This is a genomic window from Stutzerimonas balearica DSM 6083 (genome assembly GCF_000818015.1).
In the GTDB taxonomy this organism is placed as follows: Bacteria; Pseudomonadota; Gammaproteobacteria; order Pseudomonadales; family Pseudomonadaceae; genus Stutzerimonas; species Stutzerimonas balearica.
In genome coordinates this window covers 1,946,581-2,004,251 of the sequence record NZ_CP007511.1, presented here as the reverse complement: position 1 = coordinate 2,004,251, position 57,671 = coordinate 1,946,581, and the positions used below count along the sequence as shown (strand labels likewise).

52 protein-coding genes (2 of these 52 only partly in view) are annotated in these 57,671 nt (G+C 63.0%); 25 read left to right on the top strand and 27 right to left on the bottom strand.

The features are described from left to right. Both CL52_RS09175 and CL52_RS09170 read left to right on the top strand, forming a co-directional pair. Positions 1–278: the end of an AraC family transcriptional regulator gene (locus CL52_RS09175; protein ID WP_043220053.1), read on the top strand. The gene continues 733 nt to the left of window position 1, outside the view; 278 of the gene's 1,011 nt are visible here — the last part of the coding sequence; the start codon falls outside the window, past its left edge; it ends in the stop codon at positions 276–278. 407 nt (positions 279–685) lie between these two features. Further along, the gene (locus CL52_RS09170) at positions 686–2,275 is read left to right on the top strand and encodes an ABC-F family ATPase (protein ID WP_043220051.1); all 1,590 of its coding nucleotides are present in this window, start codon (positions 686–688) and stop codon (positions 2,273–2,275) included. A gap of 112 nt (positions 2,276–2,387) precedes the next feature. Here the strand turns inward: CL52_RS09170 and CL52_RS09165 are convergent, their stop codons facing one another. The 7 genes from CL52_RS09165 to CL52_RS09135 form a co-directional block, all read right to left on the bottom strand. Continuing rightward, positions 2,388–4,241 carry a SurA N-terminal domain-containing protein gene (locus CL52_RS09165; RefSeq protein ID WP_043220049.1) on the bottom strand — a complete coding sequence of 618 codons (1,854 nt, stop codon included), beginning with the start codon at positions 4,239–4,241 and terminating at the stop codon, positions 2,388–2,390. A gap of 197 nt (positions 4,242–4,438) precedes the next feature. Next, positions 4,439–4,711, bottom strand: a complete 273-nt coding sequence (hupB, locus tag CL52_RS09160; protein WP_003282502.1) for a nucleoid-associated protein HU-beta — start codon at positions 4,709–4,711, stop codon at positions 4,439–4,441. 132 nt (positions 4,712–4,843) lie between these two features. Then, the gene (lon, locus tag CL52_RS09155; RefSeq protein ID WP_043220045.1) at positions 4,844–7,240 is read right to left on the bottom strand and encodes an endopeptidase La; all 2,397 of its coding nucleotides are present in this window, start codon (positions 7,238–7,240) and stop codon (positions 4,844–4,846) included. Between the two features lie 128 nt (positions 7,241–7,368). Beyond that, entirely contained in the window at positions 7,369–8,649 is a 1,281-nt protein-coding gene (gene clpX / locus CL52_RS09150) for an ATP-dependent Clp protease ATP-binding subunit ClpX (RefSeq protein WP_043220042.1), read from the bottom strand. A gap of 99 nt (positions 8,650–8,748) precedes the next feature. Then, on the bottom strand, positions 8,749–9,387 hold the full coding sequence (gene clpP / locus CL52_RS09145; RefSeq protein ID WP_041105625.1) for an ATP-dependent Clp endopeptidase proteolytic subunit ClpP: 639 nt from the start codon (positions 9,385–9,387) through the stop codon (positions 8,749–8,751). A gap of 89 nt (positions 9,388–9,476) precedes the next feature. Continuing rightward, on the bottom strand, positions 9,477–10,787 hold the full coding sequence (gene tig / locus CL52_RS09140) for a trigger factor (protein ID WP_041105626.1): 1,311 nt from the start codon (positions 10,785–10,787) through the stop codon (positions 9,477–9,479). A gap of 281 nt (positions 10,788–11,068) precedes the next feature. Then, on the bottom strand, positions 11,069–11,899 hold the full coding sequence (locus CL52_RS09135; protein WP_043220038.1) for an undecaprenyl-diphosphate phosphatase: 831 nt from the start codon (positions 11,897–11,899) through the stop codon (positions 11,069–11,071). A gap of 270 nt (positions 11,900–12,169) precedes the next feature. Between CL52_RS09135 and CL52_RS09130 the strand changes: the two genes are divergently transcribed. The 6 genes from CL52_RS09130 to CL52_RS09110 all read left to right on the top strand — a co-directional run bounded on the left by CL52_RS09130 (position 12,170) and on the right by CL52_RS09110 (position 16,968). Then, positions 12,170–13,804, top strand: coding sequence for a methyl-accepting chemotaxis protein (locus CL52_RS09130; RefSeq protein WP_043220036.1), 1,635 nt, complete (start codon positions 12,170–12,172; stop codon positions 13,802–13,804). Between the two features lie 341 nt (positions 13,805–14,145). Beyond that, positions 14,146–14,415, top strand: a complete 270-nt coding sequence (locus tag CL52_RS09125; RefSeq protein WP_041105629.1) for a hypothetical protein — start codon at positions 14,146–14,148, stop codon at positions 14,413–14,415. Between the two features lie 129 nt (positions 14,416–14,544). After that, positions 14,545–14,826: a hypothetical protein gene (locus CL52_RS09120; RefSeq protein WP_043220032.1), complete on the top strand. Its 282-nt coding sequence runs from the start codon at positions 14,545–14,547 to the stop codon at positions 14,824–14,826. Positions 14,827–14,889: 63 nt separating this feature from the next. Then, positions 14,890–15,582, top strand: a complete 693-nt coding sequence (locus tag CL52_RS09115) for a DUF421 domain-containing protein (RefSeq protein ID WP_043220030.1) — start codon at positions 14,890–14,892, stop codon at positions 15,580–15,582. A 97-nt stretch (positions 15,583–15,679) separates the two neighbouring features. After that, positions 15,680–15,844, top strand: coding sequence for a hypothetical protein (locus CL52_RS21335; protein WP_165563479.1), 165 nt, complete (start codon positions 15,680–15,682; stop codon positions 15,842–15,844). A gap of 32 nt (positions 15,845–15,876) precedes the next feature. Continuing rightward, a complete protein-coding gene (locus CL52_RS09110) occupies positions 15,877–16,968 on the top strand; it encodes a DNA topoisomerase IB (RefSeq protein ID WP_043220027.1) in 1,092 nt (363 codons plus the stop codon). A gap of 56 nt (positions 16,969–17,024) precedes the next feature. Here the strand turns inward: CL52_RS09110 and nfuA are convergent, their stop codons facing one another. After that, positions 17,025–17,609 (bottom strand): Fe-S biogenesis protein NfuA, encoded by a 585-nt coding sequence (gene nfuA, locus CL52_RS09105; RefSeq protein WP_041105633.1) that lies wholly within the window; start codon positions 17,607–17,609, stop codon positions 17,025–17,027. Between the two features lie 96 nt (positions 17,610–17,705). Next, positions 17,706–19,979, bottom strand: coding sequence for a fatty acid cis/trans isomerase (locus CL52_RS09100; RefSeq protein ID WP_043220024.1), 2,274 nt, complete (start codon positions 19,977–19,979; stop codon positions 17,706–17,708). Positions 19,980–20,144: 165 nt separating this feature from the next. Between CL52_RS09100 and metH the strand changes: the two genes are divergently transcribed. Together metH and CL52_RS09090 are read left to right on the top strand one after the other, a co-directional pair. Continuing rightward, positions 20,145–23,837 (top strand): methionine synthase, encoded by a 3,693-nt coding sequence (gene metH, locus CL52_RS09095; RefSeq protein WP_043220022.1) that lies wholly within the window; start codon positions 20,145–20,147, stop codon positions 23,835–23,837. Next, positions 23,834–24,163 (top strand): DUF5629 family protein, encoded by a 330-nt coding sequence (locus CL52_RS09090; RefSeq protein ID WP_043220021.1) that lies wholly within the window; start codon positions 23,834–23,836, stop codon positions 24,161–24,163. Before metH ends, CL52_RS09090 begins: the two co-directional genes overlap by 4 nt. Before the next feature lie 3 nt (positions 24,164–24,166). Here CL52_RS09090 and CL52_RS09085 read toward each other — a convergent pair whose 3' ends face one another. The 3 genes from CL52_RS09085 to CL52_RS09075 form a co-directional block, all read right to left on the bottom strand. Further along, positions 24,167–25,276, bottom strand: coding sequence for an acyltransferase family protein (locus CL52_RS09085; RefSeq protein WP_043220020.1), 1,110 nt, complete (start codon positions 25,274–25,276; stop codon positions 24,167–24,169). 115 nt (positions 25,277–25,391) lie between these two features. Continuing rightward, positions 25,392–26,309 carry a DMT family transporter gene (locus tag CL52_RS09080; RefSeq protein ID WP_043220019.1) on the bottom strand — a complete coding sequence of 306 codons (918 nt, stop codon included), beginning with the start codon at positions 26,307–26,309 and terminating at the stop codon, positions 25,392–25,394. A gap of 96 nt (positions 26,310–26,405) precedes the next feature. Further along, the gene (locus tag CL52_RS09075; protein ID WP_041105638.1) at positions 26,406–26,702 is read right to left on the bottom strand and encodes a DUF1883 domain-containing protein; all 297 of its coding nucleotides are present in this window, start codon (positions 26,700–26,702) and stop codon (positions 26,406–26,408) included. A gap of 85 nt (positions 26,703–26,787) precedes the next feature. Between CL52_RS09075 and CL52_RS09070 the strand changes: the two genes are divergently transcribed. From CL52_RS09070 to CL52_RS09025, 10 genes are all read left to right on the top strand, one after another. Further along, a complete protein-coding gene (locus CL52_RS09070; protein ID WP_043220018.1) occupies positions 26,788–27,927 on the top strand; it encodes an MFS transporter in 1,140 nt (379 codons plus the stop codon). 53 nt (positions 27,928–27,980) lie between these two features. After that, positions 27,981–29,039 carry an RNA methyltransferase gene (locus CL52_RS09065; protein ID WP_043220016.1) on the top strand — a complete coding sequence of 353 codons (1,059 nt, stop codon included), beginning with the start codon at positions 27,981–27,983 and terminating at the stop codon, positions 29,037–29,039. Positions 29,040–29,085: 46 nt separating this feature from the next. Further along, positions 29,086–30,408, top strand: a complete 1,323-nt coding sequence (locus CL52_RS09060; RefSeq protein ID WP_043220015.1) for a leucine-rich repeat-containing protein kinase family protein — start codon at positions 29,086–29,088, stop codon at positions 30,406–30,408. Continuing rightward, entirely contained in the window at positions 30,408–30,860 is a 453-nt protein-coding gene (locus tag CL52_RS09055; RefSeq protein WP_043220014.1) for a hypothetical protein, read from the top strand. Before CL52_RS09060 ends, CL52_RS09055 begins: the two co-directional genes overlap by 1 nt. Before the next feature lie 127 nt (positions 30,861–30,987). Next, positions 30,988–31,518, top strand: a complete 531-nt coding sequence (locus tag CL52_RS09050) for an Hsp20/alpha crystallin family protein (protein WP_043220013.1) — start codon at positions 30,988–30,990, stop codon at positions 31,516–31,518. A gap of 97 nt (positions 31,519–31,615) precedes the next feature. After that, positions 31,616–31,831, top strand: coding sequence for a DUF2970 domain-containing protein (locus tag CL52_RS09045; protein ID WP_043220012.1), 216 nt, complete (start codon positions 31,616–31,618; stop codon positions 31,829–31,831). A 351-nt stretch (positions 31,832–32,182) separates the two neighbouring features. Beyond that, positions 32,183–33,841 carry a nitrite/sulfite reductase gene (locus tag CL52_RS09040; RefSeq protein WP_041105645.1) on the top strand — a complete coding sequence of 553 codons (1,659 nt, stop codon included), beginning with the start codon at positions 32,183–32,185 and terminating at the stop codon, positions 33,839–33,841. Beyond that, a complete protein-coding gene (locus CL52_RS09035; RefSeq protein ID WP_043220009.1) occupies positions 33,825–34,325 on the top strand; it encodes a DUF934 domain-containing protein in 501 nt (166 codons plus the stop codon). The genes CL52_RS09040 and CL52_RS09035 overlap by 17 nt, the downstream gene beginning before the upstream one ends. 313 nt (positions 34,326–34,638) lie before the next feature. Beyond that, positions 34,639–35,706 (top strand): phosphotransferase family protein, encoded by a 1,068-nt coding sequence (locus CL52_RS09030; RefSeq protein WP_043220007.1) that lies wholly within the window; start codon positions 34,639–34,641, stop codon positions 35,704–35,706. A gap of 56 nt (positions 35,707–35,762) precedes the next feature. Further along, positions 35,763–36,530 carry an SDR family oxidoreductase gene (locus CL52_RS09025; RefSeq protein WP_043220004.1) on the top strand — a complete coding sequence of 256 codons (768 nt, stop codon included), beginning with the start codon at positions 35,763–35,765 and terminating at the stop codon, positions 36,528–36,530. A 95-nt stretch (positions 36,531–36,625) separates the two neighbouring features. On the opposite strand, the gene CL52_RS09020 is transcribed toward CL52_RS09025, so the two are convergent. Then, on the bottom strand, positions 36,626–37,282 hold the full coding sequence (locus CL52_RS09020; protein ID WP_043220001.1) for a hypothetical protein: 657 nt from the start codon (positions 37,280–37,282) through the stop codon (positions 36,626–36,628). A 220-nt stretch (positions 37,283–37,502) separates the two neighbouring features. Between CL52_RS09020 and CL52_RS09015 the strand changes: the two genes are divergently transcribed. Further along, positions 37,503–38,288, top strand: a complete 786-nt coding sequence (locus CL52_RS09015) for a TSUP family transporter (RefSeq protein WP_043219999.1) — start codon at positions 37,503–37,505, stop codon at positions 38,286–38,288. Here CL52_RS09015 and nudC read toward each other — a convergent pair. The 14 genes from nudC to exaC form a co-directional block, all read right to left on the bottom strand. Next, positions 38,256–39,092: an NAD(+) diphosphatase gene (gene nudC, locus CL52_RS09010; RefSeq protein WP_043219998.1), complete on the bottom strand. Its 837-nt coding sequence runs from the start codon at positions 39,090–39,092 to the stop codon at positions 38,256–38,258. The genes CL52_RS09015 and nudC overlap by 33 nt on opposite strands. Beyond that, positions 39,092–40,756, bottom strand: a complete 1,665-nt coding sequence (locus CL52_RS09005) for a FimL-related protein (protein ID WP_043219994.1) — start codon at positions 40,754–40,756, stop codon at positions 39,092–39,094. Before CL52_RS09005 ends, nudC begins: the two co-directional genes overlap by 1 nt. A 37-nt stretch (positions 40,757–40,793) precedes the next feature. Further along, positions 40,794–41,606, bottom strand: a complete 813-nt coding sequence (locus CL52_RS09000; protein ID WP_043219992.1) for a crotonase/enoyl-CoA hydratase family protein — start codon at positions 41,604–41,606, stop codon at positions 40,794–40,796. Positions 41,607–41,799: 193 nt separating this feature from the next. Then, positions 41,800–44,049 carry an Orn/Lys/Arg family decarboxylase gene (locus CL52_RS08995; protein ID WP_043219989.1) on the bottom strand — a complete coding sequence of 750 codons (2,250 nt, stop codon included), beginning with the start codon at positions 44,047–44,049 and terminating at the stop codon, positions 41,800–41,802. A 90-nt stretch (positions 44,050–44,139) separates the two neighbouring features. Further along, positions 44,140–45,822, bottom strand: a complete 1,683-nt coding sequence (locus CL52_RS08990) for a PAS domain-containing hybrid sensor histidine kinase/response regulator (protein ID WP_043219986.1) — start codon at positions 45,820–45,822, stop codon at positions 44,140–44,142. Next, complete coding sequence (gene ercA / locus CL52_RS08985; RefSeq protein ID WP_041105658.1) at positions 45,806–46,969, bottom strand: alcohol dehydrogenase-like regulatory protein ErcA; 1,164 nt, start codon at positions 46,967–46,969, stop codon at positions 45,806–45,808. The genes CL52_RS08990 and ercA overlap by 17 nt, the downstream gene beginning before the upstream one ends. 84 nt (positions 46,970–47,053) lie before the next feature. Next, positions 47,054–48,928 (bottom strand): alpha/beta hydrolase family protein, encoded by a 1,875-nt coding sequence (locus CL52_RS08980; RefSeq protein ID WP_043219984.1) that lies wholly within the window; start codon positions 48,926–48,928, stop codon positions 47,054–47,056. Between the two features lie 6 nt (positions 48,929–48,934). Beyond that, complete coding sequence (gene pqqE / locus CL52_RS08975) at positions 48,935–50,089, bottom strand: pyrroloquinoline quinone biosynthesis protein PqqE (protein ID WP_043219980.1); 1,155 nt, start codon at positions 50,087–50,089, stop codon at positions 48,935–48,937. After that, a complete protein-coding gene (pqqD, locus tag CL52_RS08970; RefSeq protein WP_043219979.1) occupies positions 50,061–50,339 on the bottom strand; it encodes a pyrroloquinoline quinone biosynthesis peptide chaperone PqqD in 279 nt (92 codons plus the stop codon). Before pqqD (CL52_RS08970) ends, pqqE (CL52_RS08975) begins: the two co-directional genes overlap by 29 nt. Positions 50,340–50,406: 67 nt before the next feature. After that, positions 50,407–51,159: a pyrroloquinoline-quinone synthase PqqC gene (gene pqqC / locus CL52_RS08965; RefSeq protein WP_043219977.1), complete on the bottom strand. Its 753-nt coding sequence runs from the start codon at positions 51,157–51,159 to the stop codon at positions 50,407–50,409. Between the two features lie 30 nt (positions 51,160–51,189). After that, positions 51,190–52,101 (bottom strand): pyrroloquinoline quinone biosynthesis protein PqqB, encoded by a 912-nt coding sequence (gene pqqB / locus CL52_RS08960; RefSeq protein WP_043219975.1) that lies wholly within the window; start codon positions 52,099–52,101, stop codon positions 51,190–51,192. A gap of 53 nt (positions 52,102–52,154) precedes the next feature. Beyond that, positions 52,155–52,226, bottom strand: coding sequence for a pyrroloquinoline quinone precursor peptide PqqA (pqqA, locus tag CL52_RS20640; protein WP_003253598.1), 72 nt, complete (start codon positions 52,224–52,226; stop codon positions 52,155–52,157). Positions 52,227–52,378: 152 nt separating this feature from the next. Continuing rightward, positions 52,379–53,497 (bottom strand): oxidoreductase, encoded by a 1,119-nt coding sequence (locus tag CL52_RS08955; RefSeq protein WP_043219973.1) that lies wholly within the window; start codon positions 53,495–53,497, stop codon positions 52,379–52,381. A gap of 220 nt (positions 53,498–53,717) precedes the next feature. Continuing rightward, on the bottom strand, positions 53,718–55,238 hold the full coding sequence (gene exaC, locus CL52_RS08950) for an acetaldehyde dehydrogenase ExaC (protein ID WP_043219971.1): 1,521 nt from the start codon (positions 55,236–55,238) through the stop codon (positions 53,718–53,720). Between the two features lie 403 nt (positions 55,239–55,641). Here exaC and pqqA (CL52_RS21690) point away from each other — a divergent pair, with 403 nt between their 5' ends. The 4 genes from pqqA (CL52_RS21690) to CL52_RS08935 all read left to right on the top strand — a co-directional run. Continuing rightward, positions 55,642–55,716, top strand: a complete 75-nt coding sequence (pqqA, locus tag CL52_RS21690; protein ID WP_074519857.1) for a pyrroloquinoline quinone precursor peptide PqqA — start codon at positions 55,642–55,644, stop codon at positions 55,714–55,716. A gap of 59 nt (positions 55,717–55,775) precedes the next feature. Further along, entirely contained in the window at positions 55,776–56,069 is a 294-nt protein-coding gene (pqqD, locus tag CL52_RS08945; RefSeq protein WP_043219969.1) for a pyrroloquinoline quinone biosynthesis peptide chaperone PqqD, read from the top strand. Further along, on the top strand, positions 56,038–57,183 hold the full coding sequence (gene pqqE / locus CL52_RS08940; RefSeq protein ID WP_043219966.1) for a pyrroloquinoline quinone biosynthesis protein PqqE: 1,146 nt from the start codon (positions 56,038–56,040) through the stop codon (positions 57,181–57,183). Before pqqD (CL52_RS08945) ends, pqqE (CL52_RS08940) begins: the two co-directional genes overlap by 32 nt. A 205-nt stretch (positions 57,184–57,388) precedes the next feature. Further along, positions 57,389–57,671 carry the 5' portion of a urate hydroxylase PuuD gene (locus CL52_RS08935; RefSeq protein WP_041105673.1) on the top strand. Its footprint extends 221 nt past the window's final position, so 283 of the gene's 504 nt are visible here — the first part of the coding sequence; its start codon is at positions 57,389–57,391; its stop codon lies off the right edge, out of view.

The following is a 57,671-nucleotide window of genomic DNA, read 5'->3' as shown; positions in this document are numbered from 1 at the left end:
TACATATCCGCGAACCGCTCAACCTCGAGCGGGTCGCCCAGGCATTCGGCCTCAGCCCTGCCACGCTCAAGCGAAAGCTGCAGAAGCACGGCACACACTTCCAGGCGGAACTCGACCGTGTGCGCAAGCACGTTGCGCTGTATCTGTACCAAACCCGCGGCTTCACCAACGAAGAAGTTGCCGCCTACCTACGCTTCAACGACACGGCAAACTTCCGCCGCTCGTTCAAGCGCTGGACCGGCGTGGTGCCAAGCGGGTTGCGTCAGCTGTTTCAGTAAAGGCGCCGACACGGCCCCCATCTAACACTAACCTATTGATCAGCCAACCTTTTTTGGCTGATCAGAGGATGAGCAATCCAGCGCAAAGCCGCTGCGCATGGGCGCTGCAGCTCGGCGTAACGCTTCTATGCACCGGGTTGTCCACAGATTCTGTGGATTAATCCGCCTGAGCCCGTCATAGCCTCGGGTGGCACTTGCTGCATAAACGGCGGGCTGAACTCGGGCACGGCAAGTGTTACCATAACGCCCCTTTGCGCCGCAGCAAGCTCCTCGGCGAGCAAAGCCCTGTTGCCACGCAACCACATCCCTCTGCCAGCAGCGCCGCCCTCTGCGCGCAACGCGCACGCCAACGGCCGCCCACGCACCAGCCCTCTTAAACACCGTCATACAGCACGCAGGACAGACCCTTGATTTCTACCGCCAACATCACCATGCAGTTCGGCGCCAAGCCGCTATTCGAGAACGTGTCCGTCAAGTTCGGCAACGGCAATCGCTATGGCCTGATCGGCGCCAACGGTTGCGGCAAGTCGACCTTCATGAAGATTCTTGGCGGCGAACTCGAACCATCGGCCGGCCAAGTCATGCTCGAACCCAATACGCGCCTGGGCAAGCTGCGCCAGGACCAGTTCGCGTATGAAGACTTCTCAGTGATCGACACCGTGATCATGGGGCACGAGGAGCTCTGGCAGGTCAAGGCCGAACGCGACCGCATCTATGCGCTGCCGGAAATGAGCGAAGACGATGGCATGAAGGTCGCTGAACTCGAAGTCCAGTTCGCCGAGTACGACGGCTACACAGCCGAATCGCGCGCTGGCGAACTGCTGCTCGGGCTGGGGATTCCGCTGGACCAGCATTTCGGCCCGATGAGCGCAGTCGCGCCCGGCTGGAAGCTGCGCGTGCTGCTTGCGCAGGCGCTGTTTGCCGATCCCGAGGTGCTGTTGCTCGACGAGCCGACCAACCACCTCGACATCAATACCATCCGCTGGCTGGAAACCGTGCTCACCGCGCGCAACTCCACCATGATCATCATTTCCCACGACCGCCACTTCCTGAACTCGGTCTGCACTCACATGGCCGATCTGGACTATGGCGAGTTGCGCCTGTTCCCGGGCAACTATGACGAGTACATGACGGCAGCCACGCAAGCGCGCGAGCGTCTGCTGGCCGACAATGCGAAGAAGAAGGCGCAGATCGCCGAACTCCAGCAGTTCGTCAGCCGCTTTTCGGCGAACGCGTCCAAGGCCAAACAGGCCACCAGCCGAGCGCGTCAGATCGACAAGATTCAACTCGACGAAGTCAAGCCGTCCAGCCGCGTGAGCCCGTTCATCCGTTTCGAGCAGCAGAAAAAACTGCACCGCCAGGCGGTCACCCTGGAAGCAGTCGCTCAGGGCTACGACGGCGTACCGCTGTTCAAGAATCTCTCCATGCAGATCGAGGCCGGCGAACGCATCGCGATCATCGGCCCCAACGGCATCGGCAAGACCACCTTGCTGCGAACCCTGGTCGGTGACATGCCGGCCACCAGCGGCGAAGTGAAATGGGCTGAAAGCGCCGACGTAGGCTACTTCGCCCAAGACCACGCCGAGGACTTCGAGCAGGACATGAGCCTGTTCGACTGGATGTCGCAGTGGACAACCGGTGGCGAGCAGCTGGTACGCGGCACCCTGGGCCGCATGCTGTTCTCCAACGATGAGATCAAGAAGTCCGTGAAGGTGATTTCCGGTGGTGAGCAAGGGCGGATGCTGTTCGGCAAACTGATCCTCGCCAAACCGAACGTGCTAGTGATGGATGAGCCGACCAACCACCTCGATATGGAATCGATCGAAGCGCTGAACCTGGCCCTGGAGAACTACCCCGGCACGCTGATTTTCGTCAGTCACGACCGCGAGTTCGTTTCCTCGCTGGCCACGCGCATCATCGAACTCTCGGAGAACGGCATTACCGACTTCAGTGGTAGCTATGACGACTACCTGCGCAGCCAGGGCGTGATCATCTAACGGCCGAAACGCAACGGGGGAGTGTTTGCCTGGCTTATGCCAGACGCCCACTCCCCCGCCGGAGCCATCTCCGTTCAGCGAGCAACGGAGATGGCGTTGACCAGACCTGGAATCAGAAACGCTCGATTTCGGCCTCAGCCTGTTCCTTCTTGCGGAACGATTCGAAGTCCTGCTGACCGATACGCGAAGCAAGGAAGCGTCGATAGTTGCGGCGCTCTTCGTCCGACAGGGCCTGCTCGGGCTCATTGACGCCCTTCAGACGCAAGACCACGTAATCTCCATTATCCAGCGACTGGCCCGCAAACGTCGGGCTGCCGCCTTCAGCGGGACGCGGCATACGAAATACGGTCTGCAGCACGGCCGGGGCGATGCCATCCTGCGCACGGGTTGCGGCTTCGTGGGTCTCCCACTTACCGTCGACCTGGCCACCTTCGCGCAGCTTCGCCAACATCGCCTCACCATTCTGGCGCGCCTGCTCCGCTGCTTTCTGCTTGCGCAGCTGCTCGACGATGCTCTCACGCACCTCATCCAGAGGGCGCTGCTCAGGCTGCATGTGCTGTTTGACCCGCACCACGACGACCGTATCCGGATCCAGTTCGATCAACGCGCTGTTGGCGCCATCGACCAATACCTCGTCGCTGAACGCGGCCTGTAGAACCTGGCGGTTCGCTGCAATGCCCTCACCACCCTCACGACCGAATGCCGGGGTGGTTTCGACCTTCAGCCCAAGCTCCTGGGCCGGCTGCGCCAGATCCGACGATTCGAATGCAGAATCCTCGAGCTGTTTGGATGCTTCGACAAAACGCTGTTCGACCTGCTGGGCCTTGAGCTCGCGCATCAGTTGCGGCTTCATGCTTTCCAGCGTCGGCACCTCAGGCGATTGCACGCCGAGCAACTTGATCAGGTGCCAGCCGAACTCGGTCTTCACCGGCTGCGAAACCTCGCCCTCCTGCAGGGCGTAGAGCGCCTCCTCGAACGCCGGATCGTAGACGCCAGGACCCGCGTACCCAAGGTCGCCGCCCTCGCTTGCCGAACCAGGATCCTGCGAGAATTCCTTGGCGAGATCCGCAAACGATTCTCCGGCCTGCAGCCGCTTGGCGACCTCTTCGAGCTTGGCCTTGGCCTGCTCATCGGACAGCTCGCCGGTCTCGATCAAGATATGTGCGGCACGACGCTGCTCCGCCAGGTTGGCGACCTGCTTTTCATAGAGCGCCTGCAAAGCTTTTTCATCGACTTCGACCTGATCGAAGAAGGCATCCTTGCTGAGCTCGACGTACTCAAGGACGACCTGCTCCGGCGAACGGTAACGATCGGAATACTCTTGGTAATGGGCCTGTATCTCCTCGTCCGTCACCTGGACGGCATCGGTAGCCGCTGGAACAGTCAGCGCATCGAAGTCGCGGGTCTGCATTTCGAGCCGCGCAAAGTTATCGACCTGCTGGTCCGTCACGAAACCGGTGCCCGAAATGCCTGCACGCAGCTGACCGATCAGCATTTCCTGCTCAAGCAACTGGCGGAACTGCAGACGCGAATAGCCCATCTGCTGGATGACCTGGTCAAAGCGCGCCGCATCGAACTTGCCATCGACCTGGAATTCCGGCGTCTGCAGAATGAGCTGGTCAAGCGCCTGCGTGGAGAAGGCGAAATCGGCCTCGCGCGCCGCGTGAAGCAGCAGCATGCGATCGACGAGCCCGTTCAGTGCTGCCTCACGCAGCAACTTGTCGTCGAGCATGGATGCATCGAAATCACGCCCCAGCTGCTGCGCAAGCTGGCGACGTTGCATGTTGACGGCCTGCTCGAGGTCGTAGCGGGAAATGGGATCACCATTCACCTCGGCAACGTTCTGCTTGTTCCCTGCAGCATTGAAGATCGCATCGAAACCGGTCAACGCCAGCAGCACAACGATGACGCCGATGATGGTCTTGGCGATCAACCCCTGAGAGTTGTCCCTGATGTTCTGAAGCATGCATCCCCCGAGGAGCAGCCACGTGGTGCCTTACGTGACGTCGGTGATAACCAGATAAACGAAAGGCGCATCCTGGGATGCGCCTTCTCGGAGCTTTGGAGCGGATGACGTTCCCCAAGCCTTGGCGTTACAGGCCAGGCCTGTACGCCTCTCCGCCCCAGTCGAAGCCCAATAGGCCTCGACGGGATCGAAAACGCTTAGTTGACAGCGTCTTTCAGAGCCTTGCCAGCTTTGAAACCCGGGATCTTGGCGGCAGCGATGTTGATCGGCTTGCCAGTCTGCGGGTTGCGGCCAGTACGTGCGGCGCGCTCTTTGACGGCGAAAGTGCCGAAACCGACCAGCACGACAGAGTCACCAGCCTTCAGGGCGCCGGTGACAGACTCGATCACTGCATCTAGCGCGCGGCCAGCAACAGCTTTTGGAATATCAGCAGATGCAGCGATAGCATCGATCAGTTCCGACTTGTTCACTCTAAGTCCCCTTATTTCTGTTGAGTCGTATCTTTAATTTTTGGGTGCAAGCAAAGCTATGCAGGAATGGCTTATGACACCAGGGGCCGGCTCATGAATGGGGCACACGATAGTGTCAATCAGCCGCTCCGCCTAATGCGTGCTGATTCGCTCCTTGGAATCAGACTCGCGCTTGTCTTCCGTTGCAACTATCTCGGGAGCCGCATCGGGCAAGGGCTCCGGCGCGTATTGCAGCGCAATTTGCAGGACCTCGTCAATCCACTTTACCGGTTTAATCTGCAGGTCCTGCTTAATATTTTCAGGAATCTCTTTCAGATCACGTTGATTTTCTTCGGGGATGATGACCGTCTTGATTCCGCCCCTGTGAGCCGCGAGCAATTTCTCCTTCAGCCCACCGATAGCGAGCACCTGACCACGCAAGGTGATCTCTCCGGTCATGGCAACATCGGCACGCACAGGAATCTGCGTCAGTGCAGAAACCAGTGCCGTACACATGCCAATGCCGGCGCTAGGTCCATCCTTCGGCGTGGCCCCTTCGGGCACGTGGATATGGATATCCTGCTTCTCATGGAAGTCCGGCGCGATACCCAGGCTGCGCGCGCGGCTTCGCACTACCGTGAGTGCGGCGGTAATCGACTCGCCCATGACTTCGCCGAGCGAGCCAGTCTTGGTCAGCCGACCCTTGCCAGGGACGACGGCCGCTTCGATGGTCAGCAGCTCGCCACCCACCTGGGTCCAGGCCAGACCAGTAACCTGACCAATCTGATCCTGCTGCTCGGCGAGCCCATAGCGGAACTTGCGCACGCCGAGGAAGTGTTCGAGCGAATCAGGTGTAACCGTCACGTGGAAGCGCTTTTCCGCCGCATGCTCCTTGACCACCTTGCGGCAGACCTTCGCCAGTTGACGCTCGAGGCTCCGCACACCGGCCTCGCGTGTGTAGTAGCGAATGACGTCACGTATGCTCTGCTCCTGGAACGCCAGTTCGCTTTCCTTCAATCCATTCGCCTTGACCTGCTTGGGAACCAGATAGCGAATGGCGATGTTGACCTTCTCGTCTTCCGTATAGCCGGGCAGACGAATGACCTCCATCCGATCAAGAAGCGGCGCAGGGATGTTCATCGAGTTCGCGGTGCAGATGAACATGACGTCCGAAAGGTCGTAGTCGACCTCCAGATAATGGTCGTTGAAATTGTGGTTCTGCTCGGGGTCCAGCACCTCGAGTAGTGCCGAGGCAGGGTCACCGCGCATGTCGCTGGCCATCTTGTCGATTTCATCGAGCAGGAACAGCGGGTTGCGTACGCCGACCTTGGTCATCTTCTGGATAAGACGTCCTGGCATCGAGCCGATATAGGTGCGCCGATGGCCGCGAATCTCGGCCTCGTCACGCACGCCACCCAGGGCCATGCGAACGAACTTGCGATTGGTCGAACGAGCGATCGACTCGGCCAGCGAGGTCTTGCCCACCCCGGGCGGGCCGACCAGACACAGGACCGGCCCCTTCAGTTTCTTGACGCGCTTCTGTACGGCGAGATACTCGAGGATGCGATCCTTGACCTCTTCGAGCCCATAATGGTCAGCGTCGAGCACCTGCTCGGCCTTGGCCAGGTCGAGACGCACCTTGCTCGCAGCCTTCCAGGGCACATTGACCAACCAGTCGATGTACGTCCGCACCACAGTGGCTTCCGCGGACATCGGCGACATCTGCTTGAGCTTGTTGAGTTCGGCTTGCGCCTTGGCGTAGGCGTCCTTGCTCAGCCCCGCGTTCTCGATGCGCTTTTTCAGGTCATCGATCTCGTTGTGGCCCTCGTCGAGGTCACCGAGCTCCTTCTGGATCGCCTTCATCTGCTCGTTGAGGTAGTACTCGCGCTGGCTACGCTCCATCTGCTTCTTGACGCGCCCGCGGATACGCTTCTCGACTTGCAGCAGGTCTATTTCCGCGTCCAGCAGAGCCAAGACATGCTCTACCCGCGCCGGCAGCTCGGTGACCTCGAGAATTTCCTGCTTCTGCTCGATCTTCAAGGCCATATGGGCGGCCATGGTGTCGACCAGACGCGACGGATCTTCGATTCCGGTCAGCGAGGAAAGCACCTCGGCCGGTACCTTTTTACCCAATTGCACATACTGTTCGAATTGACTGAGCAGGCTGCGGGTGAAGACTTCCGCCTCGCGCTCATCGACTTCCGCCTCTTCAATGAGGCTGACCTTGGCACGGCAGTGCTCCTCAACCTCGAAAAAGCTTTCGATTGCACCGCGCTGCTCGCCCTCGACCAACACCTTTACGGTGCCGTCAGGCAATTTCAGTAACTGCAATACGGTAGCGACCGTACCGACGCGATACAGGGCGTCTTCGGCTGGATCGTCGTCGGCCGGGTTCCGTTGCGCCACGAGCAGGATCTGCTTGTCGCCGGCCATGGCGGACTCCAAAGCCTCGATGGACTTCTCGCGGCCCACGAAAAGCGGAATGACCATATGCGGATAAACCACGACATCGCGCAGGGGCAAGAGGGGCAGTTCGACGATTGTCTTCATAATTCAGCTCTACGACGGCCTTGCGGCGGTAAACGGACGGGCGCACCCATGAAAACTAAGATGGGGGCACGCCCGTTAAAAAACAAGAAGGCAATAAATGCAAAGGGGCCCGAGGGCCCCTTCGCTCTTTACGCCTCAGGCGCAGCCTTGGCAGGCGGCTCGCTGTTCTCGTAGATCAGCAAGGGCTTGGACGTGCCCTCGATCACACTCTCATCGATGACAACCTTGCTGACATCCTTCTGAGACGGAATCTCGTACATGGTATCCAGCAATACGCCCTCGAGAATCGAACGCAAACCACGCGCCCCCGTCTTGCGCTCCAAAGCCCGCGCTGCGATGGCCTTGAGCGCGTCCGTGCGGAATTCCAGCTCAACCCCCTCGAGTTCGAACAGCTTGGCATACTGCTTGGTCAGCGCATTCTTCGGCTCGGTGAGAATCTGAATCAGGGCCGGTTCGTCGAGTTCGTCCAGCGTCGCGATCACCGGTAGGCGACCGACGAACTCCGGGATTAGGCCGAACTTGACCAGATCGTCAGGCTCAACTGCACGAAGCGCTTCTCCGACCTTCTTGCCCGGGTCCTTGCTGCGCACCTCGGCACTGAAGCCAATCCCGCCCTGCGTGGAGCGCGCCTGAATGACCTTCTCCAATCCGGCGAAGGCACCGCCACAGATGAACAGGATGTTGCGCGTGTCCACCTGCAGAAACTCCTGCTGTGGATGTTTGCGCCCTCCTTGCGGAGGAACGGAGGCCACGGTTCCCTCGATCAACTTGAGCAGCGCCTGCTGCACCCCCTCGCCCGACACGTCGCGAGTGATCGAAGGGTTATCCGACTTGCGCGAGATCTTGTCGATCTCATCGATGTAGACAATGCCCATCTGAGCCTTCTCGACATCGTAATCGCACTTCTGCAGCAGCTTCTGAATGATGTTCTCGACGTCCTCACCGACATAACCGGCCTCGGTCAGCGTCGTGGCATCGGCGATCGTGAACGGCACGTTGAGCAGGCGTGCCAGCGTCTCCGCAAGCAGGGTCTTGCCCGAACCGGTCGGACCGATCAGCAAGATGTTGCTCTTGCCCAGTTCGACCTCTTCCTTCCGGTCACGCTGGTTGAGCCGCTTGTAGTGGTTGTAGACAGCCACCGCCAGGATCTTCTTGGCACGCTCCTGACCAATGACGTACTGGTCGAGAATGCCGCTGATTTCCTTAGGCGCAGGGAGCTTGTGCGAGCTGCTCTCGGCCTGTGCTTCCTGGACCTCTTCACGAATGATGTCATTGCACAGGTCGACGCACTCGTCGCAGATGAAAACGGAGGGACCGGCAATCAACTTGCGCACTTCATGCTGGCTTTTGCCACAGAAGGAGCAATAAAGCAGTTTGCCGGAATCCTCGCCGTTGCGGGTATCAGTCATTCGATCGATCCAATCGGGAAAGCTTGGAAAAAGAAGATGAAGGCAATCGTGGGCTTTTTCAAGCCCAAGGGAAGGCCGTCGAACCGACGGCCATGCAGATCAGACCGCCAGCTGACGGTGGGTCAGGACCTGATCGATCAGGCCGTACTTCACGGCCTCGTCACCGCTCATGAAATTGTCACGATCGGTGTCACGCGCAATGACGTCGATGGGCTGCCCGGTATGCTGAGCCAGCACTTTGTTCAGCCTCTCGCGGATCGTCAGGATCTCGCGCGCGTGGATTTCGATGTCCGACGCCTGCCCCTGGAATCCGCCCAGCGGCTGGTGAATCATCATGCGAGAGTGAGGCAGGCAGTAACGCTTGCCCGCTGCGCCGCCGGCGAGTAGCAGTGCACCCATGCTGCAGGCCTGACCGATACAGATGGTCGAGACATCAGGCTTGATGAACTGCATGGTGTCGTAGATGGACATGCCTGCTGTCACCGATCCGCCGGGGGAATTGATGTACAGGTGGATGTCCTTCTCCGGGTTTTCCGCCTCGAGAAAAAGCAGCTGAGCGACGATGAGGTTGGCCATGTAGTCCTCGACCTGCCCCACCATGAAAATCACCCGCTCCTTGAGAAGTCGGGAATAGATGTCATAGGCGCGTTCGCCACGAGCGGACTGCTCGATAACCATCGGGACCAGACCACCTGCGGCCTGAACATCCGGAGCCTGCATGAAAGAATTGCGGGACATGTTCCAACGATACTCCCTATGTCATGCCTCAAACACATAAGCCAGCACGAGGCTGGCTTATGTTTGTGCACTCGAGAAAATGGAAGAGATCAGGCGGCTTGCGGGGCTTCCGCAGGCTTGACCGCTTCTTCATAGGACACCGTCTTGTCGGTGACCTTGGCCTGCTGCAGAACAGTATCTACAACTTGCTCTTCGAGCACAACCGAACGCACTTCGTTCAACTGCTCAGCGTTCTTGTAGTACCAGGCCACCACCTGCTCGGGCTCCTGATAGGCCGATGCCATTTCCTCGATCAGTTCGCGAACGCGATTCTCGTCCGGCTTGAGCTCTTTCTGCTTGACCACTTCAGCCACGATCAGACCCAGCAGCACGCGACGCTTGGCCTGCTCCGCAAAAAGTTCAGCCGGCAGCTGATCGGGCTTGATGTTACCACCGAACTGCTGGACGGCCTGGACGCGCAGACGATTCACTTCGTTATCGATCAGCGCCTTGGGCACTTCGATCGGATTGTTGGCCACCAGGCCTTCCATCACTTGGTTCTTCACCTTGTTCTTGATGGCCTGGCGCAGCTCACGCTCCATGTTCTTCTTCACTTCGGCACGGAAGCCTTCAAGCCCGCCTTCCTGCACACCGAACTGAGCGAAGAATTCGTCGTTCAGCTCCGGCAACTGAGCAGCCGCCACACTGTTGACCGTCACGGTGAACTCAGCGGTCTTGCCGGCCAGATCGAGGTTCTGGTAATCCTCAGGGAAAGTCGGGTTGATGACGCGCTCTTCACCCGCCTTCGCGCCCACCAGAGCGTCCTCGAAGCCAGGAATCATGCGACCGGAGCCCAGCACCAGCTGAGTCCCTTTGGCGGAGCCGCCTGCGAACGCTTCGCCATCGATCTTGCCCACGAAATCGATATTCACCTGATCGCCGTTCTCGGCAGCGCGGTCAGCCGTTTCGTAACGGGTGTTCTGCTTGCGCAGGATGTCCAGCATATTGTCGACGTCGGCATCGGTGACGTCCGCCTGCAGGCGCTCGACCTCGATCTTGTCCAGACCGACGACCTCGAACTCCGGAAACACCTCGAAGGTGGCAACGTACTCAAGATCCTTGCCCTTCTCGAACACCTTGGGCTCGACGGACGGAGCGCCGGCTGGATTCAGCTTCTCGGCGACGATTGCTTCGTAGAAGGTCGCCTGGATGAGGTCTCCGAGGATTTCCTGACGCGCAGCGGCTTCATAGCGCTGGCGGATGACGCTCATCGGCACCTTGCCGGGACGGAAGCCTGGGATCTTGGCACGACTGGCGGTCTGTTGCAGACGCTTGTTGACTTCGGTCTCGATGCGCTCGACCGGCACGCCAATGGTCATGCGGCGCTCAAGAGCGGAGGTGCTTTCAACAGAAACTTGCATGGATTTTCCTCGTTGCACAGACATAAGCCGGGCGTTCCGGCCCCAGAATGGGCAAGCATTCTAGTGGCTCGATAGACAGAAGTCACCCCGGCAGAAAGAGCCGCCCTGAACGCAGCAGCCGCATGCCGCACACGGCTTGGCTGAGCAATCCGGGCGGCCTGGAATCGGCCGAACAGGCATATCCGAGCGAGCGTAGAGCGGCGGTTGCCCCAAAACGAAACATGAAAAAGCCCCGCCTATCCGGCAGGGCTTCTGCTACACGAAAAGGCCCGCGTGGTCGGTCAGCCTTGAGCGGTGCTCCAATCGATGATGCCGAACTGCCAGGTCGCAAGAATCACGATGCCGAAGACGATCCGGTACCAGGCGAATGTGGCATAGCTGTGATTGCCGATGAACTTGAGCAGAGCCCGGACGGCGAGCATCGCGAACACGAACGATGTGACGAAACCGATTGCAAATACGGGCAGATCGGACGGCTGGAACAGATCGCGATACTTGTAGCCGGAATAAACCGCCGCTCCGACCATTGTCGGCATGGCCAGGAAGAACGAGAACTCGGTTGCCGCCTTGCGGGACAGACCAAATAGCAAGCCTCCGATAATGGTCGAGCCGGAACGGGATGTGCCCGGTACCAGCGCCAGGCACTGCGCGAAACCCACCTTCAATGCCAGCTTCCAGTTCATGTCGTCGACAGTCTCGGCCTGGACGCTGTGGTCGCGTCGCTCAGCCCAGAGCATGATCACCCCACCGATGACCAGTGCCGTGGCGACGGTGATGGGGTTGAACAGGTATTCGTGGATCAGGTCGGCGAATGCGACCCCCAGCACAGCCGCGGGAATGAAGGCCACCAGCAGGTTGAGCGTGAAATTCTGAGCCGGACGTTCCTTGGGCAACCCAACTATCACGCCCAGCACCCTGTCTCGATACTGCCAGACGACCGCGAGAATCGCGGCCAGCTGGATGATGATATTGAAAGCAATCGCCCGCTCGCCGCCAAAACCGATCAGGTCGGCAACGATGATCTGGTGGCCAGTGCTGGAGATTGGAAGAAATTCAGTGATGCCTTCTACGACACCGAGTATCAGCGCTTGTACCGCAAGCCAAAGATCCATCTATTCCCCATCAGCGATGAAGCCCATCGCACTCGAAAACAACAAAAGGAAGGCGCCTAGCGCTTGGCCAGGCCGCTGATCTGACCGACGGCGGACAAGTAAATTCCACCCTCGACTTTAGTGGGGGCTCATTTTTAGCCAGGGGCAGCCGAAAAGCTATTGGGAGTTTGCAAACGGCCTGCTCGAAGAAGCGCCTCCGGATACACCCGATTCCGGAAAGGTCGGCCGTTGCCATTACAAGAAATCGAAAGCTGCACTGGGAGTAACCAAATGAATCTGTTGCGCAAGTACCCCATCAGTAAAAGGCTTTGGCTCATACCCGTCGTCGCGACGCTGATGCTCTTCGTGTTGGGCATGCTCATGATCCAGCAGGTTCGCGAGGACCTCTACAAGGGCAAGCAGGAGATGACCCGAAACGTGGTGGAAACAGCCGCGGGCATCTTCGACCATTACCATCGCCTGGAAATAGGCGGCCAGATGACGACTGAACAGGCACAGCGCGCTGCACTGGAACAGGTCCGTACACTGCGCTACCGCCAGAGCGACTATTTCTGGATCAATGATCTGGGGCCGACCATGATCATGCATCCGATGCAGCCCAAGCTCGACGGGCAGAACCTCTCCGGCATCAAGGACCCGAACGGCAAAGCGTTATTCAACGAAATGGTTGCGGTCGCCAAGCGCGACGGCGCAGGCACCGTTGACTATATGTGGGCCAAACCTGGCGAAGAACAGCCGGTTCCCAAGGTTTCGTATGTCCAATTGTTCAAGCCATGGGGCTGGATCATCGGTTCAGGCATCTACGTTGACGATGTCGAAGCGGAGTTTCGTAACTACCTGACTCGCTTCTCCATCATCGGCCTCGCTATCGCCGCGCTGATGGCTGTGCTGGTGGCCATCCTCATCCGCAGCATCACGGCGCCTCTGCGCAATTCCATGGCAGCAATGGCCAACATCGCCAGTGGCGAAGCGGATCTTACTCATGAGCTGGATGTTTCCGGCAGTGACGAGCTGACCGCCCTTGGCCGGGATTTCAACGCATTCACCCGCAAGTTGCGCAGCGTCATCGGCCAACTGCTCGAAACCGCCGAGTCGCTGGCACAGTCTTCGCGCACGCTGGGTAGCGTGTCCCGCGAGGCCTATGAGCAAAGCCAGCAACAGCTGCAACAGATGGAGCTGGTCGCCACAGCCATCAACGAAGTCACCTATGCAGTGCAGGAAGTAGCCAAGAACGCCGAGCACGCTTCCAACGAAGTCGGCGACGCCGAGGGCCAGGCCGGGCATGGCCAGCAGAATATCGAGACCAGCCTGCAACAGATCGATCAGCTGTCTTCGACCATCGGGCAGGCAGTCGAGGTCATTCAGTCGCTGGCCGACGAAACCAGCAAGATCGGCAGCGTGCTCGACGTCATTGGCTCGATTGCCGATCAGACCAACCTGCTGGCGCTGAACGCAGCCATCGAGGCGGCCCGTGCCGGCGAACAGGGTCGCGGCTTCGCGGTAGTGGCTGACGAGGTGCGCTTGCTGGCGCAGCGGACCCAGCAATCCACGGCTGAGATCCATACCATGATCGAACGCCTGCAAAAGAACTCCGGCGCCGCCGTCAACGTCATCATGGAAAGCAACCGGGCTTCGCAGGCAACCGTCGAGCAGGCCAGCCAGGCCGGTGAAAGCCTTGGACAGATTGCGCAGGCATTGCGCAACATCTCGGGCCTCAACGCCTCGATTGCCAGCGCCACCCTGCAACAGTCGCACGTGGTCGAAGACATCAATCAGAACGTTACCCAGGCCGCCAGCCTGGCGCAGCACAGCACCGACGCTGCCGAGCAATCGAGCGAAGCCGGCAAGCATCTCGGTGAACTTGCCGACCGGCTGAACAACATCCTGCAGCAGTTCAAGATCTGACCCCTTTCGGCTTGGTGCCCCGACGCCAAGCCGCAGCTTCCAGCCTGGGCTCCTTGCTTTGCGGCGCGTTGTCGCATGGCAAGGCGACAGCTGGCGAAGCGCCCGAGCGTCAAATAAACAAATCCCTTTATATTCAGTCGCTTAGACAGAAGAAACAGCGTACTGACGAGGCACCGTCGAACTAAGACTTTTGGCTAATTGAAACGAACGGAGTTTTTTTTGAATTCCGATGTGACTCATGGGTCCTCTGAGCGCATCATTTGGATAAGGCCAACGCCATGGCACCGAAATCACTGGCGGCAACCCAATATCCGCACCGAATTCAGAGAGACCTTTGCCCTATGAACGCTACCCTTCGCATCAACGACGCCCTCCTCATTACCGACCGCGCTTTCAAGCCCTTCCAGTGTGTTGCCTGGACCCTGCCCGAAGGCAACGGCGAAGTCAGCATCAGCGTGATCGACCGCCGCGATGCTCGCGTGCTCGGCCGCTGCAAGATGTCCAGCAGCGTCTACAGCAACCCGGCCCAGCTTGAGCAAACCCTGGAACAAACGCGCGAACGCCTGAGCCAGAACGGAGCGCATTTCTCCGAGTGGCATATGCCGGCCTAAAGCGGCAACCGCGTTCAGTGCAGAAAGGCCTGACGGCAACCGCCTCGGGCCTTTTGCTTTGTATGCGCTGGAATCCTTGGTGGGCTCTTGCGGTCTGAACAGAGCGTGCATGCAAACCAGGAGGTTCCGATGAAAGGCGCAGAAGCCTACGTCAACGATCAATGGCAAAGCAGCGGCCTGGCGAACCTGCCGCAAGATTCCGACGCCCTTACCGTCACCCTGAAGTTCATCGTGCCCCGCGCCGCACAAACCACGGGGTTGCTCAACCACATTGCCGAGGTTGCCGAGCGGCATCTGGAAGAAGCCTACCCGGGCCGTAACGTCCGTCACAAACCTGTGGTGGGCTCGGTGGTGGGAGATGGCACCGGCGATGGCATAGAGCTGGAGTTCCAGGTGGCCGCTGTCCGCTAGAGGCGCGCCACACCGAGTGACCCCGTCTCGTGGGAAACGAGACCTCTTGGGCCGATCGCTGAGATGACACCCCTCGAACTGCAGCGCATGCTGCTGGACCAGTTCCCTCCCCTGTTCCTTCTGGAGGTGGCGGTAAGAGCGCTGTTCGCCTTCATAGCGGTATTCGTGTTCCTGAAGGTGAGCGGCCGGCGTGGTATACGCCAGCTATCGGTATTCGAGCTGGTGATCATTCTGACGCTGGGCTCGGCTGCAGGGGACGTGTCGTTTTATGAAGACGTCCCACTGTTGCCCGTCGCGGCGGTGTTCATCACGCTGCTATGCCTCTATCGCCTGACCGTAGCCCTGATGACCAGAAGCCCGCGCTTTGGCGCCTGGCTCGAAGGCAAGCCGCTCACCATCATCCGTGACGGTATCTACGACCTGCGCAACCTCGACAGCCACCAGATATCCGCCGATGAGTTCTTCATGGAGCTGCGCCAGCAAGGGGTCGAGCACCTCGGCCAGGTACGATTGGCGATTCTGGAAACCGATGGCGAAGTCAGCCTGTACTTTCACAGTCCCGAAGAAGTACGCCCAGGCCTTTCGGTGCTCCCGCCCGAGCACAGGCCGACTTACCGACATGTGCCGGCCAGCGACCTCTATGCCTGCACCCACTGCGGTTTTCCCCAGGTAATCGACACCGACCAGGCGATGGCATGCCACCGTTGCGGCAATCCGACCTGGTCCAAGGCACTGGCATCGCAACGAACACGCTGACCGCCGGGGCCGAACCGTAACGCGGAGCTCTGGTCAGCTATAGGGATGGGGCAGCAGCGATTGCCGCCCAGACACGCACCCAACCCGGAGATCGCCCATGCTAGGTGACTATTCCTCGATCAACGACCATCTCGAGACCGCCCGCAAGCACGCCGACCAGGCGGAAACCGAGGGCAAGCCGGCACTGTATCGCGAAGCGATCGACGAGCTCGTCGCGGCGATCCAGCTGCTCATGCGCAACAGCCAGGAACGTGAAGACTAAGGAAGCAACCGGGACGACCTGGGCCAACGTGCATGGACATCCAAACCCCTCCCATCGCTGATGGTGCCAGGCCCGTCTCAATCGACGAAATCGACGACACCGACACACCGCTATGCCCCGACCTGCCGCCCGAACTGCATTATTCGGACGATAGCCAGCCTGGTATCCGGCGAAAGCTGTCGCGAGGCAAGTACATCTATCTCGCCGCTGATGGCAAGCGCATCAGGGATGCTTCCGAGGTCGAGCGAATCAACAAGCTCGCCATTCCACCGGCATATCGGGACGTCTGGATCTGTGCCAACCCCCATGGCCATTTGCAAGCCACCGGCCGGGATGCTCGGGGCCGCAAGCAATACCGCTATCACCCACGCTGGCGAGAAGTTCGCGATCATGGCAAGTACCAGCGGATGCTGCAGTTCGGCCAGGCCCTGCCTGGGCTTCGGGCACGCCTGGAGCGGGACATCGGGCTCCCTGGCCTGCCGCGCGAAAAGGTGATGGCGCTGGTGATACGCCTGCTCGAATCGACGCTGATTCGCGTTGGCAATGCCCGCTACGCCCGCGACAACCGCTCCTACGGCCTCACAACGCTACGCAACCGCCACGTCAGCATTCGGGGCAGCGCCATACGCTTCAGCTTTCGCGGCAAGAGCGGCATCGAGCACGAGGTCACTCTGCGGGACCGCCGCCTCGCCCGACTGATGCGCCGCTGCATGGAGCTGCCCGGACAGCACCTGTTTCAATACCTGGATGACCAGGGGCAACGGCACACTGTCAGCTCCGGGGACGTCAACGACTATCTCAGACAATCGACCGGTCAGAGCTTCACAGCCAAGGATTACCGCACCTGGGCTGGCAGCGCGCAGGCCCTGGCTCGGCTGCGACGCCAGCCGTGGCAGCCAGAAGCTCAGGCACGCCGAACGCTGGTCGAGGCGATCCGGGAGATCTCATCATTGCTGGGCAACACACCAGCCATCTGCCGGCAGTGCTATGTGCACCCCGAAGTCATCGAGGCTTTTCTGCGCGGCGAACTGGCCGAGCTGCGCGCAGCTCGGCGCCGCAAGTGGCTGAGCGCCGAAGAAGTGGGGCTGATCCATTTCCTGCAGCGCTATGCCAGCTCGGCTTGAGGTGAAGCGGCGGGCCAGGAGCACCACAGCAAGACGCCCCTTCCCGCCGCGGCCGATCAGTAGTAGGCGTTTTCGCGATTGGTGTGATCGGTAACGTCACGAACGCCCTTGAGTTCAGGAATACGCGCCAACAGCGTTTTCTCGATACCCTCTTTCAAGGTCACGTCCGCCTGCCCGCAGCCTTGGCAACCACCACCGAACTGCAGCACCGCGATGCCTTCCTCGACGACATCGATCAACATGACCTGCCCGCCATGACTGGCCAGGCCTGGGTTGATTTCGGTTTGCAGATAATAGTTGATGCGCTCGTTGAGCGGGCTGTCCTCGTTGACCATCGGCACCTTGGCATTCGGCGCCTTGATCGTCAGCTGGCCGCCCATGCGATCGGTCGCGTAGTCCACCAGGGCATCCTCGAGAAACGGCTCGCTGACGCTGTCGATCCAGGCGGTAAAGCTCTTGAGCCCAATGGCGACATCGTCCGGCTTCTGCTCGCCCGGCTTGCAGTAGGCGATGCAGGTCTCGGCGTACGGCGTGCCCGGCTGGGTGATGAAGACGCGGATGCCGATGCCCGGCGTGTTCTGCTTTTCCAGCAGACCAGCCAGGTAATCGTGTGCAGCTTCGGTAATGGTGATCGCGCTCATGGTGACTCCTCGCAATGATGCCGGCAGTGTACGCCAAGCCAGGGCAGCGATAAAGTCCTAGTAAATTGGTCGGAATAGATCGGGCGCTTCTCTGGGTCAGAGATTCTCGTAGCGATTCATGTCCAGCACGCCGGCCTCTCGCGGCTCGGTCTCCTGCAGGTACGCGGAGAGATCGTGAAAGTACGTCCAGAATTCAGGATGGCTGCGGCGAACGCCCCAACGCTCGACGACTTGATCGAACTCCGCAGCCGAGCGCACGCGCTCCATGGCCTGTACGAACGCGGACACTTCGCCCGCACGTACGGCGAACATGAAGTTCGGGTAGCTGCTCAGAACGCCCGGGTAGACGGTCAGCGTGTCCAGCTGTGGTTGATAGCGCAGCTCCTCGCCGAACATGAAGGCGACGTTGCTGTGCGCCCGGTTGCGCAACAGGCTGTAGATCTCTCGGCGCCCGTCGGCCAACTGCACGCGAATCAGCGTCGCCTCGGGCAGCTGGCCGATGACCGCCATACCTGCCCCGGGCCGTCCACTCAGGCGGCTGAGCGACTGCTCCGCCGCCGCCAGTTCAGCTGTCAGCCCAGCACGATGACAATGCCCCGCCTCGCATCGATTGATCGGATCGGGGCTAGCGTTGATCGCCGCATAGCGTGCGAGAAGCTGGTGGGCGAAGTCCTCTCTGGGCTTGGCCGCGGCGATCGTCAGGCCGGTTGCGGTCGCTGTGTCGACACGCGTGTAGGCGAGCTTGAGCTTGAGCTGGCCTCCTTGCTGATACCAATCGTCCAGAATCGCCTGGCGTGCTGGCGCCGGCAGCAAACGGAGAAAGTTCAGCTCTGCACCGTTTCGGATGAGATCGAAATACAGCCGCGTCTGCCCCTGATGCGAAACGTTGCCGAATACATCGAAGTTCACCACCAGCTGATAGTAGGTCCGCTCCAGCAAGGGGTAATCCATCCACCACATCGTCTGGGGTACCGCGCCGATCAGGCCTTTGCGTACCGAAGCGCTATCGTGCTGGCGGAAGATCGACAGCAGCGCGTTGTCGTTGCCCTGCCAGATATCCGTCCACTGAGCCGGATGCGCGGCGTAAGCGTCACGCCGAAGCTCCTCGTAGCGATTGCGCTTGCCGCGGTAGGTATTCCAGAACGCCAGCAGGTCACCCAGTTCGTCGAACTGCCCGGGCATTGCAAGCAAGGGTGTCGTGCGCTCGCGAAAGCTCTCGTCGGTCACATAGAGGTCATGCTCCGGCGCCTGGAAGAACACCCAGAAGTTGTCGCGGATCACATCGGTCGCGATCTGCCCGCGGCACACCGGGCCACGGATAAAGGTGCGCACGAAGTACTCGGCGTCATCGAGCATGAACTGGTAGCGCGCACGGGCCGGAATCGCTGCGAATGCCAGGAACGGGTTGGCCCGGTGCCCGGCACCATACCCAGGCAGCTGCGCAAGCGCCCAGCTATCGTCGAGAAAAAGCTCGCGAACCCGGGCGAGCTTGCGATCGCTCAGCGCATAGGTGATGTGCGTCTTGTGCACGATCACATCGTTGATAGGCCGCAGCCTGTAGAAGAACTGGGTGCCCGGGTCATCGTTCGGCCGACGGCTGGCAATTACGTCGACCGGCGCACCCGATGGGCTGCGTGAGCGCACCAGCTGATAGAACCGCTTACCCGTCGAGTTTTCGAAGTACAGATGGGCAAGGAAGAGATGTTCGTAAAGCCAGCGCGCCACCAGGCGCTGGCGGTTGTCCCCTCCGTTGAGCAGCGCTTCCCAACGCTCGATCTGCACCCGCTCGACGGGCTCGACTGGCATGTCGGCGACATCGATCGGCGCGCCCTGCTGCAGCCACCGTCGTAGCGTGCCGTATTCGCCGTCCGTCAAACCCGTCACGGCGAACGGCATGCCCCCATGCAGGGTCCGCTTGGCGTAGGCATCGAACTCGCCCGGGGTCGGGCAGCTGTTCTCGCGCCGGATGCTGACGTCCATGCCCGGTGGAAGCTTCGCGTTTGGCACCAGCGGCTCGCTGCGACCGAGCTCGAGCATACGCATCATCAGCGCCGCCTGTGCGCCCTGCCCGTCCAGCACCGAGATGAAATCCTTGCGGCGCCAGCCGGCTTCGTCGTGTGCATCGAAAAACAGCCGTGTCGGCTGCTGCGCTCTGCGTCGAGTTCCGTCGTACACCGGCTGCTTGCTGGCACCGCGCTGTGCACCCTCGGCGCTGCCCAGGTTCAGCTGGCACGGAGAGTCGTAGCAGGCATGGCAGGCCACGCACTTGGCGGTAAAGATCGGCTGAATGTCGCGCTGATAGGAAAGCACTTCGGCATGCGCCACGCCGCTGAGCAGACAGAGGCAAAGCAGCCAGAAACGTAAGGGCATGACAGGCCATCCAGAAAGTGAAGCGGCATTGTAGGCCTCCGCTCGAGCGAGCGGCGAGCCTTCTGAACATGAGCAGGATTCATTCGAAAGACGCAGCGGCTAAAAAAACGTACAGCTTTGCTATGATTTGCGTCCTTTTGTCCAGGCTTTACCCAGGTAGTCCAAATGTCCGACCGCGCCGCCCGCCTTCAGGCCCTCCAGCAAGCCCTCCAGGACCGCATCCTGATCCTCGACGGCGGCATGGGCACCATGATCCAGAGCTACAAGCTGGAAGAGTCCGACTACCGCGGCGAGCGTTTCGCGGACTGGCCGAGCGACGTGAAGGGCAATAACGACCTGTTGCTGCTCTCCCGCCCCGACGTCATCCAGGCCATCGAGAAGGCCTATCTCGATGCCGGCGCCGACATTCTGGAAACCAACACCTTCAATGCCACTCGGGTCTCCCAGGCCGACTACGGCATGGAAGAACTGGTCTACGAGCTGAACGTGGAAGGCGCGCGCCTGGCCCGGGAAGTGGCCGATGCCAAGACCGCCGAGACGCCGGATCGCCCGCGTTTCGTCGCCGGCGTGCTCGGCCCGACCAGCCGCACCTGCTCCATCTCGCCGGACGTGAACAACCCCGGCTACCGCAACGTCACCTTCGACCTGCTGGTGGAGAACTACACCGAAGCCACCCGTGGCCTGATCGAGGGCGGCGCCGACCTGATCCTGATCGAAACGATCTTCGACACGCTGAACGCCAAGGCGGCGATCTTCGCCGTGCAGCAAGTTTTCGAGGAAGATGGCGTCGAGCTGCCGATCATGATCTCCGGCACCATCACCGACGCCTCCGGCCGCACGCTGTCAGGCCAGACCACCGAGGCGTTCTGGAACTCGGTGCGCCATGCCAAGCCGATCTCCGTAGGCCTGAACTGCGCCCTGGGCGCCAAGGACCTGCGCCCTTATCTGGAAGAGCTGGCCAACAAGGCCGACACCCACGTGTCCGCCCACCCCAACGCCGGCCTGCCCAATGCCTTCGGCGAGTACGACGAAACGCCGGCAGAAATGGCCGCGGTGGTCGAGGAGTTCGCCGCCAGCGGTTTCCTCAACATCATCGGCGGCTGCTGCGGCACCACGCCGGCGCATATCCAGGCGATTGCCGAGGCGGTGGCCAAGTACCCGCCGCGCGTGATCCCGGACATTCCAAAGGCCTGCCGCCTGTCGGGCCTGGAGCCCTTCACCATCGACCGCAGCTCGCTGTTCGTCAACGTCGGCGAGCGCACCAACATCACCGGTTCGGCCAAGTTCGCCCGTCTGATCCGCGAGGAGAACTACACCGAGGCGCTGGAAGTGGCCCTGCAGCAGGTGGAAGCCGGCGCCCAGGTGATCGACATCAACATGGACGAGGGCATGCTGGATTCGAAGGCGGCCATGGTCACCTTCCTCAACCTGATCGCCGGCGAGCCGGACATCTCCCGCGTGCCGATCATGATCGACTCCTCCAAGTGGGAAGTGATCGAGGCAGGCCTCAAGTGCATCCAGGGCAAGGGCATCGTCAACTCCATCTCCATGAAGGAAGGCGTCGAGCAGTTCAAGCACCACGCCCACCTGTGCAAGCGCTACGGCGCCGCGGTGGTGGTGATGGCCTTCGACGAAGCCGGCCAGGCCGATACCGCCGCACGCAAGCGCGAGATCTGCCAGCGCAGCTACGACATCCTGGTCAACGAGGTGGGCTTCCCGCCGGAAGACATCATCTTCGACCCGAACATCTTCGCCATCGCCACCGGCATCGAAGAGCACAACAACTACGCGGTCGACTTCATCGAGGCTTGCGCCTACATACGCGACCACCTGCCCTACGCGCTGACCTCCGGCGGCGTGTCCAACGTGTCGTTCTCCTTCCGCGGCAACAACCCGGTGCGCGAAGCGATCCACTCGGTGTTCCTGTTCCATGCGATCAAGGCGGGCCTGACCATGGGCATCGTCAACGCCGGCCAATTGGAGATCTACGACGAGATCCCGAAGGAGCTGCGCGACGCGGTCGAGGACGTGGTGCTCAACCGCAGCGCCGGCGGCACCGAGGCGCTGCTGGAAATCGCCGACAAGTACAAGGGCGATGGCTCGGTCAAGGAAGCCGAGACCGAGGAATGGCGCAATCTGCCGGTGGACAAGCGCCTCGAGCACGCGCTGGTCAAGGGCATCACCGCCTTCATCGTCGAGGACACCGAGGAGTGCCGCCAGCAGTGCGCACGCCCCATCGAGGTGATCGAAGGCCCGCTGATGGCCGGCATGAACGTGGTGGGCGATCTGTTCGGCGCGGGCAAGATGTTCCTGCCCCAGGTGGTCAAGTCCGCCCGCGTGATGAAGCAGGCCGTGGCCCACCTGATCCCCTTCATCGAGGCGGAAAAGGGCGACAAGCCGGAAGCCAAGGGCAAGATTCTGATGGCGACCGTCAAGGGCGACGTGCACGACATCGGCAAGAACATCGTCGGCGTGGTGCTCGGCTGCAACGGCTACGACGTGGTCGACATGGGCGTGATGGTGCCGGCCGAGAAGATCCTGCAGACCGCCATCGCCGAGAAGTGCGACATCATCGGCCTGTCCGGGCTGATCACCCCGTCGCTGGACGAGATGGTCCACGTGGCCAAGGAAATGCAGCGCCAGGGCTTCAGCCTGCCGCTGATGATCGGCGGCGCCACCACCTCCAAGGCGCACACCGCGGTGAAGATCGACCCGCAGTACAGCAACGATGCAGTGGTCTATGTCACCGATGCCTCGCGTGCAGTCGGCGTGGCCACCACTCTGCTGTCGAAGGAACTCAAGCCGGCGTTCGTCGACAAGACCCGCGAAGAGTACGCCATGATCCGCGAGCGCACCGCCAACCGCAGTGCGCGCACCGAACGCCTGAGCTACCTCGATGCCATCGCCAACAAGCCGCCGTTCGACTGGAGCGGCTACGCCCCGGTCAAACCGAGCTTCACCGGCCGCCAGGTGCTGGAAGACATCGATTTGCGCACCCTGGTCGACTACATCGACTGGACGCCTTTCTTCATTGCCTGGGACCTGGCCGGCAAGTACCCGCGCATTCTCGAGGACGAGGTGGTTGGCGAAGCGGCTACCTCGCTGTTCAACGATGCCCAGGCCATGCTGAAAAAGCTGGTCGACGACAAGCTGATCCGCGCACGTGCGGTGTTCGGCTTCTGGCCAGCCAACCAGGTCCAGGACGATGACCTGGAAGTGTACGGTGACAACGGCGAGAAGCTGGCCACCCTGCACCACCTGCGCCAGCAGACCATCAAGCCGGACGCCAAGCCGAACCTGTCGCTGGCTGACTTCGTCGCTCCGAAGAGCACCGGCATCACCGACTATGTGGGCGGTTTCATCTGCACCGCTGGCATCGGCGCCGAGGAGCTGGCCAAGGCCTATCAGGACAAGGGCGACGACTACAACTCGATCATGGTCAAGGCCTTGGCCGACCGCCTCGCCGAGGCCTGTGCCGAATGGCTGCACGAGCAGGTGCGCAAGCACTACTGGGGCTATGCGCCGGATGAGCAGCTGAGCAACGAGGAACTGATCCGCGAGCAGTACAAGGGCATCCGCCCTGCCCCCGGTTACCCGGCCTGCCCGGACCACACCGAGAAGGGCACGCTGTTCCAGCTGCTCGATGCCGACGGCATCAGCCAGGTCACCCTCACCGAGCACTACGCCATGCTGCCCACCGCGGCGGTCAGCGGCTGGTACTTCGCCCATCCCGAGGCGCAGTACTTTGCCGTCGGCAAGATCGACAAGGATCAGGTCGAGAGCTATAGCCAGCGCAAGGGCCAGGAGCTGGCCATCAGCGAGCGCTGGCTGATGCCGAACCTGGGCTACGACGCATGAATGACGCCGTGACCCGCTATCTGCTCGACGAGCTCGAACAGGCCGACATGCTGGAGATCGACGGGCTGCATGCCTGGTCGTTCTCGCTCAACGAAACCCTGCTCGACCGCGCCGAGGCGGCAGCCGAAGCCGGCGAGCCATTTGAAAGCGACGAGACGGTGGTCGAAATCGAATGCGTCGATGGCCGGCAGAAACGGCGCTGGGCGTTCAGCTACAACACCGTGATGGACGCGCAGCCGCAAGCCGACGGCAGCTGGCTGCTCGGCCCGGAGCCGGTGCATCGCCTGCGCTGTCAGGCGGCGTACAGCGCCGAAGGCGATGCCTGAACCTCACCGGCGGCCTGTTTCCACGCAGGCCGCCGGCGTGGGCGAAGCCTTCGGCTGCGCCGCGCTGGTCAGCGGCTGCTCGATGTAGCGAAAGCTCAACCAGGCAGCCAACAGCGACAACCCCAGGCACAGCGGAACACGGGTAAGCGTCGGCAGGTGCCCGGCATAGGCCATGGTCAGCAGCCAGACCGGGATATGGCACAGGTAAAGCGAGAACGAAACGTTGCCGATCGCCTCCAGCGGTCGCGACAGGACGCCGAACACCACGTCCTCCGAGAACGCCACAAGCGTGAAACACAGCGCCAGAATCAGTGCCACCGCCGTCCAGCGGAAAGACTCCAACGGCTCGAGGCTGCTGCCCAGAACCGCGGCGGCTAACACGGCAATCAGCGCGACGAGCGCCTTGCGGCCGGTGCCAAGCGAACGGATCTGCTCCTGCACCTCATCGAACGCGGCAAGCGTCGAGAGCTTCCAGAGCGCCAGCCCGATGAACAGCCCATTGACCCTGAACAGCCACGCCGGCTCGAAGGGGTTGGCGACGCTGAACCACAGGATGATTGCGGCAACCGCCGGCCAGAAGAAGCGCCGCAATGTCAGCAACAGCGGAAAGAACAGGTAGAACTGGACCTCGAGCGCGATGGACCAGAAATAGCCGAAGTCGGACTCGTGCAGGCCGTTGAAGACATTGGCCATGAAGAAAGCGGCGCTCGTAGCAACGCCGATCAGCAGGTCGAACCCGTAAGGGCCAATGCCGCTCCCCTGCTCCACCAGCGCCAACAGCAGCACTGCCGCCGCCCAGAACCAGGTCGGCGCCAGTACACGGCGGATTCGCTTGCAATAGAAGCGGTACACCGCGCGCAGCTCGAAGCCGTCCTGTTTGCGCAGGAAGGTCGCGCCCATCAGAAAGCCCGAGATGATGAAGAACAGATCCACGCCGACGCCGGGCAGGACGTGCTGCATGAGCCTGTCCCAACCTTGTGCCTGCTCGCCGACCAAGATCACCGAGCCATGGGCAAACAGCACCAGGACGATGGCCAGCCCACGTAGAAACTGGATATTGCGGTTCTTTGCCTGCGCCTGATGCGGGTGCTGCGGGTTGTCGGCCTCGGTCATGCAGATTCCGTACGTCTTCTCCGGTCGGCGATACATCGGTCGCACGTCGTAGCTGCAGACCGAGCCGACCGCCGATCGTTCCGCCGGGCAACCGCCTGGCGACCAGCCGCCGGCATCAGTTATCGGCGGCGTCAGGGGACTGGAGCAGCAACAGCACGATAGCCAGCACCACCAGCACGCTTCCCGGCATCCAGGTCCAGCTGATCCGCGCCGGATGCTGGATGAACAGCACGATCATGGAGACAAAGGGCACCAGATAGCTGTACGCCGTCACTGCGCCAGGCGTCAGCGTCGCGGTAGCACGTTGCTGCAGGAAGAAGGTCATGGCGCTGGAGAACAAGCCCAGGTAGATGACCAGGCCAAGGTCGGCCAGGCGCAGGCGCAACAGCGCCGCCGGGGATTCCCACACCACCCCCATCAGTCCGATCAGCAGCGCGCCGGCGGCCAGGCTCCAGAACGTACGCAACCCGGCCTGCCTCGGCAGCCGGCCATGCGCCAGCCCCCACTTGGTCAGCACCGGATACAGCGCCGACGCCACGCAGCCAAGAAAGAAACCGACCTCGCCCAGGCCGATCCGCATGCCGGTGAAGTCACCGCCGTTCTCCGCCCAGGCCAGCCCTAGCGCGCCCAGCGCACCGAGTGCCAGGATCGCCAGCAGCCGCCCAGCGCGCTGCTCGACAGCGAGTAGGCGGCCCAGGCAGTAGGCCAACAGCGGAACGCTGACGAACAGAGTCGCCATCGACAATGCAGTGATCCGGTGCGCCGCCCAGAACATGGTGCCGAAGAAGCCCGCCAGGCACAGACCCATCGCGCCATAAAGCGCCAGCGTACCCGCTGCTGGCCAGGCATCGCTCTGCCGCCAGGCCAGCGGCACCAGCGCGACGGCGGCGACGGTGAAACGCATGGCCGTCAGCAGCAAGGGCGGCAGCCCCTCGCTGAGCAGGCCCACTGCCGGAAACGACAGCCCGACGAAGGCCGCCCACAGCAACATGCCCAGATGCGCGCGCAGCCGCGCGGTACCCGGGCCGCTCATGTCAGCCCTCCGCCTGACTGAAGCGAAGCGTTGACCATGCGAAGGGTGCGATGAAAATGGCGAAACAAGCAGAACTCCCCGGACAGCGACCCCGCCTTACTGCGGAGCCTGCCGACGAATGACCCTGATCCGGTACTTGAGGTTCGGTTTGCGCGTCACGCTGATGGCCCGACGGGTCACCGTATCGAGCGTGATGTTCCAGAAGCCGGCACTCGGCACGCGGATGCGCGCGGGAAAGCGGTCGAAGGCACCACCGACATAGCTGTGCCGCCCGCCATTCTTGAATGCACGGAAGTTCTTGTCGTTCATCAGGCGGACGTTGCAAGGCTGGTCGCACTCGATCACGACGAGGTCATCTTCATCGAGGTGTTCGCGCTGGTGGATGAATTTCATGGCGGCCCTATGGTTCCGAGGCAGGGGGCGAGACGATAGCATGATGCCCCCGCCGGATTCGCCGGCCCGCTGCCAGGAGTGCTCCATGACCGCGCCCGTTGACGCCAGCCGCTCGATCGCTCGGACGGCCACGCGCTGCGGCTTCTTCATGGCTGGTTTCGGGCTCGCCGTCTGGGCACCGCTGGTGCCCTACGTTCGCGAGCGGATCGAGATGAGCGATGCACTGTTCGGCGTACTTCTGCTGTGCATCGGCATCGGCTCGCTCAGCTGGATGCCGTTGTCCGGGCTGCTGGTGTCGCGCCTGGGCATACGGCCGGTGGTACTCGGCGCGGTTGCCCTGCTCGGCGTTGCCTTGGTCGGCATGGCGCTCGCCGACTCGGTCTGGCTCATGGCGCTGGCCCTGTTCTGCTTTGGCGGCAGCCTGGGGGTGATCGACGTGGTGTTGAACATCCAGTCGGTGCTGGTCGAAACGGCTGTCGGGCGCCGCATGATGTCGAATTTCCACGGCATGTTCAGCCTGGGCGCCATCGTTGGCGCGCTGGCGATGACGTTGCAACTGAGCATGGGTCTGTCGGCCGAATTCGGCACGCTGAGCATGACCGCCGTGGTGGTGATCGCCAATCTTTCGGTTGCCCGCGGCTTCCTGCCCAACCGCGCACCAGGTGGCGGCCTCGCCTTCGTGCGCCCGCGCGGCCTGGTGCTGCTGGCCGGCCTGCTCTGCTTCGCCGTGTATCTCGCCGAAGGTGCCGTGCTGGACTGGAGCGCGCTCTATCTCACGGGAGAAAAGAGCCTGGAGGTCTCCTTGGGCGGGCTCGGTTACGCCGCCTATACGCTGATGGTGACGATCGCACGCTTTGGTGGCGCGCCAGTGATCAACCGTCTGGGCCCGGCACGCGTCATCGCCCTGGGTGGACTGGTGGCTGCCCTGGGCATCGCCCTCACGCTGAGCACCACTAGCTGGCCGTTGGCGCTGCTGGGCTACGGCCTCTGCGGGCTGGGATGTGCCAACGTCGCGCCCGTGCTGATTTCGTCGCTGAGCCGACAGACCATCATGCCAATGCACACCGCCGTGACGGTCGCTACCACCATTGGCTTCGCCGGCGTGCTCGCAGGCCCCGCCTTGATGGGGGTGGTCGCGCAGCTGTTCTCGCTCGGTGCGGCGTTCTTCATGCTCATGCTCCTGCTGCTTGGCATCATCCCGGCCAGCCGTCGTTTCAGCGACTGAGCGCACCGCTGGCGCTGCCCTTTACGCCCGCGCATCGCTAGAATGCGCGCCCTATGCAGATCCAAGACATTCACCAGCAGTTCACCGCTGCCGGCGCCAAGCCGCGCCATATCGGGCGCATGACGCGCGCCTGGCTGCTTGGCCGCGATATTTCCATCGGCCGCCGCCAGCAGCAGGCAGAGGACTTTCTGCCGCTCAGCGTGCGCGAGGCGCTGCCAGCGCTCCAGGCGAGCCTGAACGGCCTCGTACGCCTGCGCTCCGAACACCCGGGCGCCGACGGTTCGGCGCGCCTGCTGGTGGAGCTGGGCGACGGGCAGATGGTGGAGAGCGTGCTGTTGCCGCGCGATGGCCTGTGCGTGTCCAGCCAGGTCGGTTGCGCGGTCGGCTGCGTGTTCTGCATGACCGGCAAGAGCGGCCTGCTACGCCAGCTCGGCAGTGCCGAGATCGTTGCCCAGGTCGCCTTGGCGCGGCGCTTCCGCCCGGTGAAGAAAGTCGTGTTCATGGGCATGGGCGAGCCGGCGCACAATCTCGACAACGTGCTCGAAGCCATCGACCTGCTCGGCACCGACGGCGGCATTGGCCACAAGAACCTGGTGTTCTCCACGGTCGGCGACCCGCGGGTGTTCGAACGCCTGCCCGCGCAACGGGTCAAGCCGGCCCTGGCGTTGTCGCTGCATACCACCGACGCCGCGCTCCGCCAGGCATTGCTGCCGCGCGCGCCGCGCATCGACCCGGCCGAGCTGGTCGAACTGGGCGAGCGCTATGCCCGCACCGTCGGCTATCCGATCCAGTACCAATGGACGCTGCTGGCCGGCATCAACGACAGCCAACAGGAAATGGACACGCTGCTGCGCCTGCTGGCCGGCAAGTTCGCCGTGCTCAACCTGATTCCCTACAACAGCCTGGAAGACGACCAATACCAGCGGCCACAGGGCGAGCGCATCGTACAGATCGTGCGCTACCTGCATAGCCGCGGCGTACTGACCAAGGTGCGCAATTCCGCGGGCCAGGACGTCGATGGCGGTTGCGGGCAGCTGCGTGCCCGCGCCGAACTCGTGCTCGGGCGCCGGCGAGCGGAACGCAGCGTGCCCGGGGCTGTCCCAGCCCGGTAACCGAAGCCGACGGCGGCGCGTATTTCATCCTGGCAAGGAAGCAGGCATGCACAGTCTCGAACAGTTGCGTCGCGGAGAGCTGGCAGGCGCCAGGCGTCTCGATCTCTCGGCAGGCTTGACCCGTTTTCCCGAAGAAATCTACGCGCTGGCGGACACGCTCGAAGTACTGAACCTGAGCGGCAATCAGCTCGACACCTTGCCTGCCGATCTGTCGCGCCTGCATCGGCTGCGCATCCTGTTCTGCTCGGACAACGGCTTCCGGGAGCTGCCCGAGTGCCTCGGGGATTGCCAAAGGCTGGAAATGGTCGGCTTCAAGGCCAACCGCATCGAGCGGGTCCCGGCGGCCGCGCTACCACCATCGCTGCGCTGGTTGATCCTGACCGACAACCGCATCGAGGAGCTGCCGTCAGCGCTAGGGCTGCGTTCGAATCTGCAGAAGCTCATGCTCGCCGGCAATCGGCTGAGCGCCTTGCCAGAAGCGCTCGCCGGCTGCGATCGCCTGGAGCTGCTGCGCATCGCCGCCAACCGCTTGCCGGCGCTGCCGGACTGGTTGTTGGAACTGCCGAACCTTGCCTGGCTGGCATTCGGCGGCAACCCACCGAGCGATCGCCTCGAACAGCTGGCACAGGCCCATGCCGCTACGCGCGCGATTGAGCCCAAGCATCTTCGCCTTGGCCCCGTGCTGGGCGAGGGGGCGTCGGGCGTGGTCCAGCGCGCCGACTGGCATCCGGATGACGGTCCTGGGCGACCCGCGGCGCTCAAGCGCTTCAAGGGTGCCGTGACCAGCGACGGGCTGCCGCGTAGCGAGATGGCTGCCTGCATCGCCGCCGGACCGCATCCGCACCTGTTGCCGGTCATCGCGCCGCTCGCCAGTCCGGCAGAGCCGGCATTGCTGATGGAGCTGCTCGACCCACGCTACGCGGCGCTTGCCGCCCCGCCTTCGTTCGCCAGCTGCACGCGCGACTGTTATGCCGAGGGTCGCGGCTTCAACGCCGCCCAGGTCGTGCGCATCGCCAGTGCGGCTGCCTCGGCGGTGGCCCACCTGCATCGCCGCGGCATCCTGCACGGCGATCTGTACGCACATAATCTGCTCGTCGACGAGAGCGGTGATTGCCGGCTCAGCGATTTCGGAGCAGCCTCGTTTTTCGATCCCTCCGGTCCGCAAGGCGGCGCACTGCAGCGCCTGGAGGCTCGTGCGTTCGGTCACCTGATCGATGAACTGCTGCTTCGGCTCGAACCCGACCACGACCTCGCCACCCTTGCCCTTCTGCGCGACCAATGCCTGGCCACGGAGCCTATGCAGCGGCCGGATTTCCAAACGCTCGAAGCGCGGATCGCCGCGCTTCGCCATGACCTGGACGATCACTGATGGAATCACCCCAACCCGGCCGCGATGAGCAGGCGCCCTACCCTTCGCCCTTCGGCGCGGATGCCGTGCGGCAGGACGCGTTCACGCAGGGCCTGTTGGAGCGTCTGCCCGAGCATCTGCGCGACTCGTTCAGCGACGAACAGCTCGAAGCCTTGCGCGGCATCTTCGGGACACGATCATGGGTCCGCCACCGTCTCGACCTGCGCGGCACGCTGAAGCTGTTCGGCAATCACTACTATTTCGCGATCCTCGCTGGGCGCAACAAACGCAACCTGTCGCGCCCCCAGCAAAATCTCTCGCTGGCGGCCAAGGCGGCGCTGATCACGCTCTTCCTCGTGTTCTCGGCAGCTGTCGGCCTGGTGATCCTCTATCTGCTCAAATCCGCGCTGGGCATCGACCTGATTCCCGGCTTCTCCTTTGGTTTGTGGGACTGGTTCAAGGCCAACCTCTAGGCGGCCGTGGCGTCGCTCGCAGCAGCGAGTGCCTTCGCGGTTGATCCGCATCAAACAGCAGCCGCCAACGCAGGCGAAGAATGCAGAGGCTCTGAAGTTCCGAGGGCTTCTGACAGGAGGTTCTGCAATGAACGATGCTGCAAACAAACCCGTGGCAGGTGAAGAGAAAAAGGCCGCCCCACCAGCCACCCACGAACCCTGGCGCCCATTCGAAAGCCTGCGCCGCCAGGTCGACCGGCTGTTCGACGACTTCGATCTGTCCTGGCACCGCCCCTTGGCCAGGACCGGCGTCGAAACCGGGCCATTCTGGCAAAGCGGGCTGGCACGGCTACCGGCCGTCGACGTTGTCGAAAAGGACGACGCCTTCGAGATCAGCGCAGAGTTGCCAGGCATGGATGAGAAGGATGTCGAGGTCAAGCTGAGCGGAAACACGCTCACCATCAAGGGTGAGAAGCGCCAGGAACGCAAGGAGGAAAAGCAGGGCTACTACCTGTCCGAGCGCTCGTACGGCAGCTTTCAGCGCAGCTTCAACGTCCCCGACTCGGTCGAGAAGGACAAGATACAGGCCAGGTTCAACAAGGGCGTGCTGATGCTCAGCATGCCGAAGAAACCGGGCGCTGCAGACGGTGAGCGGACCATCGCAGTCAGCAAGGACTGACCTGCCCTGGCGGGACGCCCTGCGCCCCGCCTTCCCCGCTCCTGCGTTCTCCAGCGGATCGACTAGACTCCCGGAAAACCGTCATCGCGAGGTTGCCGTGGACGAACAACGAGATCGCCCGCTTACCCTTCGCCAGACCTTGCTCAGCGTCCTGGCTGCAGCACTGGGCGTACAGAGTGGCAAGAACCGGGCACGCGATTTTCAGCATGGCAAACCCAGCCATTTCATCGTGATCGGCCTGATCTTTACCGTCGCCTTCGTGCTCGTGATTCTCGGCGTGGTCAAACTGGTGACCCACCTGGCCGGCGTCTAGCGACGCCTCACTGATGGCTGACCCAGAACACCGCCGTGCCGACCGCCAGAAGGATCAGTATGAAGATGGCTGCAGCATCCGCCAGGCTGTCTTGTTGGTGCGGTCCGATTCGTCTCATCACCCTTTCCTCACGGCTGTTTCGCTTGCGCTTTCCTGCAGTCAAGAACAGCTCGGCAAGCGCGGCAAGGGGCACGCCGGATTTGCTCGACGAACGGGCTTCAGGTTCTAAACATATTCCCAAACATCACTTTTGCGCATAACCGCTTGCTGGTATCTTGCCGCCCCTACCTGAAATGGGTGCGCGCAGCCGTGCCCGCTGGAAGCTGTAGCAGCCTGCACACAGGACACGTCATGTACGTTTACGACCAGTACGACCAACACATCATCGAAGATCGCGTGCGGCAGTTCCGCGATCAGACTCGCCGCTACCTGAGCGGCGAGTTGGGTGGTGAGGAATTTCGCCCCCTGCGCCTGCAGAACGGCCTCTATATCCAGCGTTACGCACCCATGCTGCGCATCGCTGTTCCCTACGGTCTGCTGTCGTCCACCCAGTTGCGCAAACTGGCCTACATCGCACGTCACTACGACAAGGGCTATGCGCACATCAGTACGCGGACCAACGTCCAGTTCAACTGGCCGGAGCTCGAGGAAGTCCCGGAGATTCTCGCAGAACTGGCCACCGTGCAGATGCACGCCATCCAGACCAGCGGCAACTGCATCCGCAACACCACCACCGACCAGTTCGCCGGCGTCGCCCGTGACGAGCTGATCGACCCGCGCCCCTGGTGCGAAATCATTCGCCAATGGTCGACCTTCCACCCCGAGTTCGCCTTCCTGCCACGCAAGTTCAAGATTGCGGTCAACGGGGCGGTCAGCGATCGCGCCGCCATCGAAGTGCATGACATCGGCCTGGAAGCGGTGAAAAATGCCGCCGGCGAGCTGGGCTTCCGCGTCTCGGTTGGCGGCGGCTTGGGCCGTACCCCGATCGTCGGCAGTTTCATCAACGAATTCCTGCCCTGGCAGCACCTGCTGACCTATCTCGATGCGATCCTGCGGGTCTACAACCGCTACGGCCGCCGCGACAACAAGTTCAAGGCGCGCATCAAGATTCTGGTCAAGGCGCTGACGCCGGAGGTCTTCGCCGAGCGCGTGGAAGCCGAGTGGGCACATCTGAAGGATGGGCCGGCAACCCTTACCGATGAGGAAGTCCAGCGCGTCAGCCGCTTCTTCGTCGACCCGGCCTACCGCGACCTGGCCGACCAGGACGCGGAACTGGCGCGCCTGGATGCCGAGCATCCCGGCTTCGCCCGCTGGCGCACACGCAACGTGGTTGCGCACAAGAAGCCCGGCTATGCCGCCGTCACCCTGTCGCTGAAGAAGACGGGCGTCGCCCCCGGCGATGTGACCGACAAGCAGCTCGAAGCCATCGCCGACCTGGCCGATCGCTACAGCTTCGGCGAGGTGCGCAACTCCCACGAGCAGAACATGATTCTCGCCGACGTCGAACAGGCGAAGCTGTTCGAGTTGTGGCAGGAACTGCGCGAACTAGGCCTGGCGACGCCGAACATCGGCCTGCTGACCGACATCATCTGCTGCCCGGGCGGCGACTTCTGTTCGCTGGCCAATGCCAAGTCGATTCCAATCGCCGAGGCGATTCAGCGTCGTTTCGACGACCTGGACTATCTGTTCGACATCGGCAACCTGGACCTGAACATCTCCGGTTGCATGAATGCCTGTGGCCATCACCACGTCGGCCACATCGGCATTCTCGGCGTCGACAAGAAGGGCGCGGAGTTCTACCAGGTTTCGCTCGGCGGCAGTTCCGGGCGCGACGCCAGCCTGGGGCAGATTCTCGGTCCGTCCTTTGCCCAGGACGCCATGCCGGACGTGATCGAAAAAATCATCAACGTCTACGTGGAGCAGCGCACCGAAGATGAGCAGTTTATCGACACCTTCCGTCGCATCGGTATCGAGCCTTTCAAGGAGCGCGTCTATGCAGCGAATCATTAAGGGCGACCAGGTCGTCGACGAAACCTGGCATCTGCTGCCCAAGGAACAGACGCTTGACGACCTGTCCAACTGTGACGATGTCATCGTTCCGCTGAGCCTCTGGCTGGACCATGCACACGCGCTCAAGGCGCGTGACGGCGGGCTGGGCGTCTGGCTGGATTCGGACGAGCCGGTGGAAGAGATTGCCGAAGACCTGCAGCACTTTCAGGTCATCGCACTGAACTTCCCCAGCTTCACCGACGGGCGTCATTACTCCAGCGCTCGCCTGCTGCGCGAGCGCTACGGTTTCAAGGGCGAGATCCGCGCGATCGGCGATGTACTGCGCGATCAGCTGTTCTACCTGCGCCGCTGCGGTTTCGACGCCTTCGCCATTCGCGCCGACCGTGACCCCTACGACGCCCTTCAGGGCTTGAAGGACTTCTCGGTCGCCTATCAGGCTGCCGCCGACGAGCCCATGCCGTTGTTCCGCCGCCGCCAGGCCTGAGCAGTTCCGCCTGCCCGTTGCGTCCAGGCGGCGGGCTCGCTCAGGGACAGGTCGCGTCTCGCAATGAGGCGCGACATCGAGCGATTCGATTCTCGCTTTCCCTCCTCTGCATCCTTTCGGTCGCCTGTCTTTCCGTCGGCCGGCAGGCGCCTTTCCGGCCGTTTTAGCGCAACAGGATGCGCCCGCGAATCAGGCGGCTTGATCAATCGCCAACACCGATGCCAATAAACAGTTGCCAGGCTTGGTGGCCTGAGCTTCGCGCATTAGATTACTGAATCATCCAGCGCACCGATCATAAGCAGAAGGGATAAGCATGGCGCTTGCAGACCAGACCACGCCCATTCGGGAAGGTGAAGAACTCCCAGCCGACGTCATCGACCGCTACCTCAAGGCCCATATGGAGGGCCTGGAAGGTACCCCGCGCATCAGTCAGTTCCCCGGCGGGGCGTCGAACCTCACCTACCTGCTGCAGTACGACAATCGCGAGCTGGTGCTGCGCCGCCCGCCGTTCGGCCAGAAAGCCAAATCCGCTCACGACATGGGCCGCGAGTATCGCATCCTCAACCAGCTCAACCAGGGCTTTCCGTATTGCCCGAAAGCCTACGTGCACTGCACTGACGAATCGGTCATCGGCGCAGAGTTCTATGTGATGGAGCGCGTCAAGGGCATCATCCTGCGCTCGGACTTTCCGCCAGAGCTCGATCTCGACGAGCGCCAGACGCGCGCACTCTGCGAGAGCTTTATCGACAAGTTCGTCGAGCTGCATAACGTCGACTACCAGGCCTGTGGCCTGGCGGACCTGGGCAAGCCCGAAGGCTATGTCCAGCGCCAGATCAGCGGCTGGACCGATCGCTATGAGCGCGCCCTCACGCCGGACGCGCCTGCCTGGACGGCGGTAAAGGACTGGCTGGCAGACAAGATGCCCGCCGACCATCCGAAGCCGGGCATCGTGCACAACGACTACCGCTTCGATAACGTCATCCTCGACCCCGCGGACCCGATGCAGATCATCGGCGTGCTCGATTGGGAAATGACGACCATCGGCGACCCGCTGATGGATCTCGGAAACACTCTGGCCTACTGGATCCAGGCCGATGACCCGCAACCGATGCAGCTGATGCGTCGCCAGCCAAGTCACCGGCCCGGCATGCACAGCCGTCAGGGCTTCGTCGATTACTACGCCGCACGGGCGGGCATCGAAATTCCCTGCATCGACTTCTATTACACCTACGGTCTGTTCCGCCTCGCCGGCATCGTCCAGCAGATCTATTACCGCTACTACCACGGCCAGACAAAAGACAAGCGCTTCGGGCAGTTCATCCATATGAACCAGCTGCTCGAACTGAAGGCGCAGGAAGTCATCTCTCAATCCAGGCTCTAAACGACACGCAGCGTTCGGCCAGGCCCGCTGCTGCGGCATAACAAGAGGAATCACCCATGTCCAAGACCACCCTGTTCGATCTCGACGGCAAGATCGCCTTCGTTTCCGGCGCGAGCCGCGGTATCGGCGAAGCCATCGCCAAGCTGCTCGCCCAGCAAGGCGCACACGTCATCGTTTCCAGCCGCAAGATCGATGGCTGCCAGGCCGTTGCCGATGCCATCGTCGAGGCCGGCGGCAAGGCCAGTGCGATCGCCTGCCATATCGGCGAGATGGAGCAGATCAGTGCCGTCTTCGCGCAGATCCGCGAGCGGTTCGGCCGCCTGGACATCCTGGTGAACAACGCCGCGACCAACCCGCAGTTCTGCCACATTCTCGACACCGACCTTTCTGCGTTCCAGAAGACCGTTGACGTGAACATTCGCGGTTATTTCTACATGTCGATCGAGGCTGGCAAGCTGATGCGCGAGCACGGCGGTGGCAGCATCATCAATGTCGCGTCGATCAATGGCGTGTCACCTGGTGACTTCCAGGGCATCTACTCGATCACCAAGGGCGCGGTCATCAACATGACCAAGGCATTCGCCAAGGAGTGCGCGCAGTTCGGTATCCGCTGCAACGCACTGCTGCCTGGCCTGACCGACACCAAGTTCGCCTCGGCGCTGGTGAAGAACGACGCGATCCGGGAAATGGCACTCAAACAGATCCCCCTGCGCCGTGTCGCGGAGCCGTCGGAAATGGCCGGCGCGGTGCTCTATCTGGCAAGCGACGCCTCCAGCTACACCACCGGCGTATCGTTAAACGTCGACGGCGGTTATCTGGCCTAAGCGGTGATTGGCTGGCGCTCCGCCTGACGCCAGCCTCCAGCGGGCGGTGCCTGCCCGGCCCCGTCCGCTCCCTCCTCGCACGTCCGATACGCTCTTCACTCCACCCGCCAATCGCTCACGGCCTTGCTTGCAGCCTCGTTCAGAGGCCTCACCAACAGCCCGGTGGGCGCCAGTTCCACGGCAAAGCCAGCGCCATCGGCGATCGGCATCAGGCTGGTCTTCGCGTGTTGCAGCGCCACGAACGGCATATCGATCTGAACGCGGTCCAGCCACTGTGTCAGCGGTAGATCCAGCGGCTGCTCGACCAGCAACGCCTCGGCAAAGCGCGAGCCAGCCTGCTGCTCGACGGCCAGATAGCGACCCGAAAGGCTCTCCAACCGATAGCCAGGCTCGAGCCCTATGAAATCACCAAGCCCTTCCCAGCGCAGCTGCCGAAGCTCGAGCTGCCAGAGATCGCCCTCGAGCAGAACACTGTATTGCCGGCCAGCGTGGCTGATCCTGGCTTCGTAGCGGCGCCCCTTCTGCTGCGCGAACGAAACCTCGGCCAGCGTTCGGTCAGCCGGTATCGCGTGATACTGGCTCACTTCATAGGCGAGCAGCCCGACAAGCCCGGCAGCAGCGAGAAACAGCAAGCCCAGATTGCCGCGCAGCCAGCCCAACAACCAGTGACCGCCAAACAATAGCCGCAACGCGACGAGAACGATGAGCAGCGCGAGAGAACCGACGACGACAGCCAGCCCGAGATATTGCATGACACTCTCCTTTGCAGCGCGCGATTATCCGCAGCGCGCCAGCTCACGGCCATAGCCGGCCTGGGAAGCTGTTCACGCCTGTGGCAACTGCCTGTTCCGTAATGCCACGCGACTACCATGCGCCGGACCTGAGCAAACGTGCGACCGAAGACACTTGCCTCTTACCCCGCCGACCAGAGCTGATTATGCTCGTCCACCTGACTGCCAGCTGCGTGCTCTGATGCTCACTTTTCTCGAACTGCCGCTTGATCCCCTCGCCCTGTCGTTGCTTTGTCTGGTTGCCTTTGCCGCTGGCTTCATCGATGCCATCGCCGGCGGCGGCGGGCTGTTGACCCTGCCAGCGTTGTTGACGGCAGGCCTGCCGCCGCACCTCGTACTGGGTACCAACAAGCTCTGCGCCACTTTTGGCTCAGCGACGGCAAGCTACACCTTCTTTCGCCGCAAGCTGTTCGACCCGTTTGTCTGGCGCCGGGCATTGCTTGGTACCGCTATCGGCGCAGCGTCCGGAGCGATCACCGCCCACCTCATGCCCGCCGACTGGCTCAACCAGATGCTGCCGTTGGTGGTTTTCGCCTGTGCGCTCTACCTGCTGTTCGGCAAACTGCCAGACGCCACACCCGAACAGGCCGCCCGGATAGGCAAGCGCCGGCAGTGGCCACAGGGGCTCGGGCTTGGCTTCTATGACGGCGTGGCGGGACCTGGAACCGGGGCCTTCTGGACGATCAGCAGCCTGCTGATGTATCCGCTGGATCTGCTGCGGGCGAGTGGCGTGGCGCGCAGCATGAACTTCGTCAGTAACGGCATGGCCCTGGCGGTGTTCATCGTAACCGGGCAAGTCGCCTGGATGCTGGGCATCGGTATGGGGCTGGCGCTGATGGCCGGAGCCTATCTCGGCGCGCGCACGGCAATCGGGGGCGGCGCCAGGTTCATCCGCCCCGTCTTCATCGTCGTAGTACTGGCGCTGAGCCTGCGCCTAGCCTGGCAGCACTGGCTCGGGGCGGCCTAAGCGGCGCGAGAGGTAGAGCTCGATCAGATAGCGTGCGATCGATTGCGTGGCTGGTAACGGCGGGAGATCGTGAATGGAAAACCAACGCGCATCTTCGATCTCCTCGGGCTGAGGAACGATCACGCCGCCCGCGTACTCGGCATGGAAACCCAGCATCAGTGAATGAGGAAAGGGCCAACCCTGGCTGGCCATGTAGCGAGGCGTATGGATCTCGACGCCGACCTCCTCGCGCACCTCACGGACCACGCATTCCTCGACCGACTCGCCCGGCTCGACATAACCGGCAAGCGTGCTGTACACACCCGGTGCAAACCTTGGTGAGCGGGCCAGCAGCACCTCGTCCTCGCGGGTGACCAACACGATCATGCTCGGGGACAGGCGCGGATAATGCTGCACCTCGCACGCCGGGCAATGCATCGCTCGCTCGCCAGGGCGCTGCTCCATGCGTGATCCACAACTGCCGCAGAATCGATGCTGGCTGGCCCAGGTGCCGATCTGCGCGGCGAACCCCAGCATGCGAAACAGATCCCGATCCTCGCCATGGAGCATCATCAGTTGCCGCAGCGACTGCCACTGTGCCCCGGGTACCTCGGCCGGAACATCCAGTTCGAACAGGTAGACCGGCTCGCCTTCGAAATAACCGATTCCCTGCTCGCTCAGCAGCGGCAAGTCGAGTCGACGCAGCCAGTCACGAGGAAACAGCAGGCCATTGGCATCCACCAGGAACTGCTGCCGGCAGTGCACAAGTGCCGAGCCGGCGGGCGCCAGCGGATCCAGCAAGGCGGCCTGCCAGCGCAGGCTCATCAGGCCGCCACCGGCATGCCGAGCGCGCGAACGCTTTCGCTGGCCAGATCGAGCACATGCGCGCGCGAAGCGTCGCGGCGCAGCACTGCGCCGCCCTCCAGGTAATATTCCAGGCTGGTCAGCGCATCGGCGAGGGTTTCGAGCATCTGCTCCGGCGGCATCTGGGTGGACTCGAGCATCTGTTTCTGAATGAAGTCGGCACAGGCACCGATCAGGTCGGCGGCACGCTCCTGTTCAAGAAAGCGCAATCCACCACGAACCGCTTGAAGACTGAAGGGAACATTGGCCAGATGCAACTTGTCGCCATTGGATTCCAGATAAGCGGTGATGGCCCGCTTGGCCAGTGCCAGCCCGGCGCTCGCTTCGTCGATCACCACGATGCAGGCCTCGGTCAACTGATGGCTGGCAAAAGCGTCCGCTTCGGCGCCTGGCGCCACGGCCTGAGGGCGCTCGCGACGCTCGCCCCGTTCGAGGCTGGCCACCATGCTTTCCACGTAGAGCACCGCATCGGCCAGGCGTAGCAGGGCAGCCGCATCCGGGCTCTGCTCGGCGCTCCAGCTCGAGACGATCGAGACCTGTGCGTGCAGGGTGTTCGCCGCCGAGGACAGGCCGACCATGCCAAGCGTCTTGGCGAGCTTGCCCAGCAGGTTGTGCAGGTTCCCGTAGGCATCCGCCGGCGCAGTGCCTCGTTCGATGAGGTCGAGCAGGTCCTTCAGGCTGGCCAGCTCCTCGCGAATCGCGGTGGACAACGAGCGCATGACCGCTTGGCCCGGGCCAGCCAGCCGCTGCGACTCGTCTTCCAGCAGATGATCGGTGAACGGCAATGGCGAGAGTGAGAAGACCTCGCGGACCTGCATGGCCAAGGGGCCACTGCTGTCGGCCAGCGCGACGAGGTAGAGCAACTCTTTCAATAGGCTGCGCGGAGCCTCGTAGCCGGGGCTGACGATCGACTGTTTGATCTCCCGATCGAGACGTGCGAAGAGCTGCTTGCGCGAGCGCCTGGGTAGCAGCTGTCCGTCGAGCTGCGATTCGATAGCAGCACCGGCGATCCAGCACAGGCGGCCGCCCAATGCCTGGTCGAGCCGCGCCAGCGCCCGTCCCATCAACCTCAGGCTGGCCGCGCTGTTGTCCTCGCGGAGAAAGCCGAGCAAGCCCACCTGGTACATCTGGCGCAGGCGGCGCAGCTCGGCCGCACCGAGCTGCCTGGCCCCGGGCTGCCAGCTGTCGGGACGAGCATGATCGAGGCGAACGCTGAAGAAGAAGCTCTCCGGCAATAGCGACTGCGTGCCGGCCTGACGTAGCGCATTGATCGCCGGCAGCAACAGCTCAGGAATCTCCTGGCGGCTGGCATCGACGCTTTCGAGGTAGCGTCGCAGCACGTACAGGCCGTTGCTCAGCGCAGCGAGCTGCGCGTCGCGCTCTTCGCCGGCGCCGACAGGAATGTCGGTCGCCAGCTGCAGCACCTCCTGGGCGAGCAGTTCTGCGCCTGTCAGCTCGATGAGGTTGAGCGTGCCGCGCACCTGCTTGAGGTTCTCGACCGCCTGCTGCAGCAATCCGCCGTTGTTGCGGTCGATGATGAAGTGCTCGAGGCTCTGCTCGGCCTCCTCCATGGTGGCGAACAGCTCGTCGCGAACCAGGCCCAGGGAAGTGGCTCCAGTAACCATGCCTAGTGCGCCTCCCGCGCAACGTTGTAAAGGCGCATCAATCGGCAAAATCCGGTTTCTGTCGCGCCATGTGTGCCGCCACCGCGACACGCAGATCGGCGGCCTGTAGCATGGCGGCATTCCAGGTGGCGATGTATTCGAGGCCGTCGTCGACGCGATGGTCCCGCATGTAGCGAATCATTTCCTTGGTGCCGCGGATGGCCAGGGGCGACTTCTCGGCAATCTGCCGGGCCAGTTCGTTCACGCCTTCCATCAGCGCTTCCGGGTTTTCATAGACCCGATTGACCAGGCCGATCGCCTGGGCCTCGGCACCATCGAGCGTGCGGCCGGTGTAGGCCAGCTCACGCATCATGCCGTCGCCGATGATGCGCGGCAGACGCTGCAGGGTGCCGACGTCGGCAGCCATGCCCATGTCGATCTCCTTGATCGAGAAGCGGGCGTCGGCGCTGCAGTAGCGCATGTCACAAGCAGAAATCAGGTCGATGGCGCCGCCCAGGCAATAGCCCTGGATAGCGGCGATGACCGGCTTGCGGCAGTGGTCCACGGCATTGAAAGAAGCTTGTAACGACAGGATCTTGCGCCGCAGCTGCTCGGCATTGCGGCCGACGTCCTTGCCGAGCTGGGCGCCGACCTGGGCGAGCAGCTGCAGATCGATGCCGGACGAGAAATGCGGCCCGGCCCCGCTGAGGACGACCACCCGCACCTCGTCGGTGTCGTCGACCCAGCGAAAGACATCGACGATTTCGGCCCAGAAGTCAGCGCTCATCGCGTTGATCTTCTCGGGGCGGTCGATCACGACCTGAGCGACTTTGTCGGCCAACTCGACACGAAAGGCTTTGTATTCGTTCACGCTATCATCCTCGACAGCCGGCGCAGGAAGCGTCGGCACAATGCCCGCCGACGGCTCGTTAAAGCCGCGCAACTATAACAAGCACCGCCTGCGGGGGTGAATGTGGATGCGGACGTTGTGAAACACGGCACGCAACACCGGCGCTGCTCGCCAAACCGCTCGTAAACCGCTGAGCTCGAAGAGAAAAGCGCCGTCACTGACAGATGCAATCTACCGTGTAGCCGAGCCCATCGGCGGCGCCGTCGTGTTGCAGGCCGTGCACGTCCGCGTCGAAGCCCGGAAAGCGCCTGGCGAATTCGCGGGCGAAGCGAAGGTAGTCCATGATCGAACGCGTCTGCGCACTGAAACGCTCGCCCGGCATGATCAGCGGAATTCCCGGCGGATACGGCACCAGCATGACGGCAGCGATGCGGCCCTCCAGTGCCTCGATTGGGACCGCCTCCACCTCCCCGCGCACCAGCTTCTCGTAGGCCTCCGACGGCGTCATGGCGATCTCCGGCAGGGTCGTGTACATGCGCCGCATGGCCCGCGCCGTAGCGTTGTCCCGATAGCAGGCGTGCAAGGCATCGCACAGGTCGCGCAACCCCATCCCGGCGTAGGCCTCTCGCCCCTGGCTGGCAATCGACGGCAGTGCTTCGCACAGCGGCAGGTTGGCGTCGTAATGACGCTTGAACTCGAGCAGCTCGGTCAGCAGCGTGCTCCATTTACCCTTGGTGATGCCCATCGAAAACAGCACCAGGATCGAATAGAGCCCGGTCTTTTCTACGACCAGCCCCCGTTCCCAGAGGAAGCGGCTGACGACTGCTGCGGGAATGCCGCGCTCGCTCAACGCCCCGGCGGCGGTCAACCCGGGCGTGACCAGCGTGACCTTGATGGGATCGAGCAGGACATAGTCCTCGGCGACATCGCCGAAGCCGTGCCAGTCGGCTTCGGGCTCCAGCAGCCAGTCCCGGCTGTGCAGCTGCTCGGCACCATCGGCGCGCGGCGATTGCCAGATCGTGAACCACCAGTCGCCCGGTGCGATGTGCTGACCGAGGTTCGCCAGCGCGCGGCGAAAGCTCAGTGCCTCATCGAAGGTCTCCTGGATCAGCGAGCGCCCGGCGGGCCCCTCCATCATCGCCGAGGCGACGTCCAGCGACGCCAGAATGCCGTACTGCGGCGAGGTCGAGATATGCATCATGAACGCTTCGTTGAAACGATCCCGGTCGAGCTGGCGGGTGGTGCTATCGAGCACATGGATCATCGACGCCTGGCTGAAGGCGGCGAGCAGCTTGTGCGTGGAATGGGTGGTGAAGATCAGCGGGCCCTGCTCGCGGGTATCCATGCCGTAGCGACCGTCATAGAACTCGTGGAAGGCCGCATAGGCGAACCAGGCCTCGTCGAAATGCAGGCCTTCGACGCTGTCACCCAGCGCTTTCTTGATCAGGTTGGCGTTGTAGCAGAGCCCGTCGTAGGTGGAGTTGGTCACGACAGCCAGCCGAACCTTGGGCTCACGCCCGCGCGTCAGCGGGTTGGCCTCGATCTTGGCGCGAATCGAAGCCTGGCTGAACTCCTCCAGCGGAATCGGCCCGATGATGCCGAGCTCATTGCGTGCCGGCGTCAGATAGAGCGGGATGGCTCCGGTCATGATGATCGAGTGCAGGATCGACTTGTGACAGTTGCGATCGACCAGCACCAGGTCGCCGCGGGTCACCATCGAATGCCAGACGATCTTGTTCGCCGTTGAGGTGCCATTGATCACGAAGAAGGTGTGATCGGCGCCGAAGTTGCGCGCCGCCCTCGCCTCTGCCGCGGCCAGCGGGCCGGTGTGATCGAGCAGCGAACCGAGTTCCGGCGCCGAGACCGAAAGGTCCGAGCGCAAGGTGTTCTCGCCGAAGAACTGGTGGAAGGCCTGCCCCACCGGGCTCTTGCGGAAAGCCACGCCACCCCCGTGACCGGGCGTGTGCCAGGAGTAGTTCGATTCGCTGGTGTGCTGGACCAGCGCACGGAAGAACGGCGGCAGCAGGTCGTTCAGGTAGTTGCGTGCCGCGCGCGCCACCTGGCGTGCCAGGAACGGCACGGTGTCCTCGTACAGATAGAGCAGTCCGCGCAGCTCGTTGAGGTCGGCCATGGCTTCGGCCGGTGCGTTCTCGATGGTCACCTGCTCGCCCAGGGCGAAGATCGGCAGTTGCGGTGCCCGGCGCCTGGCCACGCGAATGAGTTCGACCACGTCTTGCAACAACCGCTGATTTTCTCCGGCGCCCTCCGCCGCGACGAGGATGCACGCCAGGCCATGGTGTGTAGAGGCGACGATGCGCCCTTCCGCCGAACTCGCCGTGGGCAGGATGTTGAAGCCGTCCTGCTCGAGCTCTGCGGCGATGCCACGGATGCGCTCGCCGGCGACCGTATCGGCCTTGACGTCCCGATGGACGATCAGCACGGGGAAATTCAGTTCTTTGTACATGGGGACTCCAGCTGAACGGTTAGGCTCAGGGTAGAAGCGCCCACGCCAAAACGGTAGGGGCAGACGACCGCCAGCCCGAAGCCTGGCGGGTCAGCCGCCTGCCTTACCCTCACCCAGCAGGTGCGACAACACCGAGCGCATCTTGCCGGCCTTGACCGGCTTGTTCAGCACCGGAACGCCGAAGCCCTGCAAGGCCTGGCGGCACTCGTCGCTGCGGTCGGCGGTGATCATCACGACGGGGATATCGCGGGCGAAACGCTCGCGCAGCGCCTGCGCGACTTCCCAGCCGGTGACCTCGTGATCGAGGTGATAGTCGGCGAGGATGACGGCAGGCGGCTCATCGCCAAGCGCCTCGACCGCCTCGTCCAGGTTGGCCGCGGTGAGCACGCAGCAGCCCCACTGCCCGAGCAGCGCGGCCATGCTCAGCAGAATGCTGGACTCGTTGTCGAGCACGAGCAACCGGCAACCCGGCAGCGGATCGCCAAACGTCGTCGCAGCCGCCGAGGTGCGCTGCTCTCGGGCCGGCAGCGGCGCGAGCGGCACGTCGATGCTGAATACCGATCCGCGCCCGGGTTGCGAACGCACCTGCAGCGAATAGTCGAGCATGTTGGCGATCCGATCGACGATCGCCAGGCCAAGCCCCACCCCTTTGCGTTCGGCGGCCCGCTGCACGCCCAGCTGGTTGAATTCCTGGAAAATGGCGCCGATCTGGTCGGTGGCGATGCCGCGCCCGGTGTCCCAGACCTCGATACGTACACAGTCGCCACGGCGCCGGGCGCCGAGCAGCACCGTACCCTGATCGGTATAGCGACAGGCGTTGGACAGGAAGTTGCGCAGGATTCGGCTCAGCAGGCGAAAGTCGCTGTAGACCGCATAAGTCGGCACGAAGCAGCGCAGCTGCAGCTGCTCGGCCTCGGCCACGGACTGGAATTCCGAAGCCAGCGGCAGGAGGATTTCGTCCAGCCGGTAGGCGTCGATGTCCGGTTTGATCGCGCACTGGTCCAGCTTGGAAATGTCCAGCAGGTCGGTGAGCAGGTCTTCGGCGCCTTCCAGCGCCTGATGGGCGCGCTCGACCAGCGTCTGCTCCGGCACCGGCAGCGCCCGCTCGCGCAGCGTGGAGATCAGCAGGCGCGCCGCGTTCAGTGGTTGCAACAGGTCGTGGCTCGCCGCGGCGAGGTACTTGTCCTTGCTGCGATTGGCCGCCTCGGCCACATCCCGCGCCTCGCGCAGCTCACAGGTTCGCTCGGCGACACGCTGCTCGAGTTGCTCGTTGAGCTGTATCAGGCGCAACTGCGCCAGCTTGCGTTCGGTGATGTCGGCGACAAAGCCCTCTACCAGTCCGTCCTCGTCGGGCTTGACCAGCAGGTTCATGATCACGTCGATCGCACTGCCGTCGCGACGGCGCAGCCGCGTTTCGTACCCCAGCAGGGCCCGCTCGCTGCTCAGGGTCTGGCGAATCGTGCGCAGCTCGGCCTCGCCCCCCAGAAACAGGTGATGCGCCAGATCCGTCAGCCCCCAGAGGGCCTGCTCCGGCGTGTCGTAGCCGAGCATTCGCGCCAGCGCCGGGTTCGCCGCACGAATACCCTCCTGCAGGTTGGCCTGGAAGATGCCATGGACCGCATGCTCGAACAGCCACTTGTAGCGATTGCGCTCGGCCTCGAGCTCCTCGAGGCGCGCCAGCAGTTCCGGATAGTGACTCTTGCGTGCCGAATGACTGCCGAACCCCAGCAACTGCGCCAGAGCGTCGTGCTGGCCGTCAGAGGGCTTCGGCATAAACGACCTCGACGTCGCGCTGCGTCGACGAGCGGGGATTGGTGAGGATGCACGGGTCGCGCATCGCGTGTTGCGAAAGGAACGGAATGTCGCTCAGGTTCACGCCATGCAGCGAAAGGCTCTCGGTGAAGCCCACGGCGCGCTTGAAATCGATCAGATGGCTGACCAGCCGCTCGCGAACCTGCCGCTGGGTCAGGCCGCGGGTATCGATGCCCAGCGTTTCGGCGACGATCTTGAAACGCTCCGGCGCGGCATCGTAGTTGAAGGCGACCACATGCTCGACCAGCACCGCATTGCATAGCCCGTGAGGCAGGTCCAGGTAGCCGCCGAGGCTGTGCGACATGGCATGAACGGCACCGAGGATGGCATTGGAGAACGCCAGGCCGGCTTGCATGCTGCCGAGCATGACCTGCTCGCGCAGCTGGATATCGCCAGGGTTGGCAATCATCCGGATCAGGTTGCCGCCGATCAGGCGCATGGCCTCGAGTGCATGCGGGTCTGTCAGCGGGCCATGGCCGGTCGAGACGAACGCCTCGATCGCATGCACGAGTGCATCGATACCGGTACAGGCCGACAGGAAAGGCGACATGCTCAGGGTGGTTTCCGGGTCGATCAGCGACACATCCGGCACCGCGGCCTTGCTGACGATGGAAAACTTCATCTGCTCCTGTTGATTGGAGATGATGACGAATTGCGAAACATCAGCCGAGGTACCGGCCGTCGTGGGGATCAGGATGATCGGCGGGCTCGGCACGCGCAGCATGTCGACGCCCTCGAACTCGCTGATGTGGCGACCATGTGCGGCGACGATGCCGATGCCCTTGGCGCAATCCATCGGGCTGCCGCCGCCGACCGCGACGATCGCGTTGCAGCCCTCGCTGCGATAGAGCTCGGCCCCCAGCATCACCTCTTCGCAACGCGGGTTGGGCGACACCTGGGCGAACAGGCAATGCTCGATGCCAGAACGTTCCAGCGCAGCCTGCACGTCATCGACCCAGCCCGCGGCCTGAACGCCCGGATCGGTCACCAGCAGTACCTTGCGAGCACCGAAGTTGGCTGCACAGGTACCGACACTGTGGCGACATCCTGCGCCAAATACGATTTCCGGGGAGACGAACTTGCGCTGCAGGCTGATATTCGGGCTCATCACTACGGCCTTTTTATTTTTTGTAACAACAACGCAAAGCCTACTGCATTGAGGGGTTAATGCAATGCTCCGAACGGCGAGCGGTCAAGCCAGCAGACGAAGGTAGAAGCGCCACTCCCGCTCCAGCGCATCGGCCAGGTTGGCCGCGTCACGGAATCCGTGCCGCTCGTCGGGATAGCGCCGGTACTCGACCTCGACGCCCTGCGCCTGGAGTGCGGCGACCATGCGCTCGGTCTGCTCGGGCAGCACCACCGCGTCCAGCCCACCCTGGAAGAAGATCACCGGACTGCGGATATCTCCGGCCCGATGCAACGGCGAGCGCGCGCGATAGCGCTCGGGCAACTGTTCGGGATCGCCGATCAGCCAGTCCAGGTAATCGCCCTCGAACTTATGTGTCACCCGGCGCAGCACCCGCGGGTCGCTCACCCCGTAAAGGCTGGCGCCGCCACGAAACCGGTGCGATGCCGCCAGCGCCGACAGCGCGGTGTAACCGCCGGCGCTGGAACCGCGGACGAACACCCGCTGCGGATCGACCCGCTGCTGGGTGCTCAGTGCCTCGACCAGCGCCAGCGCATCTTCGACATCGGTTATGCCCCAAGACAGGTGCAAGCGCTGGCGGTAGGCACGTCCGAAGCCGGTGCTGCCACGGTAATTCAGGTCGGCGGCGGCAAAGCCGCGTTGGGTCCAGAACTGGATGCGTGGATCGAATACCGGATAACAGGCGGAGGTAGGCCCGCCATGCACAAAGATCACCAGCGGCGGTCGCGTGCCGCTCGGCGCCGCGCAGCGAGGATTGCGGGGCGCGAAGAAAAAGGCGTGGGCCGTCTCGCCGTTGGCTGTGGCGAACGCCAACGGCTCCGGCCGGGAAACGTCTTCGTCGGCCAGCGGCGACGCGCCTCCGGCCAGGACCCGCACGGATCCATCGCGTCGTTCGATGGCCAGAACGGCGGGCAGGCGCGTCGGCGAGCCGGCAATGCAGTAGAAGCGTTCGGCGTCGGCAGCCAGCTGTCGACAGCGGCTGAAGCCTTCGGCCAAGCGGCGCTGGGTGCCGGCGCCATCCGCTTCGAGCAACAGGCCGAACCCTTCGACCTGCCGGGTGAGCAGCAGCTTGCCATGGCCCAGCGGCAGGTAGCTGCAGGTCGCCAGTTGCCAGGGCGCTGGCGCGTGGTCATATGGCACTTCGATCAGCTGGCGGGCCCCGCGCTCCGTTTCGCACCATGGCTGCCACCAGCCGGAGTGATCGCTCAGCCAATGGAGTACGCCGTCAGCCGAGAAGCGCGGTTGCTGAACCGACTCGACGCAATTAGAGCCAGCCAGGCAACGCGGAGCGCACCATCGACCGTCGCTGCGTTGCGCAAGCTGCAACCGGCTCCGGCTCCAGGGTTGATGCGGACGATCCCATTCGACCCAAGCCAGGCGCTGGCCATCCGGGCTGAGGGTCGGTGCCGAATAGAAGTCCGTGTCTTCGGCAACCACCTGTCGCGCCCCGCCAGCGACTGCGATGCTGACCAAGCGGTGCCGCACGACGCCAGCTTCGTGGCTCTCCTCTATCGCAAGAACCGCTTCCGCCAGCGGGTCGTATTGCAGATCGCCGTAGCGCCGCTCGGCGGCGGAGGTCAGTGGCCATGGGGTAGCAGCCGCGTCGTCCACCGGCTGTAACCAGATCTGCTGATCGGCCTCGTTGACGAAGGCCAGCTGGTGCGGCAGCAGGCAGAAGGCACCGCCGCCATACTCGTAGACCCGGCTGCGAACGGAGAAACCGCGCGGCGTCACACAGCGCGCGGCTGTATCGCTGCGCCAATGCCAGAGCGTGCAGCGCGAGTCGCTCGGGCAGTAGTCGATCCAGTAGAGCCCGCCGTGCCCTGCGCACAGTTCGGCAAAGTCGCGGCTGGCTTCGGCTGCACGTTGCGCCGTCCAGGCGCTTGGCCAGTCACCGTAGGGCAACGTCGCAGCCGGCACCGGCCCTCAGCCCTTGCAGATCAGCTGCGAAGCCTGCGGATTGCGCCAGGTCAGCCCCTCGAGCGGCTCGGGCGCCTCCTCGGCCTGGCGGCGCGCGGCGAGAATCAGCTCATGCTGGCCCGACTTGCTGCAAACCGGGTCGGCATTGGCGGCGTCGCCGGTGAGCATGAACGCCTGACAGCGGCAGCCGCCGAAGTCGCGGGCCTTCTCATCGCAGCTGCGACAGGGCTCGGGCATCCAGTCATCGCCCCGGTAACGGTTGAAGCCAAAGGAGTGGTACCAGATGTGCTCGATGCTGTGTTCGCGCACGTTGGGAAACTGCACCGGCAGCTGACGCGCGCTGTGGCACGGCAGCGCAGTACCGTCGGGGGTAATGTCGAGGAAGAGGTTACCCCACCCGTTCATGCAGGCCTTAGGACGTTCCTCGTAATAGTCCGGCGTGACGAAGATCAGCTTGCATGGATGCTTTTCGGCCGCCAGGCGCTCACGCCACTCGTTGGTGATCTGCTCGGCGCGCACCAGCTGGGCCTTGCTCGGCAACAACCCGGCGCGGTTCAGTTCCGCCCAGCCGTAGAACTGGCAGGTGGCGAGCTCGACGAAGTCGGCTTCCAGCTCCAGGCACAGGCGGATGATGTTGTCGATGTTGTCGATGTTGTGCCGATGGGTGACGAAATTGAGCACCATCGGATAGCCGTGGCGCTTGACCGCACGAGCCATCTCCAGCTTCTGGGCGAAGGCTTTCTTCGAACCGGCGAGCAGATTGTTCACCTCCTCGTCCGCGGCCTGGAAGCTGATCTGGATATGGTCCAGCCCCGCCTCGGCGAAGCTGGCGATCTTCTCCTCGGTCAGCCCGATGCCGGAGGTGATGAGGTTGGTGTAGTAACCGAGTTCGCGGGCTGCAGCGATGAGCTCGACCAGATCCTGCCGAACCAGCGGCTCGCCTCCGGAAAACCCCAGCTGGGCCGCGCCCAGCTCGCGCGCCTGGCGGAACACCTCGATCCACTGCTCGGTGCTGAGCTCTTGCTGATGCGCGGCGAAATCCAGCGGGTTGGAACAGTAGGGGCACTGCAGTGGGCAGCGGTAGGTCAGCTCGGCCAGCAGCCACATCGGCGGGCCGACGCTCACGTCAGGCTTAGCGAAACTCGATCCAGAAACGTTCAAGCGCAACCTCCAGAAAGCCCAGAATGTCTTCCTCGATCCCTTCGGCTTCGGGGAACCGGGCCTGCAATTCGGCGACGATGGCGCCTGCGGTACGCGCCCCGTCGACCAGTTCGAGCACTGCCGAGGCGCTCTCGTTGAGCTTGATCATGCCCTCGGGGTACAGCAGCACATGACAGTCCTGGGCCGGCTCGAACTGAAAGCGATAGCCGCGGCGCAATGCCGGAACCTTCAGCAGGATGTCGTCGCTCATCGATTCGTTCTCCGGGGATGCATGACACACAACAGCATCTGCATTCCACTACGTCCAGGCCTCGGCATCACAAGGCGATGCCACGATGCCAGACCCGCTCGCGGGTCACGGTGTGGTACGGCGGGCGGTCCAGCTCATAGGCCATGCTCATGGCATCGAGCATGCTCCAGAGCACGTCGAGCTTGAACTGCAGGATCTCGAGCATGCGCTCCTGCGCCTCGCGGGTGCGATAGTGCTCGAGCGTGATACGCAGGCCGTGCTCGACATCACGCCGCGCTTCCTTGAGCCGCTTGCGGAAATAGTCGTAGCCGGCCGGGTCGATCCAGGGGTAATGCTGTGGCCAGGCATCCAGCCGCGACTGATGGATCGTCGGCGCGAACAGCTCGGTGAGCGAGCTGCTGGCCGCCTCCTGCCAGCTGGCGCGACGGGCGAAATTCACATAGGCATCGACTGCGAAACGGACGCCAGGCAGCACCAGCTCTTCGGACAGCACCTGCTCGCGATCGAGCCCCACGGACTCGGCCAGACGCAGCCAGGCCTCAATCCCACCCTCCTCGCCGGGACGACCGTCGTGATCGATGATTCGCTGGATCCACTCGCGCCGGGTCGCGCGATCCGGGCAGTTGGCCATGATCGCCGCATCCTTCACCGGAATGCACACCTGGTAGTAGAAACGGTTGGCCACCCAGCCCTGGATCTGCTCGCGCGTGGCGCGCCCCTCGTACATCGCACGATGGTACGGATGGTGGATGTGGTAGAAGTCGCCCTTGGCGCGCAGCGCCTGCTCGAATTCGGTGGGGCTCATGGCCGGCAGCGTCATGAAAGCAGTCCTTTTCTGGTTCGTCTGGTGCTACAGCTCGATGTCCATGCCATCGAAGGCGACTTCGATGCCGTGCTCGTCGAGGATCCTGCGCTCGGCCGACTCCTCGTCGAGGATCGGGTTGGTGTTGTTGATGTGAATGAGGATCTTGCGCTTGCCCGGCACGCCGTCGAGCACCTCGATCATGCCGCCCGGGCCGCTCTGCGGCAGGTGGCCCATCTCACTGCCGAGTTTGTCGCCTACCTCGCGCACCTGCATCTCGTCGTCACGCCAGAGCGTACCGTCGACCAGCAGGCAATCGGCGCCGCGCATGGTCTCGCACAGCGCCTCGCTCACCTGGCCGAGCCCCGGCGCATAGAACAGACGCCCGCCGCTGCGGCGATCCTCGATCAGCAGCCCGATGTTGTCACCCGGATGCGGATCGTTGCGGTGCGGTGAATAGGGCGGCGCTGAGCTGCGTAGTGGAATCGGCGAGATCAGCAGATTCGGGCAGCAATCGATGGAGAACTGCCCTTCCAGGCCGATGGGGTTCCAGCGCAGCCCGCCATTCCAGTGCGAAAGCATGTTGAACAGGGGGAAACCGGTGGTCAGGTCCTGATGGACCATCTCGGTACACCACACCTCGTGCGGGCACCCTTCGCGCAGGGTCAGCAGGCCGGTGGTGTGGTCGATCTGGCTGTCGAGCAGGATGATCGCGCCGATTGCCGTATCGCGTGGGCGACGCGCCGGTTGCAGCGCGGGAAACGACTCGAGCTGGGCACGAATGTCCGGCGAGGCGTTGCAGAGAATCCAGTTTTGCCCGTCGTCACTGATGGCGATGGACGACTGGGTGCGCGGCTGGGCGCGAAGCGTGCCGTTGCGCACCCCGGAGCAGTTGGCGCAGTTGCAGTTCCACTGAGGGAAGCCGCCTCCAGCGGCAGATCCGAGAATCCGTACGAACATAGGCCAGCTCCCCTCCAAAAAAGCAAAGCCCCGGCTGACCGGGGCGCAGCCAATCAACGATTGGCGAAATACATGGTCACTTCGAAACCAATACGCAGGTCAGTGAAAGCGGGTTTGGTCCACATGGGTCGGTCCTCTTTTTCTGTGCCGGACGATTCCGACAACCTCATTAAGCACCCTGTTCCGCATGAGCAGAATGGTACTTTGGAAGGAGACAACAGCCTGCATTGGTAGTGCTGAAGTCACAGCGCCTGTCGCTGGCGGAACAGCTATCGGCTCACGCACGCAGCGTGGCCGGACGGTCGTTCGCATTGCGCCAGGCCAGCTCGTTGGTCAACGTCGCCATGGGCTGGAGCATCGCCTGCTCGAAGCTCGCCAGCCCGGCACCGGCCTCGATGCGCCTGGGCCAGTCATGGTTCGCAAGCGCTGCCTTGCCGATGGCCACGAGCGCCACATCATCACGCTCGAGCAAGGCATCGGCCTGCTCGCCGGTGGTGATGCCGCCGTTGCCGATCACCGGTATCGGCACGCAGCGGCTGGCAATGGCTGCCAGGCTCGGGCCTTCGCCGAACGCTGGCTGGGCGGCGTCGTACTCGGTGACGTGCAGATAGTCCAGCCCCGCATCGGCGAGCGTCGCGAAGCGGATCTTCGCCTCCTCGATGCCGCCGTCCCACTTCAATCGGCCGTCGGTCACCATGCCCTGCGATAACCGCATGCCGACCACGAAACGCTCGCCGACCACCTCGCGCACGCGTCGCAGGACGGCAAGCGGCAGCGCCAGCCGGGCCTTGAAGTCACCGCCCCAGCGGTCGTTACGCTGATTGAACTCGACGCTGAGAAACTCATGTAGCAGGTAGCCGTTGGCCGCGTGCAGCTCGACCCCATCGAAACCGGCGTCGCGTGCATGCAGTGCAGCCTGGGCAAAGCCTTCTATGGCCTGCTGGATCTCCTCCTCGCTCATTTCGGCAGGCGTGGAGTAAGGCCCTTCACCACCGTAAAAAGCCAACTGCTGGCCCGCGGGCTGCACGGCCGAGGGCCCGACGTGGCGCGCATGGTGGATGTTGCCCTGGGTTTGCGCACCGCCGTGCATGAGCTGCGCGATGAACAGCGCGCCCGCTTCGTGCACCGCCTCGACCACCGGCTTCCAGCTATCACGCTGCGCGGCGGTGGCCAGCCCTGGCTGGTTGAAGTAGCCCTGGCTGTACTCGGTGTCAGTGTAGGTGCCTTCGCTGATCAGCATGGCAAAGCCGCCTTCGGCAAAGGACTGGTAATAGTCGCGCATCAGCTCGTTGGCCTGCCCGTCGGGTTCGGCGCTGACACGGGTCATCGGCGCGAGCACGGCGCGATTGCGCAGCGTCAGGTGCTTGAGTGCGAATGGGTCTGCAAGACGTGGCATATCGGATTCCTGCTGGGGGGATATGCCTTTCAGAGACCGCCAAGCGGGCCGAGTTCGCCGTGGGCGATGGCCGGGGACCTGCTGAAAAAAAAAAGAACGCGGCCGAAGCCGCGTTGCAATAAAGCTGCCGGGTGCATGGGAGGGAGGCCGACGGCAGCCGTGCACCTTGGGTGCTTGCAAATAACCGGCGCGCTGGAGCGAACGCGCCGGGCCGATCAGATCAGAAGAAACCCAGCGGGTTGATGTCGTAGCTGACCAGCAGGTTCTTGGTCTGCTGATAGTGGTCGAGCATCATCTTGTGGGTTTCGCGGCCAACGCCGGACTTCTTGTAGCCACCGAACGCGGCATGCGCCGGGTACAGGTGGTAGCAGTTGGTCCAGACGCGGCCGGCCTTGATGCCACGACCCATGCGGTAGGCACGGTTGATATCGCGGGTCCAGACGCCGGCACCCAGGCCGAACTCGGTATCGTTGGCGATGGCCAGGGCCTCGGCTTCGTCCTTGAAGGTCGTGATGCCGACCACCGGGCCAAAGATCTCTTCCTGGAACACACGCATCTTGTTGTCGCCCTTGATCAGGGTCGGCTGGATGTAATAACCGCTGGCCAGGCCGCCTTCGAGCTTCTCGGCCGCGCCGCCGGTGAGGATCTGCGCGCCTTCCTGCTGGGCGATTTCCATGTAGGAGAGAATCTTGTCGAACTGCTGCTCGGACGCCTGGGCGCCGACCATGGTGTCGGTATCCAGCGGGTTGCCGCGCTTGATCGCCTTGATCTTCTTCATCACCACTTCCATGAAGGGCTCGTAGATCGATTCCTGGATCAGCGCGCGCGACGGGCAGGTGCACACTTCGCCCTGGTTGAAGAAGGCCAGCACCAGGCCTTCGGCGGCTTTCTCGATGAAGGCCGGCTCGGCATTCATGATGTCGTCGAAGAAGATATTCGGGCTCTTGCCACCCAGTTCCACGGTGCTCGGAATGATGTTCTCGGCCGCGCACCGCATGATGTGCGAGCCCACCGGGGTCGAACCGGTGAAGGCGATCTTGGCGATGCGGGTGCTGGTCGCCAGTGCCTGGCCGGCTTCACGACCGAAGCCCTGGACGATGTTCAGCACGCCCGCCGGCAGCAGATCACCGATGGCCTCGATCAGGACCATGATCGACAGCGGAGTCTGCTCGGCCGGCTTGAGCACGATGCAGTTGCCGGCAGCCAGGGCCGGAGCCAGCTTCCACGCGGCCATCAGCAGCGGGAAGTTCCACGGAATGATCTGGCCGACCACGCCCAGCGGCTCGTGGAAATGGTAGGCAGCGGTGTGCTCGTTGATCTCGGCGGCCGAGCCTTCCTGCGCACGGATGCAGCCGGCGAAGTAGCGGAAGTGGTCGGCAGCCAGCGGCACGTCGGCGTTCAGGGTTTCGCGCACGGCCTTGCCGTTGTCCCAGGTTTCGGCGACAGCGAGCTTTTCCAGGTTGGCTTCGATGCGATCGGCAATCTTCAGCAGGATGTTGGCGCGATCCTGAACCGAGGTGCGTCCCCAGGCGTCGGCAGCAGCGTGGGCGGCATCCAGCGCCTTTTCGATGTCTTCGGCACCGGAACGCGGAAACTCGGCGATGACTTCACCGTTTACCGGCGAGGTGTTGACGAAGTACTCACCCTTGACCGGCGGGACAAACTCACCACCGATGTAGTTGCCGTAGCGCGGCTTGAAGGAAATGACGGCGCCTGGCGTACCGGGTTGTGCGTAGATCATGGATGCGGCCTCTCTCTTTCTTTCTGCTTGTAGAGCCTGCGCCAGCGGGCACAGGGCATGGACCGATCTTAGGCAGTGCCATGAAGGCCCAGGTATGCCCCCATGGCAGCGATGGGTTCCTCATTTGGTAGTAGATGCCAAGGTTCGCCGCAGCGGCGCGGCGGCCTCCGAGCGCGGCGAAAACGCGAAAAAAAACCGCTCATGCTAGGCGCCAAACCCGCCCTGTCATTGACCGCAGACAAGCCTGGCAGCGCGCTCGGCAAATAAATCCGAGCCCGCGAAAAACCAGGACCAACAGCCGAAGGAATCGACCCAAAAGTCCTATTAGGGTGAGCAGACTCCCGGCTTAGTTTCGAAACGCGACACCGCGACACACCCCTGAAACCGCTAGAGGAGAACCGCCATGCAGTGGATCGATCCAGAGTTCTGCGACCTGCGTCTGGGCTTCGAAGTCACCGCGTACGTCTACGTTCGCTGAGCCCATGCCGGCGCGGCGGCGCCACGCCATCGCCGCGCCGGTCAGACGAGGAACTGGCCATGACAACAACAACCCCATCGCCAACCACCCGTTACGAGATTCGCTCGCCTTTCCTGTTTCGCTGGGAGGAATCGCAGCAGGCCCATGTGCTGCTCTACCCCGAGGGCATCGTGAAGCTCAACGCCAGCGGCGGCGAAATACTCAAGCGCTGCGACGGCAAGACCACGGTGGCTGAGCTGATCGAATCGCTCGCGCACAGTTACAGCGCATCCGACCCGGCGGCCGTAAGGGCCGGCGTCCTGAACTTCCTGGAGGTATCCCATGGCAAAGGCTGGATCAGAGCTAAGGCTTGACGGCAGCGGCAACCCGGTCTGGGTGCTGCTGGAGCTGACCTACCAATGCCCGCTGCAGTGCGTGTTCTGCAGCAACCCACGCAACTTCGCGGACTATCGCCAGGACGAACTGAGCACGGCGGAGTGGATCGACGTGATGGCCCAGGCGCGCGCCATGGGCGCCATGCAGATCGGTTTCTCCGGTGGCGAACCGACCCTGCGCAAGGATCTGGAAACCCTCGTCGCCGAAGCCGATCGCATGGGCTACTACACAAACCTGATCACCTCCGGCATCGGCCTGACCGAAGCCAGGCTGCACGCCCTGAAAGCCGCCGGGCTGCGGCACGTCCAGCTCGGTTTCCAGTCCACCGACCGCAACGTGGCGCGCCAACTGGCCGGGGTCGACGCCTGGGAGCGCAAGCTGCGCATGGCCCGACTGATCAAGTCGCTGGACTTTCCCATGGTGCTCAACGTGCCGATCACCCGGCAGAACATTGGCCAGATCCCGCACATCATCGAGCTGGCCGTCGAGCCGGGAATCGAGTACGTCGAGCTGGCCAACGTGCAGTACTACAACTGGGCCCTGCTCAACCGTGACGAACTGATGCCCACGCGCGAGCAGCTGCAGGGCGCCGAAGCCGAGGTGCAGCGAGCACGGCAATGCTATGGCGACCGGCTAACCATCTTCTTCGTCATCCCTGACTATTACGAGGGCCGGCCCAAGGCCTGCATGAACGGCTGGGGTGCGATCCACGTCACCATCGCGCCGAACGGCAACGTGCTGCCCTGCTCCCAGGCCAGCAACTTCAAGGATCTCCAGTTTCCCAACGTACGCCAGCAGCGCCTCGAGCAGATCTGGCATGACTCCCCCGTCTTCAATCTCTACCGCGGCGATGCCTGGATGCCAGAGCCCTGCCGTAGCTGTGACGAAAAGGAAAAGGACTTCGGCGGCTGCCGCTGCCAGGCCCTGCTGCTGACCGGCAATGGCGCCAACACCGATCCGGCGTGCAGCAAGTCACCCAGGCATCAGGTGATCCAGCAGGCCGTACAACTCGCCGAGGATGCCACGCGCGCGCCGGGCCAGTTGATCGCCAGACACGCCAGCCAGGGGGTAGAGCTTGAAACTGCCCCATGACTCGTTCGGCGGAACCGTCAGCGCCGGTCTTGCGCTGACGCTCGGCTGCTACCTGTTGTTGAGCTGGGTGATCTAGCGGCCTGACCCAAGGGGCCGCACGCCGGCACCCGGCGGGCCCCATGCACGAACCACACCGCCCGCAGGCCAGGCGCATCGAATGCGCCGACGGCCCGACCTCGTCAGACCAACGCCCTGGAGGCGCCCGATGCAACTGCCACTGCTCGACGTACTGGCCCGGTACGCGCACCTGCTCTTTGCGCTCGTCTGGGTCGGCCACAACTACGCCAACTTCATACAGAACCCGCGCTTCGTTCCGTTGCAGAACGGAATCGACGTCGCCACGCTGAACCGCGACCTGGAAGCGCGGATGAAACGTGAACACGGCATATTCCGCTACGCCTCGCTGGTCGTCTGGGCCTCGGGCATGTTCATGCTCTGGCAGCGCGGCTGGCTACCCGATGCGCTGCTGCTCGAAGGGCCGCTGGCGG

What these genes read in the sequence shown, in the direction of transcription:
- CL52_RS09165 (WP_043220049.1), bottom strand. Translation starts at nt 4,241, where the DNA reads ATGCTTCAGAACATCAGGGACAACTCTCAGGGGTTGATCGCCAAGACC.
- lon (WP_043220045.1), bottom strand. Translation starts at nt 7,240, where the DNA reads ATGAAGACAATCGTCGAACTGCCCCTCTTGCCCCTGCGCGATGTCGTG.
- clpX (WP_043220042.1), bottom strand. Translation starts at nt 8,649, where the DNA reads ATGACTGATACCCGCAACGGCGAGGATTCCGGCAAACTGCTTTATTGC.
- clpP (WP_041105625.1), bottom strand. Translation starts at nt 9,387, where the DNA reads ATGTCCCGCAATTCTTTCATGCAGGCTCCGGATGTTCAGGCCGCAGGT.
- tig (WP_041105626.1), bottom strand. Translation starts at nt 10,787, where the DNA reads ATGCAAGTTTCTGTTGAAAGCACCTCCGCTCTTGAGCGCCGCATGACC.
- CL52_RS09135 (WP_043220038.1), bottom strand. Translation starts at nt 11,899, where the DNA reads ATGGATCTTTGGCTTGCGGTACAAGCGCTGATACTCGGTGTCGTAGAA.
- CL52_RS09130 (WP_043220036.1), top strand. Translation starts at nt 12,170, where the DNA reads ATGAATCTGTTGCGCAAGTACCCCATCAGTAAAAGGCTTTGGCTCATA.
- CL52_RS09125 (WP_041105629.1), top strand. Translation starts at nt 14,146, where the DNA reads ATGAACGCTACCCTTCGCATCAACGACGCCCTCCTCATTACCGACCGC.
- CL52_RS09120 (WP_043220032.1), top strand. Translation starts at nt 14,545, where the DNA reads ATGAAAGGCGCAGAAGCCTACGTCAACGATCAATGGCAAAGCAGCGGC.
- CL52_RS09115 (WP_043220030.1), top strand. Translation starts at nt 14,890, where the DNA reads ATGACACCCCTCGAACTGCAGCGCATGCTGCTGGACCAGTTCCCTCCC.
- CL52_RS21335 (WP_165563479.1), top strand. Translation starts at nt 15,680, where the DNA reads ATGCTAGGTGACTATTCCTCGATCAACGACCATCTCGAGACCGCCCGC.
- CL52_RS09110 (WP_043220027.1), top strand. Translation starts at nt 15,877, where the DNA reads ATGGACATCCAAACCCCTCCCATCGCTGATGGTGCCAGGCCCGTCTCA.
- nfuA (WP_041105633.1), bottom strand. Translation starts at nt 17,609, where the DNA reads ATGAGCGCGATCACCATTACCGAAGCTGCACACGATTACCTGGCTGGT.
- CL52_RS09100 (WP_043220024.1), bottom strand. Translation starts at nt 19,979, where the DNA reads ATGCCCTTACGTTTCTGGCTGCTTTGCCTCTGTCTGCTCAGCGGCGTG.
- metH (WP_043220022.1), top strand. Translation starts at nt 20,145, where the DNA reads ATGTCCGACCGCGCCGCCCGCCTTCAGGCCCTCCAGCAAGCCCTCCAG.
- CL52_RS09090 (WP_043220021.1), top strand. Translation starts at nt 23,834, where the DNA reads ATGAATGACGCCGTGACCCGCTATCTGCTCGACGAGCTCGAACAGGCC.
- CL52_RS09085 (WP_043220020.1), bottom strand. Translation starts at nt 25,276, where the DNA reads ATGACCGAGGCCGACAACCCGCAGCACCCGCATCAGGCGCAGGCAAAG.
- CL52_RS09080 (WP_043220019.1), bottom strand. Translation starts at nt 26,309, where the DNA reads ATGAGCGGCCCGGGTACCGCGCGGCTGCGCGCGCATCTGGGCATGTTG.
- CL52_RS09075 (WP_041105638.1), bottom strand. Translation starts at nt 26,702, where the DNA reads ATGAAATTCATCCACCAGCGCGAACACCTCGATGAAGATGACCTCGTC.
- CL52_RS09070 (WP_043220018.1), top strand. Translation starts at nt 26,788, where the DNA reads ATGACCGCGCCCGTTGACGCCAGCCGCTCGATCGCTCGGACGGCCACG.
- CL52_RS09065 (WP_043220016.1), top strand. Translation starts at nt 27,981, where the DNA reads ATGCAGATCCAAGACATTCACCAGCAGTTCACCGCTGCCGGCGCCAAG.
- CL52_RS09060 (WP_043220015.1), top strand. Translation starts at nt 29,086, where the DNA reads ATGCACAGTCTCGAACAGTTGCGTCGCGGAGAGCTGGCAGGCGCCAGG.
- CL52_RS09055 (WP_043220014.1), top strand. Translation starts at nt 30,408, where the DNA reads ATGGAATCACCCCAACCCGGCCGCGATGAGCAGGCGCCCTACCCTTCG.
- CL52_RS09050 (WP_043220013.1), top strand. Translation starts at nt 30,988, where the DNA reads ATGAACGATGCTGCAAACAAACCCGTGGCAGGTGAAGAGAAAAAGGCC.
- CL52_RS09040 (WP_041105645.1), top strand. Translation starts at nt 32,183, where the DNA reads ATGTACGTTTACGACCAGTACGACCAACACATCATCGAAGATCGCGTG.
- CL52_RS09035 (WP_043220009.1), top strand. Translation starts at nt 33,825, where the DNA reads ATGCAGCGAATCATTAAGGGCGACCAGGTCGTCGACGAAACCTGGCAT.
- CL52_RS09030 (WP_043220007.1), top strand. Translation starts at nt 34,639, where the DNA reads ATGGCGCTTGCAGACCAGACCACGCCCATTCGGGAAGGTGAAGAACTC.
- CL52_RS09025 (WP_043220004.1), top strand. Translation starts at nt 35,763, where the DNA reads ATGTCCAAGACCACCCTGTTCGATCTCGACGGCAAGATCGCCTTCGTT.
- CL52_RS09020 (WP_043220001.1), bottom strand. Translation starts at nt 37,282, where the DNA reads ATGCAATATCTCGGGCTGGCTGTCGTCGTCGGTTCTCTCGCGCTGCTC.
- CL52_RS09015 (WP_043219999.1), top strand. Translation starts at nt 37,503, where the DNA reads ATGCTCACTTTTCTCGAACTGCCGCTTGATCCCCTCGCCCTGTCGTTG.
- nudC (WP_043219998.1), bottom strand. Translation starts at nt 39,092, where the DNA reads ATGAGCCTGCGCTGGCAGGCCGCCTTGCTGGATCCGCTGGCGCCCGCC.
- CL52_RS09005 (WP_043219994.1), bottom strand. Translation starts at nt 40,756, where the DNA reads ATGGTTACTGGAGCCACTTCCCTGGGCCTGGTTCGCGACGAGCTGTTC.
- CL52_RS08995 (WP_043219989.1), bottom strand. Translation starts at nt 44,049, where the DNA reads ATGTACAAAGAACTGAATTTCCCCGTGCTGATCGTCCATCGGGACGTC.
- CL52_RS08990 (WP_043219986.1), bottom strand. Translation starts at nt 45,822, where the DNA reads ATGCCGAAGCCCTCTGACGGCCAGCACGACGCTCTGGCGCAGTTGCTG.
- ercA (WP_041105658.1), bottom strand. Translation starts at nt 46,969, where the DNA reads ATGAGCCCGAATATCAGCCTGCAGCGCAAGTTCGTCTCCCCGGAAATC.
- pqqD (WP_043219979.1), bottom strand. Translation starts at nt 50,339, where the DNA reads ATGAGCGACGACATCCTGCTGAAGGTTCCGGCATTGCGCCGCGGCTAT.
- pqqC (WP_043219977.1), bottom strand. Translation starts at nt 51,159, where the DNA reads ATGACGCTGCCGGCCATGAGCCCCACCGAATTCGAGCAGGCGCTGCGC.
- pqqB (WP_043219975.1), bottom strand. Translation starts at nt 52,101, where the DNA reads ATGTTCGTACGGATTCTCGGATCTGCCGCTGGAGGCGGCTTCCCTCAG.
- CL52_RS08955 (WP_043219973.1), bottom strand. Translation starts at nt 53,497, where the DNA reads ATGCCACGTCTTGCAGACCCATTCGCACTCAAGCACCTGACGCTGCGC.
- exaC (WP_043219971.1), bottom strand. Translation starts at nt 55,238, where the DNA reads ATGATCTACGCACAACCCGGTACGCCAGGCGCCGTCATTTCCTTCAAG.
- pqqD (WP_043219969.1), top strand. Translation starts at nt 55,776, where the DNA reads ATGACAACAACAACCCCATCGCCAACCACCCGTTACGAGATTCGCTCG.
- pqqE (WP_043219966.1), top strand. Translation starts at nt 56,038, where the DNA reads ATGGCAAAGGCTGGATCAGAGCTAAGGCTTGACGGCAGCGGCAACCCG.